We start from the raw sequence: 57,671 nt of genomic DNA, 5'->3' as shown, positions 1-57,671 counted from the left end.
TGTTACTATTAGTTGTTATGACAGATAGCGAGTAGAGAATTGCTCAAGAACTGTTTGATACGGCTTGATAAAATGCTCTTGTGCAAACTTGCCTTGCTCATTTGCTAACTTGCCGCGCTCTTCTCGGTCATACACAATTTGCGTTAGTGAGTGATCCAAGTTTTTTAAGTTTGGTTTATATGATTTACCCGCTGTTGCGTTGGCATTATAAATCTCTGGTCTGTAGATTTTTTGAAACGTTTCCATCGTACTAATAGTGCTTATAAGCTCAAGATTGCTGTAATCATTAAGTAAATCACCAAAGAAAAACAATGCTAAAGGCGCGGCACTATTTGGCGGCATAAAGTAACGTACCTGCAAGCCCATTTTTTTGAAGTATTGCTCAGTTAAAGACGATTCATTTGGCTCGTATTCAACGCCAAGTACCGGGTGTTGGTTTTCAGTGCGGTTGTAGGTTTTGTTATCTGACACACTTAGGCATATAACCGGTGGTTTTTTAAAGTTTTGTTTATATGTATCCGAATTTACGAATGACTGAAATAGCTTGCCATGTAATACCCCAAAGTCATCAGGAATACTAAATTGAGACTTACCTTTATTGTGCTCTTGTAGAAGTACGCTAAAGTCGTAGTCGCGCACATACGATGAAAAGTTGTTTCCTACAATGCCTTCAATACGCTTATTTGTTTTATGATCAACAATATTTGTTTTTAATATTTCGATAGAGGGGAAGCTTTCGCCGCCATCTTCAATACCTATTTCAACAGAGATAATTTCAAGCTCAACAGCATAACGCTCACCTTTGGTGTTATCCCAGTGGGCTAGGGCGTTAAAACGGTTGTTAATCATGTTTAAGGCGTTACGCAAGTTTGCTTTGCGGTATTCACCTCTGGCTAAATTAGCAAAGTTGGTTGTGATACGTGTATTGGTTGATGGATGATAATTTTCGTCGAGTGAAACGCTCTTAATATTAAATGTAAAATCTTTTTTCATCGTGTTTATATCCAATTTTATAATTTAAACCTGATTTATGCTTTGCGCTTTATTAACCTTGCAACTTACTTAGCTGGCTTAGCTGGTTTAGGTATTCAGCTGCTTTAAGTTGTTAGTAGTGTTTAGCGCTAAGGGATGAGTAATTTATACGTTGATTGGTATATGAAGAAAAACGGTTTAATTTCACATAAAACATGAGTCATATTCATTAATCATTATTGTTAGATTCGATTACGTAGCAGTTGACGAAAAAAAGGCACAAATCAGTAAAAATAACGGATGGATGTTTAGCCGTTTAGACTTCTTTGGTGGTGGTGTGCACTTTATTCATGTTGAACATGAGGAATATTCAAAGGGGTTTTTTATAGCTATAACAGTACATTTGCCAAATTTTTAGTATGTTAAGTCATTGTTTTTACTAAGAGTCATCACTGGATAAGTTTTAATTAGCTATAAAAGCAGATACTTCAGCTCATCTAACCTAAATGATAAACCGACCTTTTTGAGTACGTATATAAATGCTTGTAAATTAATAAAAGCGCTATAAATCATATTAATAGCAATGGCAGTACGTTAACTAAGTTATACTCGTTTTTCATCACCTCACCTATTGAGTATTCGTGGATATCAAAGGCACTTGTATTGCATCAACTATTGATGAGCATGGCCCTGTTTATGTATATCAAACAAAAAAGAATCTAATTCTCAGCTTTGACGGAAAAATTTATCAAAGCTGTATTAAATTAAATAATATTAACGGGTTAAGTTTAGCTTATACGCAAGCGATGATGGCTGCGCTTTTTTTTATACCCAATTTAAAAACCGCGATGATAATGGGGCTTGGGGCGGGCTCTATAGCAAAAAGTCTTTATCATGCGTTTCCTGCACTGACTATACATACCGTTGAATACCGTAAAGCCGTTGCTGATATGGCTATAAAATATTTTGAAGTTCCTGTGTCAGAACGTTTGTTTATTCACATTGATGATGCGGCAAACTACATGGAAAAAACGCAGATAAAAACGGATGTTATTTTTTCTGATTTATATAGCTCAGAAGGGATGGAATCAGATCAGGTGCAATCATCCTACTTACGCGATTGTAAAAATGCGCTCACTTTTGATGGTGTTTTAGTACTTAATATTTGCCATACCAAAGTTGGGCAAAGAGAAGCGTTCGATCAACTTCTTGAGAAAGAATTTGCAGGACAGATTTTTAGTTTTATTATTGAAGGCGGCAATAAAATTGTTTTTGCTTTTAACAATAAAATGCCTGTACTTAGTGAGGATGAATTACTTGCTAAGGCTCACGCGTTACAAAAATTAATAAACGTACCAATGACGCGCTATGCCGAGCTTTTATTTAATTAAAATGGTTAGTTTTATTTACTGGTAAATGACGCGTTTGAATCCATTCATCTATCTGTTGTTCATTTAAACTTGGTTAAACTAATCATACTCTGAATAAAAATAATAAAGTACGTACCCGTACGGAAACACTCATACATGGATTACTGTAAAAATATAATCGCTAAGTTTATAAGCTCGATGCAAAAGCGGCCTGGATTATTGGCTGTGCTGGCGTTTTTGTCGGGCGTTGCTAGCTTTGCACTTGTAGATAGAAAAGAGTCTTTTTCGCAATTTATTGCGTTATTTTTACTTATTAGTTGGTTGTGGCTAATTATTGATAATTGGCTTCGTGATAAAGTAGAAGAAAAGTTTGGTGTGGCAGTATCTCCTAATGTAATGCGTTTTGCGCTACAAATGGTGCAACAAGAAAGCCTATTTTTTGCGTTGCCATTTTTTTTAGCGGTTACGCAGTGGGATCATACTCAAGCAATTTTTACTTCCCTTATTGCTTTGTGTGCAGTTATATCGGTTATCGATCCCTTTTATTATAAAAAACTTGCTAGAAACCGCACGCTATTTAGCGTGTTTCATAACTTTGCTTTATTTGTTGTTTTGCTTGTTACGTTACCTATTTTGTTAAACCTTACAACGAGCCAAAGTTTAGCTGCCGCACTTGTAACTGCTGTCGTGGTTACTCTTCCGAGTTTAAACAATTTAATGCCTAATGCTCGCTGGTGGCGTTTTCCTATTCTTGTATTGATTTTATGTGCTTTAAGCACAGCAGTGTGGCAATTAAGAAGCTATGTGCCTCCTGCAGCACTGCGATTAACCGATATTACGTTAGCTCATGAAGTTGATTTACAACATAAAAAGCCAGTAGGGAGTATTAAACAGTTAGATTCTTATACGCTGCACCATCAAGGTTTATATAGTTGGACTGCTGTTAAAGCACCAAGAGGCTTAAACGAAAAAATATTTCATGTGTGGCTTCATAATAAAAAAGAAGTTGATCGGATCACGTTAAATATAAACGGTGGGAGAGAACTAGGTTATAGAGCGTGGACACACAAAGTAAACTTTCCTAAAGACTCTGTTGGTAAGTGGCAAGTAAAAGTAGTCACCGAATCAGGTCAGTTAATAGGTTTAACGAAATTTACTGTTACACCTTAATGATGGTAATAGGTTTGTAATCTAATAAATATTTGATAGGCTATTTTTACAGTGTTTATTGGATGAACGTTATGAGTTTTGCATTTGATCTGTTTATTTGGTTAATGGTAGAGACTATTTTAGGTTTTTTTATTTACTCAACAGGTTGTACAATTTTAAAAATAGTTACCTTTGGTAAGTTTAAATGTGATATTACCGATTACGTATCGTTTAAGGCGAATAAAGCTAAAAATGTTTATTTAATTTGTGTGCTCGGGTTTAGCTTTTACGTGCTATTAATTGGCTTTGTTGCCTACATGAGTCATTAAATTATAATTACATGAATAACAATACGTTATTTACAGCAGGCATTTTAAGCTTTATAGCATCACTTTTACATGTAGCCTGTGTTTTTGGAGGGCCTGACTGGTATCGCCTTTTGGGTGCTGGTGAGCAAATGGCTCAAATGGCAGAGCAGGGCAGTATGTATCCTACTTATGTAACTTTAGCTATTTCAGTTATTATTGCTATTTGGGGCTTTTATGCGCTCTCTGGTGCGGGCGTCATTTTAAAACTGCCACTTTTAAAAACTGCGCTCGTATTAATAACCGCAATGTATTTAATACGAGGTATTGCGGGTTTAATCATTCCTTTTTTAACTTCAAGCCAAATCGTTCATCAGAATTCTATTCAATTTTGGATTATAAGCTCGATAATCTGCTGCATTTATGGGTCATTTTACTTATTTGGTACCCTTAAGTTGTGGCGAATAAAAAATGTATGAATGCTAGATTTCCTGATCTTTTAAATTCAAATTATTAAATACTGATAGCTTATTTTTATATTGCGAAATACTATGTGCGACTATTTTTTACGCGCATATATTTTGGCTTTAGGTATCTATAAATGAATAAAACGTTATTGAGTACTTTGCTTGCAGCTCTTATTTGTACATCTCTTTTAGCTAAAGTGCAGGCCCAAGACGTTCATGCACTTGAGCCTGAATTAGGTGTTGGCGGAAATATTAAGCTAGATGAGGCAAGTATAGCTTATGTTGATGACGGTTTTGATTTTCATGTGCATCCACTTTGGGAAAGCCGATATGTAAGTGAGGGTCGTGACAATTTAGCGGGTAAAGGTATTGCCTCAATCGCAACTGAATTCAATTATAATGAATTAGCTATTATTCCGTGGGTTGCAACGGGTGTTGATAACGATTATACCGAGTTTAACTTAAATGCTATTTATGCAACTCAGTTATTTAATACCGTTGATATGTTTATTGGTTACAACCATTTAAGATCGCGTGAAAATACCTCTAATGCTCTCGACAATGAGGTTAGCTTAGATTTATCGTATTTTTACGATGATAAATTTCAGCTCACTAGCAGCGCATATTATTCGTTTGATTCTCAAGGCATATTTATAGAGCTTGCGATAAATAAAGGCTACGAGATAAATGAAGCTGTTAATATCGATTTTCAAACGGGGCTAGGGTTTAATGCAGGTTATGTAAGTGAGGGCCATAATGGTATTAACAACCTTAAGCTTACAGCTAACGTGTCGTATCAAGTTATTAAGCAGCTTGAAGTATACGCATATACTAGCTACACCATGGCAATTAATAAAAACGCTGAGCGTTTTGTGGGTGATCAAACCTTAAAAAACGTGTTATGGAGTGGTATTGGTCTGAGCTATCTATATCGTTAAAAGTTAGCAGCACAATAAAATGGTTGTGCTGCTTATTAAGAGTTTATCAATAAAAATTAGCCCTAAATTTACATAGCTTTATTAACGTTAATTTTTAAATCACTCTTTTCTTTTTCGTGAGTGTGGCTTTTTATAGGGGCGGAAATTTCATTATCAATTTTTTGAATCGGTTGGCTTCGTACACACATTAAATCATCAGCCATATACTGGCAGCTGCCAATATATAAATCGTTATGGCCGCCTTCGTATTTACATGATTGAGATTTTACTTTATCTGCGCAGGCTTTAACTGCAACATCATTTAACGGCCCTGAATGAGCATTTAAAAATGTGGGTGCTGCAAGTAAAGCCATACCAAACAAGCTTAAACAACTACTTTTTATAAACATAACAACTCCTTTTTAATGCTTTTCAGGATCATGGCCTGGCGGTGGACCATTGTGATCACCCGGTGGTCCACCTGCAGGCCTAACTGATTCTCCATGTAGGCACCCTATAAACATATTTTCGCTAGGACTGGCTGCGTGGTAGTGATAACCCCTTACTTTATCTGTATTACCTCGGCATTCATCAAGTGACTCTTCTTTACCGCTTGTATCACGCATTGCATAAATACCATAACCGTCTATTGCATAACCTATAAGAGGTGCATGTCCATCTTCTGTAGCAGCTGAGTCAGTACAACCAGTGGTAGAGTGATAGTGATAACCTTGGTGTAAATTTATATGGCCACCACAATCATCAAATGCCGCAATGGTATAGCTCTCTAAAATTGCATTAATTGGAGCAGGCCCTGATAGCTCAGTACCGTCTAGTGCTATACCTACTGTTCTTAAGCGGCCAGTATCAGATGCTGGAATAGGTGTAACAGGAATTAAATACGTTAATGAAAAATTATCTTCTAAATACGAAAGTTCACACTCAATACAATTTTGTTTATATTGCTCTTCAACATCAGGGCGAGCTGCACCAGCGCAAGACTCTTTTGTAGCTGTATATCTAATTTTACTTGTTTTAGTGTCGTAAAGTACCCACTTTTCATCGCCGTAGTATTCATCAAGCTTTAGGACAAATTCGCCTGTCAAATCAACTAAATCACCAGTACCTTCTTTACTAAACCAACTGCCAGTTACATCAGCGCCATCGGTCGATGTGCGCGGGCAAAATGGACCCGGCTCTCTACCTGCAGGTGCGCCTGATGTAATTAACTCATAACACTTAGTTTTAGTTCCTTGCGCCGTTTCGCAATCAACAATGTTAGGCTCAGATAAAAAGGCCCCTTTTTTAAACATAGATAAATTTATTGTTTGATTCGTTTTTTGTACTTCACTAAGGGAGCTACTGACTTGCTTAGTATTTTTATTCGTTGGTGAGTCGTCGCAGCCACTTAGAGTTAAAACTGTTGCGGTAATAATGATTGCAAACGCGCTGTAATTATTTGAGCCCATTACTTGTATCCTTTTCAGTATAGGTTTTGGTGTACTTATACTGTGGCATATTACTGGCTAAATGTGCAAAAAGTATGGAGAACGACAAAATAAGCACATGATAAAAAACCTTTAACAGTGTGTGGTTGCTAAAGCGCAGTTTTAAATTTAATTATTAGTGTTCAAAATTAATAAAAACGGATATGTGTAATACACATTAGCTAAAAGTGTTAGTGTTTAGATGTTATTCAAATACATATGAGGATTACATATGAAGTTTTTAGTGTTTTTAGGGACAGTGCGTAACAGCACGCCACCAAAACCTGCTCGCTTAGGTGAGAGAGTGTCTAAAGCCTGCATGGAGTGCTTAAACGAGCAATTCTCCGAACATGAGTTTGAGCTTATAGATGCACTTGATTACCCAAGTGAGCAAGTTTTTAAACCACATTTTGCCTATGCTCAAGGTAAGGCGCCTTCAATGCTAAATACTTTAGCTGATAAAATTAAAGCGGCTGATGGATATGTAATGGTTAGCCCTGAATATAATCACAGTATGAGCCCAGCTCTCGCTGACTTACTTAATCACTTTGGTAGCTCACTATTTTCATATAAGCCCAGTGCTATTGTTACTTACTCTGCTGGGCAGTGGGGTGGACTCAGAGCGGCAATTAGTATGCGCTCGTTTTTATCAGAGCTTGGCTGTTTGCCTGTATCTGCAATGATCCATGTTCCAAAAGCGCAAGAAGTATTTAACGATAATGGCTCTGTGCAAGCTGGTGAAGAGCAGTCATCGTGGTTTAATTATTTTCACCGTACTTTTGGGCAGTTGGTTTGGTGGGCAAAAGCTGCAAAAGAGCATAGTGAAAATGTAGATCCTCATCAAATGATAAAAAGCTTTAAAACAGATCCTTCTCAGCGAAATGCCCCTTAACGAATACTTTTAAAATATAACAAATTTAGCCCTTAACTGGGCTAAATTTGTTTCTTTTATAGAAACTTAAAATATATAAATGTTACTATTAACATCTACTTATAAAAAAGGATGTTATATCTTGAAATACCTTACTCTTTTAAGTGTATTAACACTTAGTGCTTGCAGCTCTGTACAACACTTACCGGCGCTTGGCGAAGGCACTACTGCTAATATGAATTTAATAGCTCTTTCGGAGCAGAGCGCGCCACAAGGTGTTAGCGGTACATTTAAGTTTTATATTAAAACTGCAGGCTCTCAGTACGGTGACGTATTTTTAAATACCGAAGCTGACTATCGTGATCGACGTGCTATTACAATTTCAATTGATTCAAACGTAGCTGCTAAACTCACAGATAAATACGGACAATCAGCCAACACATTTTTTATTGGTAAAACAATTGAAGTAACAGGTGAAGCGAAGCGGGTAACTATCGATTTTTTAAGTAAAGGCAGAAAAACCAATAAATATTACTATCAAACACATGTTGCTGTTAACTCAATAAATCAACTTCGCATTGTTGAGTAACATCAGTCAGCTTGTTGAGGCATCGGATTAATTACTAAGATACTTATTGGCTAAGGGTATGTTTTACAGTGGCACTGTTTTTATATACAGTACCACTGTAAATCTCAATGAATACTAAAATAACAAGCTTAATGTTAGTCGCGCTGTTCTTGGCTCTATTGGATGAAAGTGGTTATCTTCAACGCCTTGTGCTGATTCGCCAGGTAAACGCGATGCATAATAGTAATCTATATCGTGGTCGGTGCTATTAAATAAGTTAAGTAATTCAAAGTTTACTTTCCAGTGAGTCTGCTCATAGCTAATTGCGCTATTTACTACTGTTAAAGGCTCCGAACGCTCGTCACCATCGCTAGTTAATGTACGTTTGCCAATATGGCGAACTCTAACTGATGACTGCCATTGCTCACTTAAGTGCCAATTTAAACCTGTACTTGCAACAACCGGAACAGCACCTTCTATATAATCATTATTGTCATTAATATCTAAACGTGAATGCGTGAACGAGGTTTCTGCGTCGATACTAAAGCTGTCGTTAATCCAATAATAAGCGCTTATTTCTAATCCGTAACGCTTAGATGCATCACTTGGTTCTGTGTTACCCGCATCGCCAACAAATAAAAGCTCTGAGTCGAGTGTTAGCCACCAAAGTGCAGCTGATAGATTAAACTTTTGCTCATCAGCAAATCGGACGCCTATTTCAGCGCCTTCACTTTTAACTAATAAGTCAACTTGCTCTGCTTGCTCACCGGTAACAGGGTCAATATTAATAGTAGATCCGCGCGCATCATTTGAATGAAAAGATTGTCCCCAATTAGCATATGCAGCTACTAAATTTGTAAAACGGTAATTTAAACTCCCTTTAAAACTTACTAAATCATCCTTTGCTTTTCCTGAATTTACGGCGGTAATACTAGTCACGTTTGTATCAAAATAGTCGTACCTAACGCCAACGGTTGCTTCAAGTTTTGGAGTAAGTAAAAGTTTAGACTCCCAAAAGCTTGAGTAGCTCGTTTGCTTTAGTTCATCTTGCCTAACCGTACTAAGTCGCTCTCTTGCTTGTGTGTTATAAAGCCCTACGTTATCTATGTCGTCGTGGCGAAGCTCAATACCTACGGTATGTTGTATGTTTATATCTGATGTTTTGGTTTCAAACTGGTAGCTTATATCTGTTCCATAAATATTTCGGCTATCTTGCTGATTAAACTGATCGCCATTAATTGGATCATTTAAAAAATAACTAAAATTAGAATACAGGTTTAAATCGTAATTAATTACATAAGCGCTGGCTTTTATATGCTCGCCCTGCCAGTTACTCGATAAGCTATAACGGCTAGAGCTGCCACCAAGAGTGGTGTCAAGAGAGCCTAATTGAGTAATTAAATTTTGTGATATAGCGCGCTGTGGAATTTGATCTGCTGAATTCCATGTATTGTCGTATGCCATGGCACTTATTGATAAGTCACCATCAAAAACTTTACCAACATAGCGCAGTAGGGCATTCTTTTTATTTACATCTTCGTTTATATCATCCCATGGGCCGTCATAGCCTTGCCATTCTGCCGCTGCAATGAGCTTACCTGTTGCAATGTTAGTAGATCCCAGTACAACAGCGCGTCTATAATTATCTTCTCCTATGCTGAGTTCTACTTGGTGATGTTTTAGGTTATCAGCAAGTTGAAATTGAGCACTACCAGCGGTTGAAAAGTCACCTTGGCTTGCGCTATATGAGCCTTTTTGATAGTTAATAGTTGAAATAGACTCAGGGATTATAAAGTTTAGGTCGGTGTAACCTTGTCCGTGGCCATGGCTGCGCATATTAATTGGCATGCCATCTATGCTGGTGGCAAAGTCGGTGCCGTGATCTAAATTAAACCCCCTAATAAAGTACTGATTAGCTTTACCAGAGCCGCTATGTTGAGTGACCGCCATACCTGGGATTAACTCTAACATTTCGGCGCTTCTTAACATTGGGCGCTGCTGAATTTCACCTTGACCAATAATACCGCTAGATGCGCTGATTGACTCACCAATTAACCCATCTCTGTGACCATAAACGGTTAATTTTTCTATGTTTGCATAGCTATAACCACTATACAAAGCGCCTAGCGCTAAAATTGCTAATGTTCTCATGACTAAAATCCCTATCTAATGTATTTGTTATTAATGCAGCTATGTTAAATACGGCTTAGATAATTTATTGGATGCAACATTTGTTGGTTATTTGTAATTATTTAGAGGTGAGTAAATATGGGTAACTGAAAAACTACGCCGCACGCTATTGTAATCTTATTACATAAAACTAATAATCGAGTGCTTTAAATAACTGTATAACACTAACAAGACAGAGAGCCCGTATTGAAAGCCAAAGAAATCCGCAATTTTTACATTAACGAAGAGCAATCTGTTTATTTGCTTTCGCACCGCGATGCTAAAAAGCACCGTCAGTGGCTTAACATTTGTATTAAGCAGTTAACAGTGTTGGGCTATAAAAACGTTGAAATGATTGGCTCGGGTGCTTTTGGTTTTGTGTTTGCAGGAGATGACGATAACGGCTTACCTTGGGTATTTAAGTTTTCGCGTATTACTCTTGCCCAAAGTGTGCGTGACCGCTTAGAAGATGAAGCGTATATGCTTTCGCAAATTGATAATCCGTTAGTGCCTACCTTTTATGCGTTTGAACGTATTAAAAAACAAGGGATTTTAATGATGGCACGCGCCATTGGTGAAGACCTTGAAAAAGTATCGCTTAAAACAGGGCGCTTTAGTGCCGCGCAAATAATGGCGCTCGCGGTTAGGCTTCGTAATGTACTGGTTGATTTACGCAGTCATAAAAATGGCATTAGCCCACAACCTATAGTGCATGGCGATATAAAGCCTTCAAACCTTGTATGGGATGCAAGCACTGATGCGCTGTCGTTAGTGGATTGGGGTAGCTCTGTGTATGCACAGTTAGATAGTGATGGTAATCCTGTTGCGAGTAACTTTATGGATTTAATGTCGGGCGATTTAAGCACAACGAATGCGCGTATGGGCGATGTGTACTTTATTGGTGAAGCGCAAATGTCGGGGGAGCAATCATCCCCACGATTTGACGAACAAGGTGTAGCCGCTACGTTATATGCGCTAGCGTCGGCGCAGTCGTGTCGCTTTGGTGCACAAGCTATACCTGCAAGCAGCTTAGGGCTTCCAAAAGAGCTGGCTAAAGTAATTGACGGTATGCTTTCTAAAAGTAAGGCACAACGTGATGGTGCTGGTGATTACTTTATGCGTAACATTACAACTATGGCGAAAGCGTATTTACCTGAATTTGCTAAAAAACAAAAAAAAGCAGATATCCCTTTTTGGTATGGTAGCGATGAGCAGCCAGATACGGTTGTGTATAGCTCACGAAAACAATTTTTACGCCAGGCTGATCATAATCAACAATTACTAGATATAAACGACGCGCAACTTGACCGTTATTACAAAGAGTTTTTGTTTGATACAGGCGATACCGAAAAAGCATTTTTAGCATCTATAAGCCGATTAGCAAAGTATCCTGTAGTAGGCGGGCTTAGTTTTCATTGGAGAGATGAGTCGTTATTTGTTGAATCGTCTTTAATTATGCATGACGAATCATTGGGTGATGCGTTTAGTGATGCGATTAATAACACGGTGATGCTTGCGCAAGCGATTAATCAAAAAGGGCTATTTAAGTGCTGTTTGTTTGATGCCCGTAAAACTATTCAACTAGAGCGAGATGGCACGGGGGCATTTAAGTTTGATAGCCTACCAGAGCTTGAATACGAAGTAGTAAGTATGAAAGCAAATGACATAACCCGCCCGCATTCATACTTTGAAGACGGTAAAGACCCTGACGAGCAACTACAGCTACCTAAAAAAGTTATTAAGTGCGTATTTGAGCTTAACCAAATTCATCATACGGGCTGTATTATTTTTGAAGCACTGCCGGACAGAATGAAAATTCACCATTACTACCGATTACTCGATTCGACCAAAGAAGTTGAGTTTAAACGCCTTCTTAATAAACTCATGCAATACGCGGTAAATATTACAGACGTTGGTGTTGCGGGCTTTATGAAACTCCCATATAAAAATACCCGTGAGTTTAGTTTATGTGAGCAGCAAGAAGAGTATTACTTTCCTAAAAATCCCAAGCTTGTACCTTTGTAGAAATAGCCCTTAAATAAAGAGAGCTGCATAAAAAGACAAAGATAAAAAAAGAGCACAAGTTTGTTCAACTTGTACTCTTTGCTACTTAATTATTTGGTAAGTACTACTAATTATTAAAACACCTTACTAAAGGGCGACGTTGGTGATAGCTCAAATTGGTGAGTAAGTTTTTGCGTTTTATTAGTCGCTGTTATTTGATAATGCTGCTTGTGCTCATTGTTACTGAATAGCTTAACGTTAAAGTTAACTTTGGTTAATTTACTGGGCATAGAGTAGCGCCCAGTAATGGTTACTTGGTCTATATTGTCGCTTTTATGTGTATGCGACGCTTCTGGGTTTAGCAAAAGTCCGTCAATAGTAAATTTATACTGATGATCCGCTAAATAAACGTTCTTTGTAACTCGTTTACTTATTTGTTTTTTATGAGCATTAAACTCAACTATTGATATTTTGCCATCTTTATTTTCATCAACCCCTTTAAAAGCCGACATAGGGATTGAAAGTACAATAAACACGTTATTATCAACAAAGTTTAGCGTGCCGTGATCTGCAACCATTAAATGCGCGTTTGCTAAATTTGGCATAATCAACAAACCCAAGGTAGTCATGCTTAGCAGATGTGATTTTATATAAGGCATAGCTTACTCCTAACTAAACTTCGCCTTTAACGCAGCGTTGAAAAAACGGGTAAGTGTCTGTTGCGTAATAGTGGTATATCCCATCGGGAAACTCAGGTGTTACGCCAACGCGGCCATTACATTCATCTAAATCACCAGAGCCTGCTACGTATTCCCAATCTTGTCCAAATGTACCTAAGGGATATATATCGGTAGAAGGGCGATTTGCGCTTACGGTTGTTACGTGTTGGTAGCTACCGGTCATTGCGGTTAGGGCTGAAGTTGCATCACTTGAGTCCGAATAGCCGTAACGTGCATAAATAGGAAAGCCGTCTGCTGCCCAGCCTATTAAAGTCATAGTGGTGCTATTGCCACCTCGCAGTGCTACAAAGCCTTCAGGCATACCGTGATAGTGGTATGTACCATCGGGTTGCACGTGTGCGTTGTTGTCGTCTGTTCCAAAACTAAACGTGTCTTGGCTTAGGGCTTCAATGTTCCAGTTTCCGCTGTTGTCGCCCAAATCGCAATCGGTGCCCGAATCATCGCAACTCCCGCCTGTGCCTGCGTCTATTTTAATGCCGTTAAGTACAACGCCTATCATTCCACGAGGACCACCAAGCATGGTTGCTTGTGTTGTTTCTATAGGCTCAAGTGTGTAGCTTTCATTTAAAGATTGCTCAGAAATAGTATTTGGGTTGTCGGCATTAGGAAAAGTGCCTACTTCGTGATCGGGTATGCCATTAGCTACTAAGTCGCGTGTAGTTCCTGTGCATGACCAATCTGCTGCGCTGGTGGCTTGTACTGATTCTGACTCGTTATATTCACTGTAGCTATATTCACAAAGTACACCCTGGGTTGAGCTACTCGTACCTGTGCCATTATCTGTGGTGGTTTGGGATGAATCTGTAGTTGTTGAGCTATCAATAGCTATGCCTTCTCCACCTCCGCATGCAATTAATGATGAAACAATTAAAGACAGAGAAGTGAGCTTTAAAGCATTTACCCTATTTCTATTTCTATTTTTATTATTAAGTGCGTATTGTTTCATTGCTGCCTACCTGATCAATTAAGTTAATCAAACAATAATCAGCAATTGTGCAAATAGTGTGTAAACAATGATGACAAATTAGCAATTATGTAAATAGGCAGATTATTAACGCTAAGTTGAAATTTAACTTTATTGGATTGTGTTTTATTTTAAAATTTCAAAAAGTTAAACTAACAATAGTTAAGTAATATAAAAGGCTAACTTAATGGCTAAAATAAAACCTGTTGTTACGCTACAAAGCCACGGCATTTACTCCACGTGGGATAGCGAAAGTAAGGCGTTGCCACAAATAGAGCAATTTACAACAAATGTAATAGCTGAGGTAGATATTGAGTTTGGTTTAATCGTAAATATTAAAAAAGGTAAAGGCGAAAAGCTTCATTATTGTATTTACCATCCAGATATTCCAGATAGTAACGGCGATGTAATGGACCCATTTGAAGGCGATGTATACGTTAAAAATAGCGATTGGAACTTTTACTTAGGCGATACGCTTTGGCTGCCAATAGAAAATAAATTGGGTGATTGGCGTATGACGGTTGAGCTTAATGGCAAAGTTATTGCGGATAAGACATTTAACGTGGCATTAGAGGCAGAGCGCACTGAAACAGACTTTTGGAAAAACCGGGGATATTGATTGTTATTTATTGTATGTAGCGCGGATATAATTGAAGTTAATGAGAAGATAGTCGAAGAGCTACTTATAAATAGATCTTCGACCTTAAATTAGTAAGTTTTTAGTTACCCCAAGGGTTACTCGAGTTTGAACGCTGTTTGCGATCGCGAGCACGTTGCTTTGATTCTTTCTTTTCTATAATACGTTTAGCGTCAACAAAGCTAAGTTCACATGGCTCACCAGGTTTATGATCAGCTGGGATCACACGATCTCGTGGCGGCAATTCGTATTGAACATCATCAGGCTTAGGTAAGTTTTTAAGACGATAAAGGTAAAAGTTATCTACTTTTTCTTGTGCCCATTGTGTTTTACGTAAAAATTTAACTGCGGATTTTATATCAGGATTGTTTTTAAAGCAGTTAAGTTGTAAATAAGCGTGTAGGAGTTCCCACCCATATTGTTCAACCAGCTCTTCAACCACTTGTTCTAATTTTACGCCTTGCAGTGGGTTATTACTGAAAAGTTCTTGGTTGCTCATAAGTGTTGCCTCGTTATTAAAATACAAATTGCATTATAAATTTAATAACGAGGCTTTAACAGAGTAAATATCTTAACTTTGGCAATTAACTACAACACGACCACGAATTTTACCTTCCATAAGTTGCTCTGCGTTATCAATTACATGTTCGAGAGATATTTCTGTCGAGATTTTATCTAAATAACCAGCGCTTACTAATTTAGCTAAACGATCCCATGCTTCGATTCTGTCGGCTTTAGGGCGCATTACGCTATCAATCCCCATTAACGATATGCCACGTAATATGAATGGCGCAACTGACCCTGATAAATCCATACCTTGTGCAAGTCCGCAGGCGGTTACTACGCCACCATATTTTAGTGATGCACAAATATTGGCAAGTGTATGGCTCCCTACAGAGTCTATTGCTGCAGCAAAGCGCTCTTTTTGAAGGGGCTTACCTGGGTTTGAAAGCTCATTTCTGTCAATTACGTGTTTAGCGCCTAACTCTTTTAAATACTCACTTTGATCTAATCGGCCCGTTGCTGCTGTTACGTTAAACCCAAGTTGATTTAATAAATAAATAGCAAAGCTGCCTACGCCACCATTAGCACCCGTTACCAGTATTTCGCCAGACTCAGGCGTAATACCCTGTTTTTCAAGCGCTATAACACTTAGCATGGCGGTATAACCGGCTGTACCAATTTGCATGGCTTGTTTTGGTGAAATACCAGCAGGCAAGGGGATTAACCAGTCGCTATTAAGTGCCGCTTTTTGAGCAAGCCCACCCCAATGTTTTTCGCCTACACCAAAGCCATTTAATATTACGTTATCACCGCTTTTAAATTCATCGCTGGTGGAACTTGTAACCGTACCCACTAAATCAATACCTGGCACCATAGGAAAACTACGTACAACGGGGCCTTTGCCAGTAATTGCTAAGCCATCTTTATAGTTAAGTGTGCTGTATAGCACGTCGATAGATACGTTTTCGTTTGGTAAATCACTATGTTCGATAGTAGATAATGAAGCGCTATAGTTATTATCTTCTTTATTAATAACAATGGCTTTAATTGGGTTACTCATGGGATATCCTTTTAGACCGATCGTCTTTTAATTGGTAAGTAAAAACGCATTAGGTTAATAATGCGCGTAAAAACATTTCTGTATACAAAGTAAGTGGGGTATTTGATTTAGTGAGCTTGGCGCGCATAACAGCACCTTCCCAACCAATCCAAAAGTACTCACTCATTAATTTTGTGTTTACATGGCTTGCAATAGTGCCTTGCTGCTTAGCTTGGTTTAAGCAAACTTCTACATGGTTTTGCCAAGCGGTGTAGCTTTGCATTAATCTGGTTTTAAACTCTTCACTTAAATGATTAAGCTCTTGGTTTAAGTTACCGACTAAGCAGCCACGTTTGTAATCGTATTTTTTCATCCCCTTAATTGCGCTTTGGGTAAAATTAACGATTCGCTCCAGTGGGGGAACATCTTCTTGCTGTAAGTAATAGGTAAGCTTGGCAATAAAATAATTGTCGTATGCATCAACTAACGCAATACCGTAGGCTTCTTTACTTTTAAAGTAATGATAAAAAGAGCCTTTAGGTACAGCGGCTTTTTTTAAAATAGTATCGAGGCCTGTGGCGCTAAAACCAAATTCGGTTAGTGTTTCTAGGCCCGTGCGAATAAGTAACGCTTTTGTATCGGCGTTCTCTCTGGCTATTTTAGGTGGGCGACCACGGCGTATTGGTGTTGATGTATTTTTGTTCATAGGTATATATTAGACCGATCGACTTTAAATAATCAAGTGTAAATTTAAATTGTTTAAAAATAGTTTAAATTAGGCGAGTAATAATAACTGAAATAAAAGTGTCACGATTACATTTTTGCTTGGAACTTAGTTAAATTACTCAGGTCGTAATTTATGTACTTAAGTACATTTTAGCGATTATTGAGTCGCATTTTATTTAGCATAAAACCGGTCAAATTAAATGTTGTATGACCACTTACTTTTTTAAATGTTAATTCATTTTTGCATCAGCAGCTTAGTTAAAGTCAAACAATTTAATTGCTTTTACGATTTGAATTTTACATTTTTATTAACTATTCATTAAATGTAGATTTCACTAATGCTACACAATATATAAATAAAAAGGTGAGGATATTACCGATGAAGAGACAGAAAAGAGATCGTTTAGAAAGAGCTCATTCTCAAGGTTTTAAAGCAGGTTTAGCAGGCCGCTCAAAAGAGCTATGCCCTTATCAACAAGTAGATCCAAAATCAGAGTGGTTAGGGGGTTGGCGTGAAGCGATTGAAAACCGCAACATGTACAAAACCTAAAATCAATAATCGAATTTAAGCAAAAAGGCCTCCACATTGGAGGCCTTTTTGTTTGTGCGTTTAAAAATTAAAATGCGCTAGTGTCTTGGAACAAGCCCACTTTTAAATCTTTTGCTTCGTAGATTACTCGGCCATCTACTTCTACAGTGCCGTCAGCAACGCCCATAAACAATTTACGTTTAATTACGCGTTTCATTACAAGGCGGTAAGTTACTTTTTTATTAGTTGGTAAAATTTGGCCAGTAAATTTAACTTCACCCACACCTAGCGCGCGGCCAAGACCAGGGCCACCAGACCAACCTAAGTAAAAACCAACTAGTTGCCACATAGCATCTAAGCCTAAACAACCTGGCATTACTGGGTCGCCTTTAAAATGGCAATCGAAAAACCAAAGGCTAGGGTCAATATCAAGCTCAGCAACAATCTCGCCTTTACCATGAATTCCGCCATCAGCGGTAATAGAGGTAATGCGGTCCATCATTAACATGTTGTCACTTGGTAAACGGCAGTTGCCTTCACCAAACATTTCACCTTGACCGCAAAGGATCAAATCTTCTTTTGTATAGCTATTTTTAGGTTCCATAACACTTATCTTCGCTTAGAAATTGCCAAGTACTTTAGCGTACACTTGTACGCTAAACAACTCGGAGCAGTTAAAAAATCAAAATATTGCATATTAAATCACCAATCAATCAGCGCGATTGGTTTTTGCACTATAAAACCGCGCAATTACAATCAGAAATCATTATAATTGGCACTGTCTTATAACCAGTCTAAAGGAAGTTTATGATCCTTTTTGTTAACTCACTAACTGTGATTGATTTTTCTTACTTATGTAACAAACGCGGCGCCGTTGGCGAGAGCTGGATTGTTGATTTAACTTTGCACGGTAAACTTAACGAAGAGTCTATGGTTTTAGACTTTGGTTTAGTTAAAAAGCAAATTAAAGGCATTATAGATGAGTGTATTGATCACCGATTAGCAATTCCTACGGGCCTTAATGGCACTGTATCTGAATTTGACGAGCATAAAACACTCGACTGTACATTTGGTGAAAACAACCACTTGGCTATGAGTGCTCCTCATCAAGCTTATTGCATGATTAACGCAAACGAAGTCACTGTTGAATCGGTAACTGAATTTTTAATTGCGACTATTTTACCAAAGCTACCAGATAACATAGAAAAAATTGAGTTGTCTCTTAAGCCTGAGCACAGCCAGAGCTTTTACTATCATTACAGCCATGGCCTTAAAAAGCATGACGGTAATTGCCAACGTATTATTCATGGGCATCGTTCTCAAATTGGTATTAGCCTAGACGGCATCTCTATGCCGCGCTTGCAAAAAGAATGGTCTCAAAAGTGGGAAGATATTTACTTAGCCACTAGTGAAGATCAAATTAACGCACCTGATTTAAAACACCTAACAGCCAAAGCGGATGATGTATGTTTTGCTTACACATCGGCACAAGGCTATTTTGAAATGGCTATAAGCGAGTCTCGTTGTGACATTTTACCAGTAGACACCACTGTAGAATGTATTGCTGAACATGTAGCTGGCCAAATTAAAGCCCAATACCCAGAAAAAGCAGTAAAAGTTACCGCTTATGAAGGGGTTGGAAAAGGATCGATTAGTTATGTTTAAAACACTTATAGCAACAGCGCTTGTCGCTTCTGCTAGCTTTAGTGCTATGGCGCTTGAGTTAAAAGGGCATTTAACACAAGGCGGTTTAGTTACAGGTAAGCTAGAAAACGCTAAATCAGTAAGTTTAGATGGCAAAAGCTTAAAGCTTTCGCCAAATGGTGATTTTGTATTTGGTTTTGGTCGTGACGCTGATACTACTCATACTTTAAAATGGGTAGATAACAATGGTAAATCGCATTCACAATCGATAGCTATTACTAAGCGCGAGTACAAAATTGATAAAATTACTGGTGTAGCTAAAAAGTATGTATCTCCGCCAAAAGAAGTCAGTGCACGTATAAGCCGCGAAGCTGTTGCTGTTCGTAAAGCGAGAGAAGTTGACTCTGATTTACTGTACTTTTTAGACCCTGTGTTAAAGCCTGCAGAAGGACGTATATCGGGTGTTTATGGCAGCCAACGTTATTTTAATGGCGAGCCTCGTCGCCCACACTTTGGCTTAGACATAGCTAATAAAACAGGCTCTCCTGTTTATGCTCCAATTAGTGGCACAGTGGTATATGCCGAACCTGATTTATATTACTCAGGCGGTACATTAATTATTGATCATGGTCATGGTATTACCTCAACTTACATTCATTTAAGTAAGCTTAATGTAAAAGTGGGTGACACAATAACGCAAGGCAACAAAGTGGCTGAAATTGGTGCAACAGGGCGTGTAACGGGTCCTCACCTAGATTGGCGTTTTAACTGGAAAGGCGAACGCCTTGATCCTGCATTATTAATGCAAGATACATTAGCAAACAAAAAGTAGAGATTATGACTGACGTAAATCGCGATGCAATAATTGCTCAGCGTATTGAAGACTCAACCACATCGGTAACTAAAACAGTGTTTCCAGGGCGCACCAATCATCACAATACATTATTTGGTGGTGATGCACTGGCGTGGATGGATGAAGTTGCATTTATAGCGGCGACTCGTTTTTGTCGTAAGCCTTTGGTTACTATATCCTCTGATAGAGTTGATTTTAAAGAAGCGATACCAGCAGGTACGTTTGCAGAGTTAATAGCTAAAGTAGTGCATGTAGGTAACACAAGCTTAAAAGTTGATGTAGATATACTCTTAGAAACTATGCACAGAGACGATAAGCACTCAGCCATTAGTGGTAGCTTTACGTTTGTTGCAGTTGATGATAACCACAGACCAACACCGGTAGTATGCGATAAAATGATTTATGGTTTTGACTAATTTAAAGCTTTAAATACAAGATAGAGTAAAGTTATATGAGCACCTTAGTTGGTGCTTATATAAAAACCCACAAAGAACACATCATACTTAATGATTATTAAATATAACCTCAACAACAGAGTTAATATTAACTAAAAAAAGTAATCAAACTGGTGGGATTGATAGGGGGGAGAGTTGTTGGATTTGGATACTAAAAAGGTATGCTTTTAACATACCTTTTTGGTTATCTTCAGCTTTTAATTAAATGTTTTAATACTTACATGAATACTACTTATACCAATCTGCTTATATATGGGGTCTATTTAACGTTAAGAAAATTACGCTAGGCAAAAGTTTTTATATCTAGTTGTTCTCGGCAATTGCTCTACCTCCTGCATCCATGCAGTCGTAAATAAAAAACTTTTAACGACGTTATAGTGCAATTTAATTCGTTAAATTGATCAAAGATTTATGCAGGTTGGTATTAAAGCACCATTGCTGCAATCCAGCCAAATATCAGCAGCGGAATGTTAAAGTGAATAAACGTTGGAATAACAGAGTCTCTAATATGGTCGTGCTGACCATCGGCATTTAAACCTGAGGTTGGGCCAAGCGTTGAGTCTGAAGCAGGAGATCCGGCATCACCTAAAGCGCCCGCAGTACCAACAAGTGCAGCGGTAGCCATAACAGAAAAGCCAAGGTCTAAACATAGAGGTACAAACAACGTTGCAATAATAGGCACTGTTGAAAACGAACTACCAATTCCCATTGTAATTAATAAACCAACTAACAAAATAACACCTGCAGCAAGGGGTTTATTACCATCAAAAAGGGCGGCTCCACTGTGTACTAAGCTCGCTACATCGCCAGTAGCTTGCATAACCGATGCAAAGCCTTGTGCCGATATCATAATAAAACCAATCATCGCCATCATCGCAACGCCTTTACTAAATACGTCGCCGTTTTCTTCCCACTTAACTACACCAAATACACTAAATATCATTACACCTACTAGACCACCTAAAATCATTGAGCCACTTAGGTTTTGTGCAACAAGTGAGGCTAACACAGCGCAAAGTCCTACAATCATCACTTTTTTAGGCTTTTCGACATCAGCAGATTTACTCACAGTTGTTAATGGGAGCTCTGTGTATTCACGACGTTTTTTGTAGGTAATAAATACCGCAATAAGTAATCCAATAAACATACCCAATGCAGGAATAATCATCGCCATAGGGACTTGTGTATTTACAATGTCTAAGCCGTTATCGACCAGGTTTTTATGCAAAATAGAATATAAGTAAATACCCCCAAAGCCATAAGGCAGAACCATATAAGAGGTTGCTAATCCAAATGTTAAAATACATGCTATAGCACGCCTGTCTAACCTTAGCTGATTAAAAACAACGAGTAACGGTGGAATTAAAATAGGAATAAACGCTATGTGTACAGGTACTAAGTTTTGCGAAGAAATCGCACAACCTAAAATAATTAATAAAATGAAGTAACTTAAAAATGTTTCATTCCCGCTGCCTTTAGCATTTACTTTAGCAAGTAACTTATCAGCGAGAATGCGTGTTAAACCCGACTTAGAAATAGCAACGGCAAACGCACCAAGCATGGCATAACTTAGTGCAATTTCAGCTCCGGCAGAAAGGCCAGAATTAAATGCATCAACACTTTCTTTTATACCCAAGCCTGCGGTTAAACCAGCAACTAAAGCACTTATGATCATGGCAACAATGACGTTAACGCGAGCCAGAGATAGCCCGAGCATTAAAATAACGCCTATAACAACAGCATTCATAGTATTCTCTATTTGGAAATTTTAATTAATTTTATCAGATCTTTAGCCTGAGTTTTACGCTCTTTCGTAAAAGGTTTTTTACCATAGCGTACTTGGTTAAATAACTGGCTAAATGTGTTTATAGATTGTGCAGAATGAGGAAGTTGCTCAGCAAAAAAATGTAACTGCTGACTAGGTGTTAAATTATCGGGTGTATTTATTTTTTGTTTTTTCGCCCATGCTTTTATTTCATAGAACTCTTTAACCATAGGCGCTAATTTAGCCGGACGTTTTGGTAAGTTTAAATAAACAAAATAACCGACAAAACAAAAACCAGCTGTTAATAAAACTATTAACGGTACAAGCCAAATGTTTTTACTACCAAAAATTGATTTTAAAAAATCATTTTGTTTTTCTTCATCAAAACCAAGTACCCAGCTAGACCATTGATAATCGAGATTTTCAAGTTCCAACCTTAACCAATTAATAGCAGGGAAATTACTTAAACTCACTAAACCAAAATCAAGATTACTTTTAAATTCGTTATTCAGCTCTTGGTTTTGAGAAAGTGAGCCATTTAAACGCTCTGGTGCTACAACAGCGGTTGCATCAAAAATAACCCAACCCTCGTTTTGTAAATATACTTCTACCCATGCGTGTGCGTCGTACTGGCGAACAGTGAGCGTATTATTATCTTGATTTAATTCACCACCTAAATAACCACTTACTAATCGAGCGGGTATACCTGCGGTTCTAAAAATGTACGCAGCAGCGCTTGCATAATGACCACAAAAACCTCGTTTATTATCAAATAAAAATTGGTCAATTGTATTATCGCCGCTCATAGGTGTAGGAGTTAGCGTGTAAGTAAATCCCGTACCTGCAAAGTATTGTAATAAGCTATTGTAAAAATCGCGGTCAGAGTGTGTTTTTTGCTTTAAGTTTTTAGCAAGTGATGATGTTTTTATATTCTTTTTATGGGTTAGGTATTTGTAGCGTTTTTCTTCAAATTCGCCAAGCGGTAAAGTTACAAAGTTAAAGCTATTTACATCGTATTGTAAGCTTTTAGCTTGTCGGTTTTTTTTTCGCAATAAACCTAGCGAATTACCTTCAACATTTTGTGAGTTACTACTGGAATACGCTAAACCATAAAGCCACTTTTGTGTAGCAGGCTCTGTAATAACTGAGTAGCTTGCAATAAGTTGCTCATCATTTTTGCTCTGCGTATTTGCTTTTAAGTTATTATATTTTAAAAAGTCAGACGTAAGCCACGCATTGCCATTAAATTCATCATGGACGATTGCTCGCCAATAATAAGGCGCTACAGGTTTTTCTTCGTTAAATTCAGCTCTAAAGACAAGTTCATCTGAGTTTGAAAGCTTTGCGATATCGAATGGATCGACTTGTTCAGAAAGCCCTGTTTTTGCAAGCTTAGGTCCAGGAAGTTGCCAAAAGGCGGGCATTTTGGGTAAAAAAAGCAGTAAAAATATAGCTAAAGGAAGCGCTAAAAGTAGCAATTTACCACTTTGCTTAGAGGCTATTTTTAAATTATGTTTGGACTCGAGTAAGCCAAGTACTGCAAAGTTTAATATGTATAAACCACTTACAGTTAAAGTCGTTAAAATGCTTTGGTTGAATAAATACACAGATGAGAGTGAAAAAAATGTAAGCGTTGTAATTACATGATAGTGTTTTTTGGTTTTAGCCTGCAGCAGCTTAAATAAACTAGCAAGTAGCAGCATGGCCACAAATAAAATAACCGTATCCGACATGCCTATGGTGTAGAGCATTAAAACTAGTGACACACCTGCGAGTATGTTTGCCAGCCAAGCATTTGGCTTTGGTTTATTACTCAGCGTTATGTAAAAGTTCCATGCACAAATAAGTGCAAGTACACCAACAAAAACAAGGGGTAAATGCGCTATAAAAAATACAATCAAACAGGCATATATAAAAGACAGTGAAAAATTTATTACTTTTTCGTTTTTAATTATGCTCATTAAACACCACCATTATATGAACATAATAACGCTAAACATTGCTGCTTATGCTGCTGTCCGGTATTTGTGTTTATCGTTTTACTCGGTAGCTTTAACATAAAAGGGGTGTTTTTCTCGGTTGCTTCACACACTAAAAAGCATAACTGACTTAAGCGCTGCTCTGTATCTCCATTCATTAACGTAAAATCGAAGAGCGCATTCGCTATTTTAAAGTCTACAAACTCTTTAACTAACAATTGCTGTGTTTTTGCGTAATGCTTCCACGACACTCTTTGCAAGCCCATTTCCGGCAAGTGTGGGATGAGTGCCTCAAACTCTTCGCTACCCGATTGTGTAGAAATACCTTTATCGGCTTGCTCATCTAGCATAGAAACATGCGCATCACTGTGTACTTGTTCAAGCGACGGGTATACAAATACATCTGTCTGTAATTGAATGTAGCTCCAAACAGTTATTAAACCAAATGGATAGTTACTCGCTATTTTAATACGTTGCACTGTGTATTTACCGCGTGAGCTGTAGGGTAAGCAAAGAGTGAGTATCTGAGGTTTATTATCAACTTCGTCGGTATATTTGTGAGTTTGCTCACTACCTTGATATGTTAAATTAATAGATTGGGTAACTGTAGGACTTTGTAATTCAAATACAATACTCGGTTTCTGAGGAGCGTAGCTGTTAAATGCATCTTTAAATTTAACTGTTAAGCCTTTAGCGTTACTGTAGCCCATTAATACAGCAATAATCATAACCACAAACATAAGATAAGACATTATTAAAATTAAATTATTTTGATAATTAATGCCCATTACAAAGTTTAAAATAGCCACAATTACAAAGTACCAACCAAGGGATGATGGCAATACATAAATTGTTCTGTGTTCAAGTGTAATTGAGTTTTTTAAATGCTTATTTTTTAATAACTTATTAAATAAACTTTGCTTAAATGACTTAAATAAAGAAGGGCGCTTAGCTGTTTTTTTTGGCATAAAAGCTTATACCGGAACTAAAACGTTTTTTAAAATATCGTTTACTTGCGCCTCACCTGACTCATTATGTAAACCTAATCGATGCTGACACACACTTGAAAATACGGCTTGAACATCTTCTGGCATTACAAAGTCACGGCCATCAATAAAGGCCCACGACCTAGCCGCTTTAGCGAGAGCCATACTGGCACGAGGTGATAACGATGCAGCAAACGCATTGCTTGTGCGTGTGTAATTAACGAGTTCAATAACGTAGTCAACTACTGGACTACTTAAAGTAATTTGGCTTATCTGGGTTTGAATTGCCGCTAACTCTTGTTGGTTAATACGCTGTGGTAATTGGCTATAATCTCGTTTTTGCATATTCAAAATTAAGCGTTTTTCGGCATCTTTAGGAGGAAACCCCAAGCTTATGCGCATTAAAAAACGGTCTAATTGTGACTCGGGTAACGGATAAGTACCCGATTGATACAGCGGGTTTTGTGTTGCGATAACAAAAAATGGATTTGGCAGCGTATATTTTTTTCCATCTACTGTTACTTGTTGCTCTTCCATTGCTTCAAGCAACGCACTTTGTGTTTTGGGGCCTGCGCGGTTTATTTCATCTGCTAAAACTACTTGGCTAAAAATAGGGCCTTTATGAAACGTAAAGCTATGCTCGGTAGAGTTAAATACATTAGTCCCAAGAATATCAGCAGGAAGAAGATCACTAGTAAATTGTATACGTTGATATGATAAACCTAATACAGCTGACAATGCATGAGAGAGAGTGGTTTTTCCCATACCAGGCAAATCTTCAATGAGTAAATGCCCTTCGCTAAATAAGCATGTAAGTGCCAGTTTTATTTGCTGTTGTTTACCAAATATAACAGTCGAAAGATCTTCTATAATCGCAGTAACAGTACTATGCATGCTAACCTTATTATTATTCTATTATTTCAAGACGCTTCATTACAGTGTCGACTTTTTTTGTGTTAAAGGGTTTTGCAATAAAGCCTTTAGCACCCATTTCCCACGTGTTTTGTACGTTTTCGAGACTATTGTGGCCCGAACACATAACAACATGAGTGTGTGGGTAAGCACTATTAATGTATTCCAATATATCTTCACCGTTAGAGTCAGGTAAATCGACATCTACAAATATTACGCCTGGCGGTTTATTGTCCATAATAGATTTAGCAGAGCTAAAATCAGCGCTTTCTAATATATCTTCAAACCCTAAGTCAGTTAAAATTTGGTTTAGATAATCACGAATTTCCTTAACGTCATCAATAATGAGGATGGGCTCTAGCGGGCGAACAAATTCCATATGTAGGTTACTTCTATTTTGAATACATCTAAGTGCTTTAATACTAAGCTAACCCCATCATAAGCTCAAGAACGTTACTTAAAAAACACTAATAAATAAACTGTTTATAGGTTTGCCCAACAGCCTATTTTTAAAGGATTACCTGCTTTTATATCTTCTACTAACTTATATATACATTAATTGTATTGAACAATAATGACGCATCTACAATAAATTCGTTAACCCAACACCTTATTTCCTCAAAGTTTGATGTAACAAATTTGCTACTTAACTTATTGATTCAAAGATATTTACATATAAATTCGTTTTTTTGTAAACGTTTTGTAATAAAAAATCGTTGACCTTCCAAATTCATTCTGTGATTATGCTCACTAGATGGGCTTATGCTCACAAGTGCAACTTCATTAATTGTTTAATGTTTTGCTCAAATAGCCTCATCTATACACACTGAATTAATACCAATTTCATTAAATGCATATGTAATTTAATAAAGTTGGCATCACACACCACACTAAATAAAGAGCTTATTATGTTGAATAATAAAAAGACTAAATTTGCAATTTCTCTCATAGCGGCAGCTATGGCTACATCAGCACCAGCACAGGCTGATATTTCTGAATATTTAGATCGCGTTGACGTAGACTTTTTACTAATGCAAAACTTTCAGTCAATTCAAGCTAAAGACGGCGCATTTCGTCCAGAAGATGAAGAACAAGAATCAGGTTTTGGCCGTATTAGAGCTAATCTAATGCTTAAATTTCATATTAACGAGTTCATCACTGCCGATATAGATATTGCAGAAGAGCCTAATGACTTTGGTGGCGAAGATCGTGACTTTTCATTTCACAACGATTTCGCAGGTGTTGAGTTTGATTTACTAGGTCTTTATGGCACACCAAAAGAAAGCGCTAATTTAACACTGCGTTTAGGTAACATTGGTGGCTCACCTTTTCAATTTAAAGGTTTTCAAGACGGCGCAGATAACCAAAGTAATGCACTTATTGGTAATGGTATTACCGATTACGCAACCGCAGAAAACGGCGCACAGCTAAGCTATAGCGAAACATTCGATAGTGGTGTCGTACGTGCTTATAATGTTACAGGTCACATTACGACTTCTAGTTTCGGTGAAGCGTTTCAAGAAGACAGAGGTTACAATTACCGACTTCAAGGTACTCTAGAATTTGAAGGTGGTTTTAAAGCAGGCTTAAATTTATTAAAAGCGAATCAAGGCGACCAGTTACGTTTTGAAAATGGTGTAGCCAGCCTTGATGGTGTAACCACAACAAACTATCGCTTCGGCGATGGTGAAAACTACAATTTCTCAGCGTCACCTTCAAACGAGCGTGACACACATGTTGGCGCCATGCCTGGCCTTGAGCAATCAATTATCCAGTTAAATTTAGCTTATCAACCATCTGACGAAACTAGCTTAATTTTTATGATTGGTAAATCATCTGATGATTATACTTTCGCAGATGCAGCTGGTAATGCAGTTGCCGGTATTACCTACTTTGGTACTAATGGCATAGCTGATGAAAACGGCACTACTTTTGATTCAAACAGTGTAATAGAAGGTGACTCATCGGTTGAGTACTTCGTGTTTGAAGCACAACAATATTTAATCCCTAAAAAACTATATGTAGCGGCTCGTTATGCAGAAGCCGAAAACACTTCCGACTTAATTGAACAAACAGACAACACAGTAGAGCGTATTCAAGTAGCTGCAGGTTACTGGTTTAACGATAAAACGCTTTTAAAAGTTGAGTATGTTAACCAAGAAGAAGGTGTTAATTCGGGCGGCCAAATCGGTAAAGGATTTGACGGCTTCACTTCTGAGATCTCTGTTAAATTTTAAGTCGTTAACCGACTAGTCTAACTATTTGTACAAAGAACCTAAAAAGGCACTTTGCGGGCAGTTTTATGTTTTAAAACTGCCATAAATAGAATTGGCAATAGATTAAAATTTAATAGCACTTGTTAAAACATAACGTGTATGGGGAATACCCGATGAAAAATAAATTAATTATGCTCGCGTGTGGCTTCATAAGCATGGGCGCTGCGGCAAAAGAAACAATTACAATAGCGACTGTTAACAACGGTGACATGATCACCATGAAAGAATTAAGCAGTGACTTTACCAGCCAAAACCCTGATATAGATCTAAAATGGGTCACCCTAGAAGAAAACATTCTTCGCCAACGTGTCACAACCGATGTAGCAACAAAAGGCGGCCAATACGATGTTATGACCATAGGTACTTATGAAGTACCAATTTGGGGCAAACAAAATTGGTTAAAAGAGCTGGACAATTTAGGTGAAAACTACGATTTAGACGATTTAATCCCAGCAATCCGAAGCGGTTTGACGATTAACGACAAACTTTATGCTGCCCCATTTTATGGCGAAAGCTCAATGGTTATGTACCGCACCGATTTAATGGATAAAGCGGGGCTGACAATGCCTAAAGCCCCAACATGGGACTTTATACGCAAAGCTGCTAAAGCGATGACAGATAAAAAAGAAGGTGTTTACGGCCTTTGTTTACGTGGTAAAGCAGGTTGGGGCGAAAACGTTGCGCTTATTACATCAATGGCTAATTCGTTTGGTGCTCGTTGGTTTGATGAGAATTGGAAGCCACAGTTTAATACCCCAGAGTGGGAAAATACCCTTCAGTATTATGTCGATGTAATGAAAGAGTCGGGACCTGCTGGTTCATCTGCAAACGGGTTTAACGAAAATCTTGCACTATTCCAAACCGGAAAATGTGGTATTTGGATTGATGCAACCGTTGCAGGCGCATTTGTTACTAATAAAAAAGACTCAGAAGTTGCCGATAAAGTAGGGTTTGCACTTGCGCCAGATAATGGTCTAGGTAAACGCGGTAACTGGTTATGGTCTTGGACTTTAGCCGTACCGGCAAGCAGCAAAAAACCAGATGCCGCAATGAAATTTATTAGCTGGGCGACATCAAAAGAATACACTCAACTTGTAGCTGACAAAAAAGGTTGGGCAAAAGTACCGCCAGGTACACGTAAATCACTTTACAGTAATCAAAAGTACATGGACGCAGCACCGTTTGCGCAAATTACCTTAGATTCTATCCAATCTGCAGATCCTAAAAATCCAACCGTTAAACCGGTGCCTTATGTAGGTATTCAGTTTGTTGCTATTCCTGAGTTTCAAGGAATTGGTACAGCTGTTGGGCAACAATTTTCAGCAGCATTAACTGGCCAAATGACCGTTAAGCAAGCGCTTAGTACGTCTCAGCACCTTGTTGAGCGAACAATGCGTAAAGCTCGCTATCCTAAATAGCATGTAATGGGCGGGTAAGTACTCAAACTTACCCAATATTTTATGTCAATTCTATTTACTTGTTAGTTATAAACGCTATCAAGGGTTTCTGATTTTCACTTGATAGTTAACAAGTAAATAGAATTGGCTTTTTTAAGGTCACCTTTATGGCAACAACTAACTCGCGCACGCTTGCTCGGTTTATGCTTCTTCCAAGTGTAATTTTATTACTTGCTTGGATGATAGTTCCGCTGTGTATGACACTGTATTTTTCTTTTATTGATTACAACTTACTCGTTCCAGGGGATAAAGAGTTTGTAGGCTTTTTAAACTATGAATTTTTCCTAACTGATCCGGCTTTTTTTGAATCATTTTTTAACACGCTCTACCTAGTAACTGGGGTTTTACTTATCACTATTTGTGGTGGTATTGGCTTAGCTATTTTACTAGACCAAGCAATATGGGGGCGAAACTACGTTCGCATTATGGTACTAGCCCCATTTTTTGTAATGCCAACTGTGTCGGCATTGGTATGGAAAAACATGCTAATGAACCCAGTTAATGGCTTATTTGCACACTTTGCTATTTGGCTTGGCTTTGAACCTATCGACTTTTTTGCTCAAATGCCGTTATTTTCAATCATCATAATTGTGTCTTGGCAGTGGTTACCATTTGCAGCTTTAATACTGCTAACAGCAATACAATCACTCGACCGTGAACAATTAGAAGCGGCTGATTTAGACGGAGCTGGCCCATTTAGTAAGTTCTTCTACATCGTTTTACCGCATTTATCACGTGCGGTAACCGCTGTAATTTTAATCGAAACTATATTTTTACTGTCAATTTTTGCTGAAATATTAGTTACAACCAGTGGCGGTCCTGGTTATTCGTCAACCAATATAACGTACTTAATTTATACGCAATCGCTACTTCAGTTTGATGTAGGCGGCGGTTCGGCAGGGGGCATAGTTGCAGTTATTATTGCAAATATAGTCGCTATATTTTTAATGCGCTTAATTGGCAAAAACTTGGAGGGTTAATTATGACTATAAAAGATAGCCGTCGTTCCAAACTAATTTATACCATTGCTGCATGGACAATAAGCGGCATGATTTTCTTTCCAATTTTATGGACGTTAATCACCAGTTTTAAAACGGAAGCCGAAGCAATTTCAGCAAGCCCAAGCTTATATGCGTTTGATTGGACGCTCGAAAATTACCGCGATGTACTGTCGCGCTCGCCATACTTTAACCATTTTTGGAACTCTGTAGTTATATCACTAGGTTCAAGTTTACTGGGGTTATTAATTGCGGTACCTGCTGCGTGGTCTATGGCGTTTGTGCAAACTAAAAAAACAAAGCACTTATTAATGTGGATGCTTTCAACCAAAATGTTACCACCAGTAGGCGTACTTATTCCTATCTATTTATTGTTTCGCGACTTTGCATTACTCGATACAAAATTAGGTTTGGTTATTGTAATGACACTCATTAACTTACCAATAATGGTATGGATGCTTTACACCTACTTTAGAGAAATACCAAACGAAATACTTGAAGCTTCTCGTATGGATGGCGCAACAATTGGTGAAGAAATATTCCATGTTTTATTGCCAATAGCCTTACCAGGTATAGCCTCAACGCTATTACTCAATGTTATTTTGTCGTGGAACGAAGCGTTTTGGACACTTATTTTAACCGCTGCAAATGCTGCACCTTTAACGGCATTTATTGCCAGTTACTCAAGCCCTGAGGGGTTATTTTACGCTAAGTTATCGGCAGCATCTGCCATGGCCATTGTGCCAATTTTAATACTTGGTTGGTTTAGTCAAAAACAATTAGTGCGTGGATTAAGTTTCGGCGCAGTAAAATAGGAGAATACACATGGGCAGCATCACACTAAAACAAGTCACTAAAAACTTTGATGAAGTAAACGTAATTAAACCGCTCGACTTAGAAATTAAAGACGGTGAATTCATCGTTTTTGTTGGGCCATCGGGCTGTGGTAAATCTACATTACTTCGTATGATCGCAGGTCTTGAAGATACCACCAGTGGTAATATAGAAATCGATGGTATAGATGCCACAAAAACACCGCCGGCAAAAAGAGGCTTGGCAATGGTGTTTCAATCATATGCGTTATACCCGCATATGACCGTGCGTAACAATATTGCTTTTCCTTTAAAAAGAGCCAAGGTAAGCCCTGCAGAAATTGAGAGTAAAATTGCTAACGCTGCTAAAATTCTTAATTTGACCGATTATTTAGATCGAAAGCCTGGGCAATTATCGGGCGGTCAACGTCAGCGCGTAGCAATAGGGCGCGCAATTGTACGTCAGCCTTCAGCCTTTTTGTTTGATGAACCGCTTTCGAATCTTGATGCGTCATTACGTGTAAATATGCGTTTAGAAATATCTGAATTACATAAAAGTTTAGTCACAACAATGATTTATGTTACGCACGATCAGGTTGAAGCCATGACAATGGCAGATAGAATCGCGGTATTTAATGCCGGTATTATTGAACAAGTAGGCACACCTTTAGAGCTTTATAAAAACCCTGTAAACAAATTTGTAGCTGGTTTTATAGGTTCGCCAAAAATGAATTTTATAGATGCTCCACAAAATGAAGATGCGAATGTTAGCTGTATTGGTATTCGACCAGAGCATATAACACTCTCTACTGAGCAAGGTACTTGGGCTGGAACTGTAGGTGTAATTGAGCATTTAGGTTCGGAGAGCTTTTTACATATAAATATTGAAGGCAAAGGGACCGTAACAGTAAAAGCAGATGGTGATTGCCCATTAAAATATGGCGACAGTATTTACCTAAGCGCACCGGCTGATAAAGTATTAAAGTTTGATAATAACGGTTTAACAATTCGCTAAAGCCTATTTTTAATTACCTTAAATAGCACCTTTATAAGGGTGCTATTAACTAAATTCTAATTACATAATCCTATGAAACCTAGGTATTTTTTATTAAGGGATGGTATATTTACAATTATAAATAACAAAAACGTTATTGATAAATAGATGCTCCAAAATTAATAAAATAATTTATATAGCAGCACATATAATTAAAATTATGTAATGAAAATAAGGACTTGGTTTTCCTTCTATTTTAAGAGGTTTACGTGGTAAAGCTATCAAATACAGAAATTAGAAAGCTAGATGATGCAGCAAGAGCAGGGTGGTTATATTATGTTGGCGGTAACACACAAGATGAAATTGCTAAAAAGCTAAATATATCGCGTCAATCTGCACAAAGAATGGTCGCACTATCTGTTAGCCAAGGATTAATTAAAGTTAGACTTGACCACCCGATTGCTAAATGTATGGATTTGGCCGAAAAATTAAAAAGCCGTTTTGGGTTAGATTCGTGTGAAGTTGTACCGAGTGATCCGTCTGAACCATCATCTACATTAGGATTGGCTCAAGCTGGCGCGGCAGAAATAGAACGCCATTTAAAATCAGAACAACCCAAAGTACTTGCTATGGGAACCGGTCGAGTTTTACGTGCATGTGTCGATGAGCTTAGAACCGTTGATTGTCCGCAACATAAAATTGTAGCAATGCTAGGTAATATGGCTTTAGATGGATCGGCTTCACCTTATGATGTTGTAGTAAGAATGGCCGAACACACCAATGCAAAACATTACCCAATGCCATTACCAGTTTTACCAAGAAGTATTGAAGAAAAAGAACAGTTACATGCACAACAAAATATTACCGGTAATTTAAAACTCGCTAAAGATGCCGATGTAACATTTGTGGGTATTGGTAGCTTAGGTGAAAAGTCGCCATTACATATAGATGGTTTTATTGATGCGCAAGAACTTAAAGAGTTGCAAGATCTTGGTGCCGTTGGTGAAATGATTAGTTGGGTGTTTGATAAAAACGGTAAGCTTTTAGATTGCACAGTTAATCAGCGCGTAGCAAGTACGCCATTAAAAACAAATGCTAACAAACAGATTTATGCGATAGCTGCTGGTGAAGAAAAAGTGTTTGCCATTTTGGGCGCAGTAAGGTCAAACATGATCAGTGGATTAATTACTAACGAATATACAGCTGAGCGTTTACTAAGTGTTGATTAAACAATTTGGTAAATAAAGTATCCGTATTAGTAATACCAGTTATTGTAATAAAAGCACTTAATGTCCGATACCGCCTAGTATTGGACATAGCAAGGGCGCATTTAAGCGCCCTTATAATATATGCATTAACTACCTATAATTTATATTATGTTAAATAGCATAAATAAATACATAACCAAGTTACTCACCTTCATTAATTAACGTATAAACGCGATATTTTGACTATTTAATAAGCATTAACCTACTTATCTTAATAGTTAATGTTTTTCCCATTTACGCTATTAGCTTCTTGAACATATAAAAATACCGCTTGATTATTAATATATCCAAGCGGTATTAACAATAACTTCCTAGTAGATATTTCATCCAGTAAAATTCAAGATGTTGAATTTAATGGCTTTTTAACTATCCTAGTGATGTACTTGCTGAGACTTTAGAATTTTTTATCATTCATAAATTCACTAATAAGCTCAGATACTTTATCTGGATACTCATCAACAACCCAATGTGCGGCTTTATCTATCCAAACCAATGATGAATTTGGAATTGCTTCTTCTAACATTGGCGCATATTTTGGCTTTTGAAATTTGTCTTCTTCACCCCATAATATGAGTGCTTCATGAGGTAAGCTTTTAAGATCGCCTGCAATAGCTTGTGTATATTCTTTATTGAGTCTGCGCATGTTACTAAATAAAGCGGCTTTTCCTTGCTCGTTGCTCCATGGTTTTAAGTATATTTCCATTAACTCTTCAGTCATTACGCTAGAATCGTATACACCTTTAGGGATGAAATCTCTTAATGTATCAACAAATTCAGCTACACTTGTCTTTTCTTCTACTCCAGGTTCTAGCAAAGGTTCAAATTCTGGTATTGGCCAAGAATCAAAACATACACTATCTATTAAAACTAATCCGTTTACTTTATCAGGATGATTTACCGCCATTAATTGAGCAACACCACCACCAATATCATGTGCAGCAATATTAACTTTAGAAATACCGAGTTCTTCCATAAACTTACACATTATTCTACATTGCGCATTTATAGATACATCGGTGTTAATTGGCATATCTGATTCACCAAAGTTTAGTAAATCAGGCGCTATTACTCGATGTTCTGATGCGAGTTTGGGTATCACATTCCGCCATAAAAATTTGTTAGTTGGTATGCCATGTATTAATAATAAAGGTGTGCCTTGTCCCATTTCTTGATAAGCAATTTGATGACCTTCTACTGTAACGTACTGTGTTTTGCTCATAATTTTGCCTCGTTAACTTTAAAAATTATAATGTTTAATAAACTATAAAATTAGAATATAACCTTATAAAGCAAATTCCATCCCAAGATGTGCATTTATTAATTATTAAAAAATATTAATGTTTTAAAAGTTAAACCCTTGTGGTACGTGGGCTCTAGGCTAAATAAATTTACTAACTTTATAATATTACAGCGTTTAATAATTGAGATTATTAACCGCTTTAAAAAGTGTGAAACGATGACTCGTATACATGCAACAATTACAAAAGCGTAGTTTGTAATAATTTAAAGTAATTATTCTTATTAAAGGATTTTTACAAATTTAAATATATTAAAGGTTCATATACACAAAAGCGCTAAATAAATATTAGTCTTTAAAAAATTATAATTTAATTTTTTAATAAGCTATAAATAAAAATAGTTAACCGCCCTACTGTTTCTATTTATCATTCCAAGAAAGTTCTAATATTTTCAATTAATACGCTTTGCTTAACTGGCTTTAACAAAAGACCGTTAAACCCAAGCTTCACGTACTTATTATCACTATTTTCGTTTTCACTAAATGTATGAGCTATAATTTTTGTTGCTGATGCGTCAGCATGCTTCCTGATTTTTAGCATTGCATCAGTGCCTGTAAATTGCGGCATTACTATATCCATTAAAATAATATCGTAAATATTTTGAGAAACCATCAATAGCGCCTCTATAGCACTTGATGCGAAATCTATTAAAATATTTTCTTCATTAAGCATTTTTCTTATTACTATTTCTATTAGTAAGTCATCATCTACTAAAAGTAGTCGTTTAGTTTTATTTATTGGCGTTACTTTAAACTCGATAACTTCTGCCATATTTTCATTAATGTTTTTCATTTATTACCCCAGCGGCTTATCTTTTTAAAATACGTGTTATTTGGTTTATTAAAACACCTTGTTTCACTGGCTTTAATAACATGTCATCAAAGCCCTGATTTACATATTTAGATTCTGTATCGGGTGTCGATGTATGCGCAATTATTTTAGTTTTAGAATTATCACTGTGTTTTTTAATTTTTAACATAGCGTCAGTTCCCGACAATTCTGGCATTACTATATCCATTAGAATAATGTCGTAACTATTTTGCGGAACCATCAACATAGCCTCTATCGCACTGCATGCGTAATCTATTATGATATTCTGATCTTTTAGCATTGCCCTAATCACAATTTCTACAAGTGGATCGTCATCAACAAGTAGTAGCGTGTTTTGGTGATTTTTAGTCACTAAACTCGCTTTTACTAAATCAGTATTTAATGAGCTACTTGGTACTTTTTGCACATTGTCTTTATCTTGCTTAGTTGCTTTGTTTACCAGCATAGAAAGCGTTATCGTTGATTTATTCGCGTTACTACTTACAGTTATCGCTTTACCACCTAACATTTTAAATATTGAGATAAAAAACTTTAACTCTAATGAAACGTCTTTATCATCTATAAAGCGCATTATGTCATCACCCGATATACTTTTAAGCTCAGTTATAAAGTAACTACTGTCGATTAAATTGCTTAATGAAAAGTCTAGGTGTAAGTAATTACGGTTACTTTCATTTTTAATCTGAGCGTTAATAGATAGCGTTGTATTATTTGACGAATCCAAAACCTCTGTCACTAACTGAATAACCAATTGAGAAATTAACTTTTCATCGCTTACCACGGTTAACCCAGGCGTAATATTATTTTTAAGAACTATTTTTTTGTTTTCAGCTTCTTTAGTTAAAATCGAAATATTATTATTGATCATATGATTCAGGTTAACGTTTTTGGCCTGCAGTTTTAACTTACCTATTTCCGATTTATTTATATTTACGGGTTGTTGAATTACACTTTCGAGCTGGTCGCATGCATCAGAAATATTCCCCACATTGTTTTTAAATTCGTTAAAGCTTATTGGATCTTTAGATATTTGAACTAATGACTTTAAAGATGATAAAGGCGTTTTTAATTGACGGCTAAGCCTTGTAACAAATTTTTCTTTTAATTGATTTGTCTGTTTTGATTTTTCAAGAACATCAGCGAGTAAACATTCTTTTTGATGTGCCTCTGTATCATCTCTAAAGTAGCAAACGAAACCATTAAAATCTGTATGTCTTTGTAATACAGTTATCCACTTCCCGTCTGTAAAACCTATATCTATTAATTGGTTACGATCATCATCAAGCTTATGATGTTCATGGTAGTGATTTATAATATTATTCTGCTGCGCAATACTTACCAGCTGGCTATACGATAGCTGACTATTTTGTTTATTCACTTGTGCAAATAAAAGGTTAAATGCATTGTTGGTGATCACAGGAAATTCGTGGCTATTAAAAATAGCAAACCCATGCGGCAGTGCATCAAGAGAACTTGAAAAAAGCTCTTCTCTATTGAGTATTAACTGATTTTTTTGTTTTATTTCGTTGTGTAAACGTCTTGGCAAACGTAAAAAATAATACACAAAGGCAAATACACAAAAAGAGATTAACCCTAATCTAATTAAACTATATTTAGTTATTTGTGGGCGTACTATTTTATTCATAGGTTGCACATGTAAGCGCCATGTAGGTGGAAAACGACTACTTAAAGCGCTAATACTATTTTTAATTATACTCGGGCTAACTTTTTGGCTTTTTGCTCTGATAAAATCGGTGTCAAACAAGGGTTGTTCAACCATTTTATTAGTAGCTAATTTTTGACCGATTAATGCACGTGGGTTTTGAATGCTCAGTGCAATATTTGAATAGTTACTTGGATCTATACTCTTTTGCTCTACATCGTGAACAGTTACTGTTTGGCCGGCAGACATATTTTTGTTTACTACCCAGGCTGTTACGTTATTTTCATCGTTTACCTGTCTAATTCCCAAAGCTGAAGCTAACATGCCAGAGGTGATGAGTAATGTGAGAGCCGCAGTGGTTGCGCCTTTGTTACTTTTCATAATATTCCTCCGGAGTAACTTTCACTGCCACACTTTTATGGCAGTGAGCCTTAAGCTTGGTATTCAAACCTGGTTACCTTGTGTTAGTTACCTTGTGAACCGCCTGCTGCTGTACGTGTTGCAGCATCGCCGCTTGGTGTTGCATTAACAAGTGCGGCACTTTCACTAAAGTCTGATGCAACAAAAGTGAATGAACTACCATCGCCTGCGTACACGTCAACTGAATCTACAAACCCAGAGCCAGACACTTCAGCTGTGCCTTCGGCGTTAATCATGCCGTCAAATACATAGCTTTGGTCAAGTGAGCCAATTGCTTCAGCTACATCTTCAAGCTCGCTGGTTACAGAGTCACGTAATGTAGATAAACCAATTACAAGTGCTGCTACCATTGATGTAGAAAGAATGATTAGCTCTGACGTTAGTACAAAACCTTTTTGCTTTTTGCCATTTAAGTTATGTTTAATAGTTTTCATAATCGTAGCCTTTAAATTAAAAGAGCTTATGCTCACTTTATATATAGCGAGGACCGTGCCAATTGAAAATGGCTATTAAATACAGGTGGTTATAGTTTTTATGTGTGTTTTTTTAGCTTTTTTTATTTTTGATTTGCAAAATGCAAATCAATATTAAAATGAGACTTGTGAGATTACGTATAAAAGGTAGGATGCGCGAAAGCTTTACTCCTATTTTTAATAAATAATAAAGTGGTTTTGGCTCCTTAATAATGCCAAATTGTAGGCATAAAAAAAGGCCCTGAGGCCTTAAGAGTAGCAACTACCTAAAACGGAGAGTTTTCCGCGCCTAGCAAGTGCTTTTTGATGCGTGGGTTCTGCACGTAAAACTTGCTCATAGTAGCCACAGGCCAATAAATTATTAGCATTCGCTTCTTCAATTAACCCTTTATGGTAAAAATAGGCGGTGCTATTTAAACCAAACTTAACCGAAAGCTCTAAGTAATTTGAAGCTATAACGTAACTGCCCTGCGCATAATGTAAAGAAGCCATTTGTAGGTATGGTGAAGCATGTGTACCAAAAACATCAACGCCGTATTGAGCAATGCTTTTTGCTTTAGCTAAATTACCTTGCTCTATTGCTAACGTAACCCCTAAAGTTATTGCGTTTAACGGCGGGTTAGCTTTATTAAGCAGAGTATTTGTAACTTGTTGAGACTGATTAGCACGGCCACTTTTATAAAGTACATAGGCCGATATCGACAGTATTGCTGTGTTATCAGGGTGTTCAAGCATGAGCTGATTCACCTCATGGACTAAGTTCAAACAGTTACTTGCATTAATACCTTCGCACTTTAATGGTTGGGCATTTAATTGGTATTTTTTTACTATGTCACCCAACGCACTGTAAGGATTTACTGTTGGCTTGTAATCAATATGAGCGCAACCCGATAAAGTAAGCAGTAAAATAATATAAAATATTTTCATAGCCCTTGCTCCTGTATATAGCTAAGTACCTGGGTGTCTATATTTGCCTGTTCCCACGAACGTAATGTGTTAATTGGTTCACGCACCAGGTTTGGAGTTACAACAATTATCAGCTCGCGGTTGTTTTCACTTTTACTGGTTGTTTCGCTTAACTTGCCTAGCATGCTATTGCCGTTGCCATCAGGTACAAAGTCGTGGCTTGCATTGTTATCTGTGCTAATTAAGCCACCAATAATAAGAGGCTGCCCATCTTTTAAACGCGTTGATGTTTGCATGCTGCGTGTATTAAATGCACTACTGTTTAAACTGCTGCCTGTGCTTTGTGCAATTTCGGCGGTTAACGTGGTATCGGGTAGTGAAATTACTGGGTTTAGATCAAGTGTTATTCTGTCTTTGTCGTCAACCATCGCGCGTACATTTAATTCAACTCCGAATGATTTAAATTCCGTACCGCTAAACACCGACCCACTACTATCTTGCTGACCGCTTGTAATGCCAGATGGGCTATAACTTGTAGGTACAGGTACTTCACCACCGACTTTAAACACGGCACTTTCACCGGCTAAAACCGTAATTGTAGGGCGAGAAAGCGTTCGCGATATACCTTCTTGTTCAAGTAATGAAAACAACATATCAATGGCAAACTGTGAGGTAGAAAGCTGTAAGTTATTAGTTAATTGACCACCAATTAATTGCAGCGCATTTTCTATTGTTGCAGAGCCAGATTCGCGATTAGTCATACCGTCACGGCCAAACAAGCCTGCTTCTTTTTCGTATCCATTTGAGAGCACTCTAATATCTGGGCGCCATTGCTTTAACCTACGTTGATTTACTTCGTATAATTGCACCGACACACGAACTTGCGGTAAATCTTCAACTTCAATGCTCGACAAAACTTTACCGCCAGCCACTGAAAGAAGCGTTGCTCTTGCAATATTAGAACTCACATTACTTAAGTTTAATCCTGATGTAGCATCGTTTATTAACCCGCCCGACTCGTTGGCAAGTACTTCAATACCAGAGCTTTTATCCTGCGTTGCGCCGCCCATTAAGTTATTAGGATCAAGAGGAGAACCCTGAGTTTGTAATGTCTGCTCTGGTTCGAATAATTTATTAATTGTATTTAATAAGCGCACTAGCTCAATCTGGTTTCTTACAGAGCACGAGAGTAAAAATACATCGTTGTCGTCATTTGACAATTCATCAACCGAGATGCGCTTAATAGTTACTTTATCTGCACCCATTGATTTAATTACTTCGTTAATACGCTCTTCTTTTGGCTTGGGCGCTTGAGTTACTTTTATTAAATTAATAATAGCGACTTTACTCGAGTTTTGAGAGCTGCCGCCGTTTGCGTTACCTAAGCTTTGCAAGCGTTGAGCAAGTGAATTAAACACACCTTGGTTAGGATTTGAGGTAATAACGGGTTGTGATGCTTGTGAGCTACTGGCATAAAGGTCGTTTTTGCAGCTTCATAAGCAGCATGACGATAATTTATAGTCGGTACTTCACCACGTAATACAACAGCATGGCGATCAGGCGCTATGGTTAGCTGCACGTCAGGATGAATATCGTTGAGGGCATTTTCAAGCACGCTGTAATCTTCGGTTACGCCAAGTAAAAATGTTTCAGAGCTTTTATCGTCGTACCACACCATCATAGATGTACGGCCCAACTTTTTAGCTAAAATTAGTAGCTCACGGCCATTAACCACGTTCACATCAAGCGTTGTTTCATGGCCAAGTGCAATGCGAGAAATATCACGGGTAAACACAAAGCGAGTATGCGTCCATTTAACCAAGTGCGATACTTTTTGTACCCGCTCACCATTTGCATTTTCTATATAATCTAAATGACTTTCACTGCCCATGGCGGTAAAAGATATTAGTAATAGTATAAAAATAAACTTTAACATAAGCCTTTCCCTCAATTTGCTTATTGAATAGGTAGCAAGTATGAGACCAAGGGTTTTTATTTTTATTATCAGTAGATTGAAGTTTATAAATGTGGTTTTTATTATTTTGATTCGCAAATTGCAAATCAACAAGTCATGAAGAGATTATCATAGGAATAAGAGCTGAGAGGTATGGCGCAAAGCGAGTAAAATAAGCTCTGCGCTAGTTTTAATTAATGCAAAGCGGCTGTAAACGGGATGCTTTCACAAATTTTTGCTTCAGCTATAAGTAGCTCTTCTAGGCGAACATCAACCTCTTCTTTTTCAAAGTATTCGTAAGCAAGCTCTACAAATAGGTTTTTATGTTTTTCTTCTGATTTGGCAATAGCAACATAAAAGTCTTTTTCTTTACCCTCAGGAAGTGCTTGTGCTACTAAAGAAAAACGCTCGTGGCCACGTGCTTCAATTACACCGCCAACCAGTAATCGGTCCATTAAAAAACCATCACGACCGTGTCTAAATAGTGCACGTATTTGTTTTATGTACGGATCTTTTTTGTCGTCACCTAGGTTTACATCGCGCTCTAAAAGTAACTTAAGCACTTGTTTAAAGTGTATTAATTCTTCTAGTGCTAAATCGGTCATGGCTTTTACTAATTTACGTTTGTCTGGGTAATGCGAAAGCATAGACATAGCCATACCCGATGCTTTTTTTTCAGCAGCGGCATGATCTTGTAAAAAAGTATTAAAGTCAGCAAGGACAACTTCGGTCCATTCAAATGGGGTGTGGTATTTTAATTCAAACATGTTCTGTACAACTTAAATAATAATGCGGGGATTTTAACGTATTTGATTTAAAAAATCTTGTAAGGCAGTAATTTATCTATGCGCCCTTTAGCCGTAGACTCAACTTTTAACGGGTGTTTAATATCGTTCCATGCGGTGACTTTTCCGCCCATATTCATTTTTTCAAAATCAGTTTTATCACTTTCTAACCCTAAAAAATTACACAACTTTTTGTAACTATTAGGCTTTGCTATATCAATGGATAAAAAATCGTCGTCACGGTTATTAAAGTACGTTTGAGCATCATTAAAATGTGTATCATAACAGTCTACTAAGTAACTATCGTCGCTAATATTATCAAGCGAAAGCTCATTAAACGTATTTAAATAACAGCGTTTTATATGAATATTAAAGCCCCCGTCTGCACGGGTTAAATTAGTGTGCATACGCGTTAAAAGCTGCTTTATTGAAGGTAGCCATGCACTCAATTCGCGCTCTAAATAAATAAACTTAGAGTCTGGGTAATGAATATCAAGTGCTTTAAAGTCGTTAAATATGGGAGTGTCGGCAATCGCGTTAGCATTTTCAAAACAAGCATTAGTATACGCGGTATGCGCCGTTGTAATGCCGAGCTCTAAAAATGCGTGGCACACACTCGTTGTGCCGGTACGCGGTAAACCTATTATAAATATTTTGCTCATTAGCTTTTCTTTAATTAGCCACGTGTTACTAGCAATAAAAAGGCGCTAACAATAATCACCAAAAATGTAGCAATAGTACCAATTTGGCGATATTTCAGACTTTTTTCTACTATGCCTAAATTTTGAAATACACGCCCTATTAATAACGCACCACCTAATATATGGCAGTAATGGCTAGCAAGTCCTTGGTACTCTGCCAAAAAGAGTAAAATTAAAGCAATTGGCACGTATTCCATAAAGTTAGCGTGGGCACGTACAGCACGTTGCAGCGTTGCGTTACCGTTATCACCAAGTGATATCTGCTCAGCGCGGCGCACTTTTATTACGTTAAAGCTCAAATAAATGTAAAAGAAGGCAAGTAATGCAGCATAAGTTGAAATGATCACGGCGTTTTCCTGTTATTTTTATCGCATAAGCATGCGCTTTATTATTGTGGGCGTGATAATAACATATAAATTTGAGCAGCATTATCAGAAGTTTAATAAATGCCTATGCTAAGCTAGGGTATTAAGTAAGTAGAAATTACATAAGGATTTTATGTTTGTACCTCGCAAAGTAGCCGACAGTTACCGTGAAATGATTAACAGTATTGGCTTTTACCCTTCGATGCTTTCAGTGGGCTTTTTAGCATTTGCCATTATTACTATGTCGGTTGAATATTTAGCGCCTATTGAGCAGCTAAAATCGTTTATATCGGTTGTACTTGTTGATAGCGCTGAAAACGCACGTACTATTTTAAGCACCTTAGCGGGGAGTATTATTTCGCTTACCGTGTTTAGTTTTTCAATGGTAATGGTCGTTTTAAATTCGGCCAGTGCGAGTTTATCGCCCCGCGTAGTACCTGGGCTTATTACGCGTAAATCACATCAAATGGTTTTGGGCTTTTATTTAGGCAGCATAATTTACTCAATTATTATGCTTATAAATATTAATAAACTTGAAGGTGGCAGTACGGCTATTCCTTCAATTGGTGTGTTATTCGCACTTGTTTTTGGATTGATTTCATTAGGTTTATTTGTATTTTTTATACATTCAATCTCTCGTGCTATTCAGGTTGATAACGTATTAAATGGCTTGTTTAGCCAAACTAAAAACGAAATTAAAACAATAATACAAAGACAACAAGAAAACCCAGTTGAGGACTTTCCAGACTTTAGTAAGTGGCATTCGGTTAGCAGTAAAACAGAGGGCTATTACAAAGGCGTGCAAACCGATAAGCTCTGTGCCATTTTGGCAGAGCAAGATATAAAGGTGTATATCTCTGTTAACCAAGGCTATTTTACAGTTAAAGGCTATCCTTTTTTAAAGTGTAATAAAGACATATCAAACGATGAAGAGCTGATAAATAAAATTCTCGACTGCTTTATTTTTTATATAGAAGAGTACATTAGCGATCATTACCGTTATGGGTTAACGCAAATATCAGAAATTGCAGTTAAGGCAATGAGCCCGGGCATAAACGATCCAGGTACTGCGGTTAAATCAATTGATATGCTGAGTATTTTACTTATTCAACGGCTGTCAATTAACGATATTAACTACTCGTTTGAGCACAGTGATAATGGACCATTACTATACCTTCATGAAACAAGCTTTGATGAGTTATTACATGACAACTTTACACCGCTGCGTAATTACGCCAAAGGCGATGCATACGTAATGACAAATGTGCTTGAGGCATTTAAAAACATTTTGTTTATTGCCCATAAAGATACCGATGCACGAAACAGTTTATTTAATTACTTAAATGCGATTGTTGATGACATAAATGAACATGTAACTAATGAATACGACAGACGCGAAGTGACTAATATGCTCAACTCAATAGCGCGCATTAGCCAAGAGCAAGGTGAGAAGTTGGTGGCACGTTTTGAGCACCACCAAAAATAAATTTAATCTATGTAGTACACGGCATAGCTTGAAGCCGTTACTTTAATCTCTCCAGCATGGTAGGCATCAGGTACATAGTTACTTGGTGCGCTATCAGCCATCATTACTTTTTCTGCGCGCATATAAGGCTGCGACTGAACATTGAGTGGACTCAGTGATGCGCTGTACACTCCTTTTAAATCAACGCCATAATCTTCACTAAACTCTTTTGCTGCATCCCGTGCGTCTTTAATTGCTAACTTTTGCGCTTTTTTGTGCAGCTCGTTGTAGTTACTTGCTAAAAATTGCGTTTGATTAATTTCGTTAATACCGTTGTTAACTAAGCTTTGTAGTAATTCAGGGTATTTATTTATATCGCTAAGTTTTACAGTTAATGTACGAGAAACCTTAAAGCCTTTAAATTCTTGATTACCGGTAGTGCGGTTATATTGGCTATCACGGTTTATTGAAATTTGTCCGGCGTTTATATCTCCCTCTTTAACACCAATTTCTTTTACGAGCTTAATTGCTTTAGCGATGGTTAGGTCGGTTTTATTTTTAGCAGCAATTAAGTCTTTATCAACTTCGGTAATACCTACACTAAGCTGTACGTAATCTGGCATTGTGGTAAGAGTTGCTTCGCCTTTAACATAAATATGAGGAGCATCGGGGGTCGCTGCCGCAAGTGCATCAAAACTAAGTACGTTAAAAGCCAGTGCACTACCTAAAACAAGAGTCAGTGTTTTCATTGAGTCGATCCTTTAATTTTGTAAATGCTATTAAAGACCTTACGTGGTTAATTAAATATGAACAAGCACAAAAAAACAGGCAATTGCCTGTTTTTTGTTAATGGCTGTAACTTAACGTACAGCCTCATTTACTTTAAATTACGGGTACCGTTATTAAACACTACAACGTTTATAGTTACGGTATTTTGGTAACCAGTAATTTTTGTCGATTGCTGCCCATAACGCATCATCAGTAATCTCAAGAGCAACGCCCTCTTCGATTGCTTTTTTAGCAATGGCAAATGCAATACGCTTACTTAGCGTTTCAATTTCCGTAAGGGCTGGTAATAAACTACCTTTACCTGTGTTTGCACGTGGCGACGACTCTGCAAGCATTTCGCTAGACACACTTAACATTGCATCTGTAATGCGTGTCGCTTTAGCGGCAATAACACCTAAACCAATACCCGGGAAAATATAGCTATTGTTACATTGTGGGATTGGAAAAATTTCACCGTTGTGTTCTACCGGATCAAATGGGCTACCTGTTGCAACAAGTGCTTTACCGTCAGTCCACTTAATTACATCAGCAGGATGCGCTTCTACCTGCTTAGATGGATTACTTAATGGGAAAATAATTGGCTGTTCACAACCGGCGTGCATTGCTCGAATAGCTTGCTCAGTAAACAAACCAGGTTGACCTGAAACACCAATTAAAATGTCTGGTTGTGCACAGTGCATAACATCAAGAAGTGATGCGTATTCACCGCTGTAAGTCCAATCACTTACCGAGCTTTGCGGTTGTGCAAGTGCTTGTTGGAAATCGCGTAAGCCTTCCATACCCTCTGTAAGTAGGCCAAAACGGTCAACCATAAATACTTGGCTACGCGCTTGAGCTTCACTAATACCTTCAAAAACCATTTGGCTAATAATTTGCTCAGCAATACCACAACCAGCAGAGCCTGCACCCACAAAAACTACTTTTTGTTGGCTAAGGGTTGAATTTTTAACGCGACACGCTGCAAGTAAAGAACCTACCGTTACAGCCGCAGTACCTTGAATGTCATCGTTAAAGCTACAAATTTCATTGCGGTAGCGCTTAAGTAACGGCATTGCATTTGGTTGTGCAAAATCTTCAAACTGAAGTAACACATTTGGCCAGCGACGTTTAACCGCTTTAATGAATAAATCTAAAAACTCATCGTATTCGTCTTGGGCAATACGCTTATGGCGTGCACCCATGTACATAGGATCGTTTAAAAGCTTTTCGTTATTAGTACCCACATCAAGCATTACAGGTAATGTGTATGCTGGGCTTATACCACCACACGCAGTGTAAAGTGACAATTTACCAATTGGGATACCCATGCCGCCAATACCTTGATCGCCAAGGCCTAAAATACGCTCGCCATCGGTTACAACAATAACTTTTACTTTACCTTTAGTAGCGTTGCGTAAAATGTCGTCAATTTGGTAACGATCTTCATACGAAATAAATAAGCCACGCGCGCTGCGGTAAATGTCTGAGAATTTTTCACAAGCATCCCCAACTGTAGGCGTGTAAATGATTGGCATCATTTCTTCAAGATGATCCCGCACTAAACGGTAGTAAAGTGTTTCGTTGTTATCTTGAATCGCACGTAAGTAAATATGCTTATTAAGGTTGTCGGTAAAGCTAGAATATTGCTGATAACAACGCTCGACTTGCTCTTCAATTGTTTCAAAGCGAGGAGGAAGTAAACCAGCAAGATTGAAATTTTCGCGTTCTTTTTTACTAAAGGCGCTGCCTTTATTTAATAGCGGTGTTTCAATTAGGCCAGGGCCAGAATGATGAATATATAAGTAGTTAGGATCAGTATTAGTTGTCATATTTCCAGGCTTTAACGGAGTCTTAAGTTATGATCTGTCATTATCAGTGTTAAAGGTTTAATTGCAACGACAATTAAGCTAGTCAGACCATTGAGAGAAAATACATGCAGGCTTCACTGCCCGCATGTATATTATACATAATTTAAAATTGTATAGTGGCGTTATTATCAGTTAAATCAGATAACGCAACACCTTCACGGCGTGGATCAGCTCCGCCGTAAAGTTTGTCATTTTTAACTTCAACTGCGTGTAAGCCCGAGTTTAAGTCAATAATACGTACATTGTGGCCGCGTTTAGTAAGTGCAGGTGCAATGGCTTCAATGGCTGTGCCTTTTTCAAGGCTGGTGTAATCGTTACGATTTGTTGTACGCGGTAAGTTAATAGCGTCTTGCGCTGATAAATTCCAGTCAATAACACCCACAACAACTTGTGCAACGTAATCTATGATACGACTACCGCCAGGTGAGCCTACAATTAAACGTAAGCTGCCATCTTTATTAAATACCATTACCGGTGACATAGAGCTACGCGGGCGTTTACCAGCCTCTACACGGTTTGCTACAAGCTTGCCGTTTTTACGTGGCGATAACGAAAAGTCAGTTAGTTGGTTATTTAAAATAAAGCCATTAACCATAACCGTGGAGCCAAACGCCATTTCAATTGAACTAGTCATCGAAACGGCATTACCTTTACTATCTACAATAGAGACATGAGAAGTAGAAGGTAACTCGTATGAATCATCCATTGCATAACTTAGGTACCCTACTGGATTACCGGCTACGGCTTTTTGGTCTGTTTCGGTAATTAATTTAGCGCGTGAGGCAATGTAATCTTTGTTTAATAGCTCTTTTGTAGGTACTTGCGTGAAATCGGGATCGCCCATGTACATATCGCGATCGGCAAATGCAATACGCGAAGCTTGGCTAAAGTAATGAATCGCCTTTTCGCCATTTGGTTTAAGTGCGCTCATATCTTTATGCTCAAGTAGGCCAAGCATTTGTAGCACAGCTACACCGCCACTACTTGGTGGCGCCATAGAACACACGTTATAAGCACGGTATTGTATACATACCGCATCGCGTTCTTTACTTTTGTAATCTGCTAAATCTTGCACACTTAATTTACCAGGGGCTATTTTAGAGTGCTGTACAGCATTAACCATTTGTTTAGCGTTTTCGCCTTTGTAAAATGCATCAATGCCCTGCTTTGCAATGTCTTTGTATAAATCAGCAAGCGGTTGATTCTTTTTAACACTACCTACTTCAATTAACTTACCATTTGGGTAAAAGTATTCGTTAATAATCGGCATACTCAATACACCAGGGTTTAATTGGCGTGCTAATAAGCCATGTAAACGCGGCGAAATTACAAAGCCTTGCTCTGCAAGTTCAATAGCCGGTTTAAAAAGCGCTTCCCACGGCAATGTACCGTATTGTTTATGCGCGCTTGCAAAGGCATGTAAAATACCAGGCACACCAACAGAGCGTCCGCCTACTACGGCTTCAATCCATTTAACGGCTTTGCCGTGCTTATCTAAAAACAGCGTTTCGTCTGCATTTGCAGGTGCTGTTTCGCGGCCATCAAAACTAGTCAATTTATTGTTAGCTTTGTTGTAATACATCATAAATGTACCACCGCCAATACCTGACGATTGCGGTTCAACTAAAGTAAGCACTAGTTGAGTAGCAATCGCAGCATCTACGGCACTGCCACCTTGGGCTAAAATTCGTTGACCGGCTCTTGAGGCATATGGATTTGCCGCAGCAACCATGTATTTATTACCCTGCACTACTTCTTTATGGATTAATCCGGTAGCGGCTTCAGGTTCGCGAGTTTCAATTTGAGTTGCTTGCTGTGCAAATGAAGGCAGCGATACTGCGCACAGTCCAATGGCAAATAATGAGTTAAGTTTAAAATGCATAAAAATACTAAAAACACTTAATTACGTAGTTGTATTTGGCATCTTAAAGTTAAACGGGCACAATATGCAAAAATTTTGACTAAAAAAATATAATAAAATGCTTAATTTACCTATTCAACCTCGTTATATATTACCGCCTATTATTCTGCTGCTTTTTAGTACCATTTTTGCTGCATTTGATTTAAATAATTTACTTGAATTTAACCGAAGTCTAATTGATGAAGGTGAACTATGGCGAATCTTTTCAAGCCAATTTGTTCATGCTAATTGGGCTCATTTGGGATTAAATGCCAGTGGTGTTTTATTAATATGGCTTTTACATGGCGAATACACATCACCTACTCGCTACGCTTTTAATACAACTGCGCTAGCACTGTGGTGCGGACTCGGCGTGTATTGGTTTTGCCCAAGCATTCATATTTATACCGGATTAAGTGCTCTACTACATGGTGTAATTATTTGGGGTGCAGTTAAAGATATAACTGTAGGGCTTAAGTCAGGTTATTTATTATTTATAGGCGTATGGATTAAAATAGGGTTTGAACAATTTAGCGGCCCTAATGCTGATATAGGAAAGCTTATTAACTCCACTGTAGCTATTGATGCACATTTAATTGGTGTTATTGGCGGGACTCTGCTTGCCATACCATTGGCTATAGAGCTCTTTAAAAAGAACTTTAAAAAGCAAAAATAAAGTTAGATTGTGTTCAATCCAATAAAAACGCCGCATTAGTTAACTAAACTAATGCGGCGTTTTTGTTTTTATACTTTAAGAGTTAAAGATTAAAGTGTTTCTTTAAATAACTTATGAATACGGCGGTATTCGTCTAACCAGCTTGAAGGCTGTACAAAACCATGTGGTTCAACAGGAAATATAGCTGTTTCAAAGTTTTGTTTTTGAAGCTCTATTAAGCGCTGCACTAAACGTACTGAATCTTGAAAAAACACGTTATCGTCAACCATTGGTGAGTTAATTAATAAACGCTTGTTTAAACCCTCAGCATAATAAATTGGCGAGCTGCGCTCATACGCAATCGGGTCAACATCAGGGTGGTTTAATATATTAGCCGTATAACCTGTGTTGTAATGCGCCCAATCGGTAACAGGTCTAAGTGCCGCACCCGATTGAAATAACTCAGGCGCGGTAAACAATGCCATAAAGGTCATAAAACCGCCGTAAGAGCCACCATAAGTGCCTACGGCTTTGGTATCAACGTTGGCATTTTGCGCCATCCATTTAACGCCATCGGCTAAATCTTGTGTTTCAGGCGTGCCCATTTGACGATAAATCGCAGTACGCCAATCACGCCCGTAACCTTTAGATGCGCGGTAATCCATATCCATTACTATGTAACCTTCATCAGCGAGTAATGAATGAAACATAAATTCACGAAAATAAACCGAAAACCCCATGTGTGAATTTTGTAAGTAACCTGCGCCGTGGTTAAAAATAACCGCTTTACGGTTTTTGCCTACTTCACCCTCAACGTAATCTGCTGGATAATATACTTTTGCATATATTGGTTGATCAGTATGGCTCGATGGTACGGCAACAATTTTAGGGGCTGTTAGCTTTTTAGCTAAAAACTCATCCGACACAGTATGCGTTAAGCGCGTTGCTTTTGTATTTGCTTTGGCATCTGCTACGTAAAGCTCATTAGGCATAGTAATTGTAGAGTGCTTAAGGAGTAACTTATTTTCATCTGGGCTTAACGTGTAGTCAGTCATGCCATTTAAGTCAGTAATTTGCTCGCTATTAGCTGTTTGCGGGTTAACACGGTAAATTTCGTAAAGCCCTGGATGCTCAACATTCGCTTTGTAATAAATTGCGCTGTCGTCGCTGGTAAGCGTTAAGTTAGAAACCTCAAATTGGCCTTGTGTTAGCGCGGTTGCACTACCATTTACAGGCTTTTTATAAAGCTGGCTGTAACCTGACTCTTCCGATAGGTAATAAAGCGTGTTTGAGTTATGTAACCACCCAAAGTCGTTAAATGCGTAAGCAATCCATGCATCGTCATGCAGGCGATGTTGCGACACAAGTTTGTTGTTTTTAAAATCTACCGTTGCAAGCCAGCGGTCTTTGTTGTCCCACGCTTCTAGCATGACAGCTACTTGTGAGCCATCGTCGTTCCATACTATTGGGCTTTGCTCAAAACCCCAGTCCATAATAAGGTTGATACCACGAGGTGCCTTTTTAGACTTATATGTTTTACCATCACGTGCATAATTTTCTTTTTTAACTGCGGCTAAAACATCTTCGTCAAAGCCCGGTAAGGTATTAAAGCTAAGTGATGTTTGCTCTTTGTTAGTTAAATTGATGTAGACAAGCTTTGAGGTTTCTTCTTTAGCGTCGGCTACACGGCGGCGTGCTTTTTTAGGTTCTATAGTGGCGTCATTTGTAATGTAGTTAGGCATAATATCGCCATCACCACGCCAGTCTGTTTGCTTTTGTACAACGACTAACAGCGCATCACCATTTGGCGAAAGCTGCGCTTCTGCAACGGTATTTCCTTCGCCTAAGTAATAAGCTGTGTTAGCAATTGAATCGTTTTGTTCATTAATTTGCTCACTGCGTGCTTGCTTATCTTTTTTATTTTTTTGTTGAAGCGCCACAAATTTAATCAATTTATGCTGCTCTTTAGCAATATACGTGCTTGGCTCTTCAATACCTTTTGGCTCATCAGCAAGTTTTAAGTTAGCAAGCTCGCTCGTTAAGCCTGTTTTTAAATCAACTTTAAAAAATACATTGCCTTGACGGTAAACTAAATCGCCATTATTTAAAAATTGTGGCTTTGACTCGCCCGCTGATGTAGCTGTAATTTGTTTAAGTTCGCCGGTTTTTAGGTTTTTAACAAATACATTGCCTTTAAATGTGTAGGCCGCAATTGTTTTATTTTTAGAATAAACGGCTTTATTTGAACCCACAGTATGAAGTTTATTAAGAGCTACTTGCTCTGCTGTTTGGCTAGTAACCGATTGGCTAAATAAATCGCGTAGTGTATTACCCTGCTCTTTTTGAGCATAAATAATAGTAGACGAATCGCTCGCCCAGTAAGCCCCCTCTGGCTGATTACCCATCCAATCCGGATCGGCCATTGCTTGTTCTAGCGTTATTTTTTGTGAGCCGATATCTGCTGGCGTGTTTACAACCGCAGCAATTTTAGTTGCTGGTAATGTACTTTGCTGTGTTGAAGAGGTGTTAGCGGTAGCGCTACAACCTGCAAGCATAACACTTGAGGCAACAGCTAAGGCCACTAACGTTTTAGATGAAGAAAGATTAAAAATCATAGTGCTTCTATACGGTTATTATAATTAAGCCGTATTTAAGCAGAAGCACTCAAGTTATTGCAATTTTTTAAGATAAATAGCCATTAAACAGGGTAAAGCTCAGTTTACTAACGCCCCCTTTATTAGTGGACGTTATTCAACGATTAAATCAAGCCACACCATGCGGTGATCGCTCGATGCGTTTCTATCTTTAATTAAACGATATTCACTACTAGTTTTAGTAGGCCAAAATACACCACCGTCCTTAATTTTTAAGCCATAGTTTGAGGGTAGTACGTAATCAACACGCGCTTGCCAATTTGCACTGTAATTTTGTGCATAAGGCACGTCATACTGCTCTTTAGCGCCTTCACTTTTTGGAAAAAATTGAGCGTTAATAAGTGGATTTTTAAGTAGTTGATCTGTGGTGTTTGTACGGGCTTTATCACCCTCAGGGGCGGCATTTAAATCACCTAAAATAACAAAGCGAGAGTAAGTTTTTAAACCGCCTTTTTCGCCTTTATCATCGTAAATATACTTAGCGTTTGAAACGTAATCGGCAATTAGCCTTACTTCATCGTGGTTACGCTTGCCGTTTCTATCCTCTTTACCGTCAAATACAGGCGGTGTTGGGTGAGATGCAATAACATGAATGGTTTTATCGTTTACGTTAATAGGTAAATCCCAAAACGATTTAGAGCTGAGTCTAAGCGCTTGCCATTCTTGTGCGTTATACCAGTTTTCACCTGTTTTAGGCATCATTGGCATTAGTGCATTTGGCATGTCTTTATATTTAAAGGTTTGAAGGGTTCTAACTTTATCAAAATCGATTGGGTATTTTGACAAAATAGCCATACCGTAATGCCCTTCAAAAAAGCCAAAGCCTTGTGCATCGCCCATAACACCATTTTTTTTGCCATCGTTATCTAAATCAAACTCGGTGGCAAGCCCAGTATTTACCGGGGCAATGTAAGAGTAAGGGTAGTTAATAGCATCTTGTTTTTGCTGACCTATATTTAAAAAGTGCTCATTAAAGTATTCAATGCCCTGCTCTTTTGGGATGTAATCAAATTCGTTAAGTAAAATAATATCAGGGCGAACTCGTTGAATAATTTCCGCTATGTTCTTAATTTGCTGGTGGTTTGCTTTAAGTGCATTAGCTAAAGCATCACTTTTAACTTGCTCGCCTTTAGGCGTGTGATTTGTCGCATCCATACTTACATTAAAAGTAGCAACACGAAGAGAGTCTGATGCAAATGCATTTAAGCTGAATAATGTAGCAATGGCTAGCGCGCCATATATTGTTTTTAGTTTCATTGTTTTACTTCACAAATTTAAAATTAGACTTTAACAGTATTACATATTCAAAAGCTTTTTTTATGACAAAAAAATACCGGCTCAAGCCGGTATTAACAAATTAATTCTATAATTAGAAATTATTGGCTTAGTATTAAATTTGCTGCCGCTTTTAAAATACCTGGGTAGTCTTGCTCAGGTAAATATTCAGTAAGCTCACCTAATTTATCTGCTAGGTCATTTATGCTGCTGGCCGATACGTTTATATGGCCCATTTTACGACCTGGTTTTGCAGTTTTACCGTACCAGTGGCTAGTTACATCTGCGTATTTTAGTACGTCAGCTGGAATACTAGGTTGCCCTAGTACGTTTATCATCGCGGTAATGTGTTTAAGTTCTGTATTACCAAGCGGTAAACCTGCAACAGCACGCATGTGGTTTTCAAACTGTGAGCTATGGCAGCCTTGTTGCGTCCAGTGGCCTGAGTTGTGTACACGCGGGGCAATTTCGTTAACGAGTAACGTACCTTGTACATCAAAAAACTCAATTGCTAATACGCCAACATAGTTAAGCTCGTTTGCTATTTTTGTAAAGGCATCGTTTGCTTGAGCTTCAACACTTTGATTATTTTTACCGGCAATAGAAAGCGTTAATACACCATTAGTGTGCTCGTTTTCTGTTAGCGGATAAATAGCAACATTACCGTGTTTATCGCGCGCACCAATAATAGATACTTCACGATCAAACGGGATCATTTTTTCAGCAATAATTGTATGTGGCGAAAGCTTCTTACCTGATGCAATAAAATCAGCCATTTGTGACCAAATTTCGTCTATTTGATTATCCGATTTTAAACGCCATTGGCCTTTCCCGTCATAACCCGCTTGGCATGTTTTAATAACAAGTGGCTTACCTAGGGTTTTAACAGCGTGTTCAAGGTGCGCTTTTTCAGTAATTAATTGATATGGCGCACAGGTTACGTTTGTTTTATCAAGCAATGCTTTTTCAAGCGAGCGATCGCCACCGGTTTTAATAGCGGCCTTACCTGGGTAAAATTTATTGCTGTTACAGCAAAGTGTTAGTACATCATCAGGAATGTGCTCAAACTCTGCAGTAATGGCATCAGCGTTCGATATTGCTTGCTCAAGTGACGTGCTATAAACCTCACCAGTTAGCGGGTGCATAATTTGCTTGCTGCCTACATCATACGCCACTACGTTTAAATTAAGCGGCGCGCCTGCAAGGCTCATCATACGTGCAAGTTGCCCTGCACCTAATATTAAAATATTCATTATTACTCTGCAGGGTTTGGATTAGCTAATATAGTGTCGGTTTGAGCTTTACGAAACGCTTCAATTTTTGCAAAAATTTCTGGATTTTGACACCCTAAAATTTGCGCGGCTAGTAAACCTGCGTTTGCTGCGCCCGGCTCACCAATTGCAAGTGTGCCCACTGCAACGCCTTTAGGCATTTGGCAAATAGATAAAAGTGAATCAACACCATTTAATGCTTTTGATTTTACAGGCACGCCCAGTACAGGAAGCGACGTAAAAGCAGCAGCCATACCCGGTAAATGCGCAGCGCCGCCAGCGCCTGCAATAATAACTTTAATCCCGCGTTCTGCGGCTGAACTTGCATAATCAGCAAGTAATTGAGGAGTGCGGTGTGCAGACACGACTTTAGTTTCGTACTTAATGCCAAAATGCTCTAGCATAAGTGCTGCATGTTCCATGGTTGGCCAATCTGATTTAGAACCCATAATAATGCCAACAGTCATAAATACTCCTCAGTAATGTATTTTCAAAATAGCGGACTTATGTCCTGTTTAAGCCGGGTATTATACCCAAAGCCATATTAATTGCGACTAATACAAAGCCACAAAAACAAAAAAAGCCATGTTTTAACATGGCTTTTTAGGGTTAACGGGTAAATAGCTAATTAAGCTTCTTTACTCGCTAGGTATTCTGCGTAGTTGCCTCTAAAGTCAATAATTTTACCATCTTTAACTTCCCAAATACGGGTAGCTACCGATGATACAAATTGACGATCGTGCGATACAAACATTAATGTACCTTCGTAGGCTTCAAGTGCTAAGTTAAGCGCTTCAATAGATTCCATATCCATGTGGTTAGTTGGCTCATCCATTAACAATATGTTTGGTTTATGCATCATAATTTTACCAAACAGCATGCGACCTTGCTCACCACCTGAAATTACTTTAACTGACTTTTTAATATCGTTTTGAGAGAACAACATACGACCTAAAAAACTGCGAACCACTTGTTCGTCGTCGCCTTCTTGTTGCCACTGTTCCATCCACTGAAACAAGTTCATGTCGGTTGCAAACTCATCTGCGTGATCTTGCGCGTAGTAACCAATGTTCGCGTTTTCAGAAAACTTAAACTCACCGGCTTTAGGAGCTAAGCGCCCTGCTAATGTATTAAGTAATGTTGTTTTACCAACACCATTTTCACCAATAATAGCAATACGCTCGCCAACTTCTACTAAACCTTCAAGTCCAGAAAACAACGTGTTGTCGTCAAAACCTTGCGTTAGGTTATTCATTTCAAGCGCGTTTCTGAATAACTGCTTTTCTTGGTCGAAACGAATAAACGGCGTTTGACGTGAAGAGGCTTTAACTTCGTCTAACTGAATTTTGTCGATACGTTTAGCGCGCGATGTTGCTTGCTTAGCTTTAGATGCGTTAGCAGAGAAACGTGATACAAACTGTTGAAGTTCAGCAATTTGGTTTTTCTTCTTCGCGTTTTCGCTAAGTAGCTGCTCACGTGCTTGCGTTGCTGCAAACATGTATTCGTCGTAGTTACCTGAGTAAATACGTAGCTCGCCGTAGTCAATATCGGCCATGTGAGTACACACAGAGTTTAAAAAGTGACGGTCATGCGAGATGATTATCATGGTACAGTCGCGTTGGTTTAACACGTCTTCTAACCACTTGATGGTGTAAATATCCAAGTTATTGGTAGGCTCATCCAGTAGCATAATGTCTGGGTCTGAGAACAATACTTGAGCAAGTAGCACACGCAGTTTAAAACCAGGTGCAATTTCTGACATTGGGCCAAAGTGTTGATCCGTACCAATACCTACGCCTAATAAAAGCTCGCCTGCTTTAGATTCAGCAGAGTAACCATCCATTTCGGCAAATTCAGTTTCAAGATCGGCTACTTTCATACCGTCGTCTTCACTCATTTCTGGTAAAGAGTAAATACGGTCGCGTTCTTGTTTAATTTTCCACAACTCTTTGTGACCCATGATCACAGTATCAATTACTGAGTATTCTTCGTAGGCAAACTGGTCTTGGTTTAGTTTAGCAACGCGTTCATTAGGATCAGTACTAACATTACCTGAAGACGCTTCAAGCTCACCACTTAAAATTTTCATAAATGTTGATTTACCACAACCATTTGCACCGATTAAACCGTAACGGTTTCCATCGCCAAATTTTGCTGAGATATTTTCAAATAATGGTTTAGCACCAAATTGCATGGTGACATTAGCTGTACTAATAATAGCGCTACCCTCCAAGGGAGTATGGATGTAATTAAATTGCGCGCAGTTTAAACCAAAATGGCCTGTTTTTCTATGAAAGTTTAAAAGCAAACTAACGTGTTTTAGCCATTTATTAGCACTGTATAGTGGGTAACTCAAATAACAGATTAAATTAAATGGTTTTGTAAATTTTTATTCAGCTTACACAAGTAAAAATTCATCAATATATTCACTTTAATACGTCCAGGGAGTTTAGAATTACGTATACTGAATTAGAGTAAAAACACTTTTAACGTGTTTGTGTGTTTACTTAACTCATTTTTGTACATGCAGTAACAATAAAAAGTTATATTTATGAAAATAAAGCACTTTTAGAGCTTTTGCACTAGTTGCTACTTTTTGAAC

General features: G+C 37.9%; 54 protein-coding genes. 21 read left to right on the top strand and 33 right to left on the bottom strand.

What is annotated here, in order from left to right:
- Positions 1-15: 15 nt before the first annotated feature.
- On the bottom strand, positions 16-993 hold the full coding sequence (locus BW142_RS19310) for a DUF1852 domain-containing protein (protein WP_007377131.1): 978 nt from the start codon (positions 991-993) through the stop codon (positions 16-18).
- Between the two features lie 620 nt (positions 994-1,613).
- On the opposite strand from BW142_RS19310, the gene BW142_RS19305 reads away from it, so the two are divergent.
- From BW142_RS19305 to BW142_RS19285, 5 genes are all read left to right on the top strand, one after another.
- Positions 1,614-2,363 carry an ATP-binding protein gene (locus BW142_RS19305; protein ID WP_076926016.1) on the top strand — a complete coding sequence of 250 codons (750 nt, stop codon included), beginning with the start codon at positions 1,614-1,616 and terminating at the stop codon, positions 2,361-2,363.
- Between the two features lie 135 nt (positions 2,364-2,498).
- The gene (locus BW142_RS19300) at positions 2,499-3,512 is read left to right on the top strand and encodes a DUF5924 family protein (RefSeq protein ID WP_076926015.1); all 1,014 of its coding nucleotides are present in this window, start codon (positions 2,499-2,501) and stop codon (positions 3,510-3,512) included.
- A 71-nt stretch (positions 3,513-3,583) separates the two neighbouring features.
- Positions 3,584-3,820 (top strand): hypothetical protein, encoded by a 237-nt coding sequence (locus BW142_RS19295; protein WP_076926026.1) that lies wholly within the window; start codon positions 3,584-3,586, stop codon positions 3,818-3,820.
- An 11-nt stretch (positions 3,821-3,831) separates the two neighbouring features.
- Positions 3,832-4,275: a hypothetical protein gene (locus tag BW142_RS19290; RefSeq protein ID WP_076926014.1), complete on the top strand. Its 444-nt coding sequence runs from the start codon at positions 3,832-3,834 to the stop codon at positions 4,273-4,275.
- 122 nt (positions 4,276-4,397) lie between these two features.
- Positions 4,398-5,201, top strand: coding sequence for a hypothetical protein (locus BW142_RS19285; protein ID WP_076926013.1), 804 nt, complete (start codon positions 4,398-4,400; stop codon positions 5,199-5,201).
- A gap of 68 nt (positions 5,202-5,269) precedes the next feature.
- On the opposite strand, the gene BW142_RS19280 is transcribed toward BW142_RS19285, so the two are convergent.
- Complete coding sequence (locus tag BW142_RS19280) at positions 5,270-5,590, bottom strand: hypothetical protein (RefSeq protein WP_076926012.1); 321 nt, start codon at positions 5,588-5,590, stop codon at positions 5,270-5,272.
- A 12-nt stretch (positions 5,591-5,602) separates the two neighbouring features.
- A complete protein-coding gene (locus BW142_RS19275) occupies positions 5,603-6,649 on the bottom strand; it encodes a YHYH protein (protein WP_076926011.1) in 1,047 nt (348 codons plus the stop codon).
- A gap of 250 nt (positions 6,650-6,899) precedes the next feature.
- On the opposite strand from BW142_RS19275, the gene BW142_RS19270 reads away from it, so the two are divergent.
- Both BW142_RS19270 and BW142_RS19265 read left to right on the top strand, forming a co-directional pair.
- Positions 6,900-7,559: an NAD(P)H-dependent oxidoreductase gene (locus BW142_RS19270; RefSeq protein WP_076926010.1), complete on the top strand. Its 660-nt coding sequence runs from the start codon at positions 6,900-6,902 to the stop codon at positions 7,557-7,559.
- A 121-nt stretch (positions 7,560-7,680) separates the two neighbouring features.
- Positions 7,681-8,127 carry a hypothetical protein gene (locus BW142_RS19265; RefSeq protein ID WP_076926008.1) on the top strand — a complete coding sequence of 149 codons (447 nt, stop codon included), beginning with the start codon at positions 7,681-7,683 and terminating at the stop codon, positions 8,125-8,127.
- Between the two features lie 114 nt (positions 8,128-8,241).
- On the opposite strand, the gene BW142_RS19260 is transcribed toward BW142_RS19265, so the two are convergent.
- The gene (locus tag BW142_RS19260; protein WP_076926007.1) at positions 8,242-10,257 is read right to left on the bottom strand and encodes a TonB-dependent receptor; all 2,016 of its coding nucleotides are present in this window, start codon (positions 10,255-10,257) and stop codon (positions 8,242-8,244) included.
- A gap of 225 nt (positions 10,258-10,482) precedes the next feature.
- Here BW142_RS19260 and BW142_RS19255 point away from each other — a divergent pair, with 225 nt between their 5' ends.
- Positions 10,483-12,300: a serine/threonine protein kinase gene (locus BW142_RS19255; protein WP_076926006.1), complete on the top strand. Its 1,818-nt coding sequence runs from the start codon at positions 10,483-10,485 to the stop codon at positions 12,298-12,300.
- Positions 12,301-12,413: 113 nt separating this feature from the next.
- On the opposite strand, the gene BW142_RS19250 is transcribed toward BW142_RS19255, so the two are convergent.
- Both BW142_RS19250 and BW142_RS19245 read right to left on the bottom strand, forming a co-directional pair.
- Positions 12,414-12,938: a hypothetical protein gene (locus tag BW142_RS19250; protein WP_076926004.1), complete on the bottom strand. Its 525-nt coding sequence runs from the start codon at positions 12,936-12,938 to the stop codon at positions 12,414-12,416.
- Positions 12,939-12,951: 13 nt separating this feature from the next.
- Entirely contained in the window at positions 12,952-13,965 is a 1,014-nt protein-coding gene (locus BW142_RS19245; RefSeq protein ID WP_076926003.1) for a YHYH protein, read from the bottom strand.
- A gap of 205 nt (positions 13,966-14,170) precedes the next feature.
- On the opposite strand from BW142_RS19245, the gene BW142_RS19240 reads away from it, so the two are divergent.
- Complete coding sequence (locus tag BW142_RS19240; protein ID WP_076926002.1) at positions 14,171-14,602, top strand: DUF3859 domain-containing protein; 432 nt, start codon at positions 14,171-14,173, stop codon at positions 14,600-14,602.
- Positions 14,603-14,702: 100 nt separating this feature from the next.
- Here the strand turns inward: BW142_RS19240 and BW142_RS19235 are convergent, their stop codons facing one another.
- The 3 genes from BW142_RS19235 to BW142_RS19225 form a co-directional block, all read right to left on the bottom strand.
- Positions 14,703-15,119, bottom strand: a complete 417-nt coding sequence (locus BW142_RS19235; RefSeq protein ID WP_024599091.1) for a VF530 family protein — start codon at positions 15,117-15,119, stop codon at positions 14,703-14,705.
- Positions 15,120-15,191: 72 nt separating this feature from the next.
- Positions 15,192-16,184 (bottom strand): MDR family oxidoreductase, encoded by a 993-nt coding sequence (locus BW142_RS19230; protein ID WP_076926000.1) that lies wholly within the window; start codon positions 16,182-16,184, stop codon positions 15,192-15,194.
- A gap of 49 nt (positions 16,185-16,233) precedes the next feature.
- Complete coding sequence (locus tag BW142_RS19225; protein WP_024597964.1) at positions 16,234-16,869, bottom strand: TetR/AcrR family transcriptional regulator; 636 nt, start codon at positions 16,867-16,869, stop codon at positions 16,234-16,236.
- 399 nt (positions 16,870-17,268) lie between these two features.
- Here BW142_RS19225 and rmf point away from each other — a divergent pair, with 399 nt between their 5' ends.
- Complete coding sequence (rmf, locus tag BW142_RS19220) at positions 17,269-17,439, top strand: ribosome modulation factor (protein ID WP_002960897.1); 171 nt, start codon at positions 17,269-17,271, stop codon at positions 17,437-17,439.
- 67 nt (positions 17,440-17,506) lie between these two features.
- Here rmf and fabA read toward each other — a convergent pair whose 3' ends face one another.
- Positions 17,507-18,022 (bottom strand): bifunctional 3-hydroxydecanoyl-ACP dehydratase/trans-2-decenoyl-ACP isomerase, encoded by a 516-nt coding sequence (fabA, locus tag BW142_RS19215; protein ID WP_007582756.1) that lies wholly within the window; start codon positions 18,020-18,022, stop codon positions 17,507-17,509.
- Between the two features lie 203 nt (positions 18,023-18,225).
- On the opposite strand from fabA, the gene BW142_RS19210 reads away from it, so the two are divergent.
- The 3 genes from BW142_RS19210 to BW142_RS19200 are packed head-to-tail and all read left to right on the top strand — an operon-like array spanning position 18,226 to position 20,331.
- Positions 18,226-19,083: a 6-carboxytetrahydropterin synthase gene (locus tag BW142_RS19210; RefSeq protein ID WP_024597965.1), complete on the top strand. Its 858-nt coding sequence runs from the start codon at positions 18,226-18,228 to the stop codon at positions 19,081-19,083.
- Complete coding sequence (locus tag BW142_RS19205) at positions 19,076-19,894, top strand: M23 family metallopeptidase (RefSeq protein ID WP_024597966.1); 819 nt, start codon at positions 19,076-19,078, stop codon at positions 19,892-19,894. The genes BW142_RS19210 and BW142_RS19205 overlap by 8 nt, the downstream gene beginning before the upstream one ends.
- 5 nt (positions 19,895-19,899) lie before the next feature.
- On the top strand, positions 19,900-20,331 hold the full coding sequence (locus tag BW142_RS19200) for an acyl-CoA thioesterase (protein WP_007582749.1): 432 nt from the start codon (positions 19,900-19,902) through the stop codon (positions 20,329-20,331).
- A gap of 463 nt (positions 20,332-20,794) precedes the next feature.
- On the opposite strand, the gene BW142_RS19195 is transcribed toward BW142_RS19200, so the two are convergent.
- The 5 genes from BW142_RS19195 to BW142_RS19175 are packed head-to-tail and all read right to left on the bottom strand — an operon-like array spanning position 20,795 to position 26,391.
- The gene (locus BW142_RS19195) at positions 20,795-22,117 is read right to left on the bottom strand and encodes a Na+/H+ antiporter family protein (protein ID WP_076925998.1); all 1,323 of its coding nucleotides are present in this window, start codon (positions 22,115-22,117) and stop codon (positions 20,795-20,797) included.
- A gap of 8 nt (positions 22,118-22,125) precedes the next feature.
- Positions 22,126-24,096 (bottom strand): DUF3488 and transglutaminase-like domain-containing protein, encoded by a 1,971-nt coding sequence (locus BW142_RS19190; protein ID WP_076925997.1) that lies wholly within the window; start codon positions 24,094-24,096, stop codon positions 22,126-22,128.
- Entirely contained in the window at positions 24,096-25,082 is a 987-nt protein-coding gene (locus BW142_RS19185; protein WP_076925996.1) for a DUF58 domain-containing protein, read from the bottom strand. The genes BW142_RS19190 and BW142_RS19185 overlap by 1 nt, the downstream gene beginning before the upstream one ends.
- 6 nt (positions 25,083-25,088) lie before the next feature.
- Complete coding sequence (locus BW142_RS19180; protein ID WP_076925994.1) at positions 25,089-25,994, bottom strand: MoxR family ATPase; 906 nt, start codon at positions 25,992-25,994, stop codon at positions 25,089-25,091.
- A 13-nt stretch (positions 25,995-26,007) separates the two neighbouring features.
- The gene (locus BW142_RS19175) at positions 26,008-26,391 is read right to left on the bottom strand and encodes a response regulator (protein WP_076925993.1); all 384 of its coding nucleotides are present in this window, start codon (positions 26,389-26,391) and stop codon (positions 26,008-26,010) included.
- Between the two features lie 529 nt (positions 26,392-26,920).
- Between BW142_RS19175 and BW142_RS19170 the strand changes: the two genes are divergently transcribed.
- The 6 genes from BW142_RS19170 to BW142_RS19145 all read left to right on the top strand — a co-directional run bounded on the left by BW142_RS19170 (position 26,921) and on the right by BW142_RS19145 (position 33,778).
- Positions 26,921-28,249 carry a hypothetical protein gene (locus BW142_RS19170; RefSeq protein WP_076925991.1) on the top strand — a complete coding sequence of 443 codons (1,329 nt, stop codon included), beginning with the start codon at positions 26,921-26,923 and terminating at the stop codon, positions 28,247-28,249.
- Between the two features lie 152 nt (positions 28,250-28,401).
- The gene (locus BW142_RS19165) at positions 28,402-29,706 is read left to right on the top strand and encodes a sugar ABC transporter substrate-binding protein (protein ID WP_076925990.1); all 1,305 of its coding nucleotides are present in this window, start codon (positions 28,402-28,404) and stop codon (positions 29,704-29,706) included.
- A gap of 146 nt (positions 29,707-29,852) precedes the next feature.
- Positions 29,853-30,725: a sugar ABC transporter permease gene (locus tag BW142_RS19160; RefSeq protein ID WP_002960879.1), complete on the top strand. Its 873-nt coding sequence runs from the start codon at positions 29,853-29,855 to the stop codon at positions 30,723-30,725.
- 2 nt (positions 30,726-30,727) lie between these two features.
- Complete coding sequence (locus BW142_RS19155) at positions 30,728-31,558, top strand: carbohydrate ABC transporter permease (protein WP_002960878.1); 831 nt, start codon at positions 30,728-30,730, stop codon at positions 31,556-31,558.
- Between the two features lie 10 nt (positions 31,559-31,568).
- Positions 31,569-32,570 carry an ABC transporter ATP-binding protein gene (locus BW142_RS19150; RefSeq protein WP_076925988.1) on the top strand — a complete coding sequence of 334 codons (1,002 nt, stop codon included), beginning with the start codon at positions 31,569-31,571 and terminating at the stop codon, positions 32,568-32,570.
- 248 nt (positions 32,571-32,818) lie between these two features.
- Complete coding sequence (locus BW142_RS19145) at positions 32,819-33,778, top strand: sugar-binding transcriptional regulator (protein ID WP_076925987.1); 960 nt, start codon at positions 32,819-32,821, stop codon at positions 33,776-33,778.
- 433 nt (positions 33,779-34,211) lie between these two features.
- Here BW142_RS19145 and BW142_RS19140 read toward each other — a convergent pair whose 3' ends face one another.
- From BW142_RS19140 to BW142_RS19095, 10 genes are all read right to left on the bottom strand, one after another.
- The gene (locus BW142_RS19140) at positions 34,212-35,036 is read right to left on the bottom strand and encodes an alpha/beta hydrolase (protein WP_076925986.1); all 825 of its coding nucleotides are present in this window, start codon (positions 35,034-35,036) and stop codon (positions 34,212-34,214) included.
- Between the two features lie 445 nt (positions 35,037-35,481).
- Positions 35,482-35,907 (bottom strand): response regulator, encoded by a 426-nt coding sequence (locus BW142_RS19135; RefSeq protein ID WP_076925984.1) that lies wholly within the window; start codon positions 35,905-35,907, stop codon positions 35,482-35,484.
- A 16-nt stretch (positions 35,908-35,923) separates the two neighbouring features.
- Complete coding sequence (locus tag BW142_RS20875; RefSeq protein ID WP_253188830.1) at positions 35,924-37,990, bottom strand: response regulator; 2,067 nt, start codon at positions 37,988-37,990, stop codon at positions 35,924-35,926.
- A gap of 83 nt (positions 37,991-38,073) precedes the next feature.
- Complete coding sequence (locus BW142_RS19120) at positions 38,074-38,463, bottom strand: hypothetical protein (RefSeq protein ID WP_076925982.1); 390 nt, start codon at positions 38,461-38,463, stop codon at positions 38,074-38,076.
- 288 nt (positions 38,464-38,751) lie between these two features.
- A complete protein-coding gene (locus tag BW142_RS19115; RefSeq protein WP_076925981.1) occupies positions 38,752-39,429 on the bottom strand; it encodes a hypothetical protein in 678 nt (225 codons plus the stop codon).
- The gene (locus BW142_RS19110; RefSeq protein WP_253188829.1) at positions 39,426-40,826 is read right to left on the bottom strand and encodes a type II and III secretion system protein; all 1,401 of its coding nucleotides are present in this window, start codon (positions 40,824-40,826) and stop codon (positions 39,426-39,428) included. Before BW142_RS19110 ends, BW142_RS19115 begins: the two co-directional genes overlap by 4 nt.
- Positions 40,790-41,344 carry a pilus assembly protein N-terminal domain-containing protein gene (locus tag BW142_RS20870; protein ID WP_253188828.1) on the bottom strand — a complete coding sequence of 185 codons (555 nt, stop codon included), beginning with the start codon at positions 41,342-41,344 and terminating at the stop codon, positions 40,790-40,792. The genes BW142_RS19110 and BW142_RS20870 overlap by 37 nt, the downstream gene beginning before the upstream one ends.
- 212 nt (positions 41,345-41,556) lie before the next feature.
- Positions 41,557-42,129 (bottom strand): tRNA-(ms[2]io[6]A)-hydroxylase, encoded by a 573-nt coding sequence (locus BW142_RS19105; RefSeq protein ID WP_007586685.1) that lies wholly within the window; start codon positions 42,127-42,129, stop codon positions 41,557-41,559.
- Between the two features lie 47 nt (positions 42,130-42,176).
- Positions 42,177-42,809 (bottom strand): sulfotransferase, encoded by a 633-nt coding sequence (locus BW142_RS19100; RefSeq protein ID WP_076925980.1) that lies wholly within the window; start codon positions 42,807-42,809, stop codon positions 42,177-42,179.
- A gap of 14 nt (positions 42,810-42,823) precedes the next feature.
- Positions 42,824-43,195 carry an MAPEG family protein gene (locus tag BW142_RS19095; protein ID WP_024604385.1) on the bottom strand — a complete coding sequence of 124 codons (372 nt, stop codon included), beginning with the start codon at positions 43,193-43,195 and terminating at the stop codon, positions 42,824-42,826.
- 151 nt (positions 43,196-43,346) lie between these two features.
- On the opposite strand from BW142_RS19095, the gene BW142_RS19090 reads away from it, so the two are divergent.
- Positions 43,347-44,699: a DUF2254 domain-containing protein gene (locus BW142_RS19090; RefSeq protein ID WP_076925979.1), complete on the top strand. Its 1,353-nt coding sequence runs from the start codon at positions 43,347-43,349 to the stop codon at positions 44,697-44,699.
- A 2-nt stretch (positions 44,700-44,701) separates the two neighbouring features.
- On the opposite strand, the gene BW142_RS19085 is transcribed toward BW142_RS19090, so the two are convergent.
- From BW142_RS19085 to ggt, 3 genes are all read right to left on the bottom strand, one after another.
- Complete coding sequence (locus BW142_RS19085) at positions 44,702-45,427, bottom strand: SIMPL domain-containing protein (RefSeq protein ID WP_076925978.1); 726 nt, start codon at positions 45,425-45,427, stop codon at positions 44,702-44,704.
- Between the two features lie 153 nt (positions 45,428-45,580).
- A complete protein-coding gene (locus BW142_RS19080) occupies positions 45,581-47,275 on the bottom strand; it encodes an NAD-dependent malic enzyme (protein ID WP_076925976.1) in 1,695 nt (564 codons plus the stop codon).
- Positions 47,276-47,417: 142 nt separating this feature from the next.
- Positions 47,418-49,196 carry a gamma-glutamyltransferase gene (gene ggt / locus BW142_RS19075; protein WP_076925975.1) on the bottom strand — a complete coding sequence of 593 codons (1,779 nt, stop codon included), beginning with the start codon at positions 49,194-49,196 and terminating at the stop codon, positions 47,418-47,420.
- A 97-nt stretch (positions 49,197-49,293) separates the two neighbouring features.
- Between ggt and rrtA the strand changes: the two genes are divergently transcribed.
- Positions 49,294-49,890 (top strand): rhombosortase, encoded by a 597-nt coding sequence (gene rrtA, locus BW142_RS19070; RefSeq protein WP_076925974.1) that lies wholly within the window; start codon positions 49,294-49,296, stop codon positions 49,888-49,890.
- Positions 49,891-49,979: 89 nt separating this feature from the next.
- Here the strand turns inward: rrtA and BW142_RS19065 are convergent, their stop codons facing one another.
- The 5 genes from BW142_RS19065 to BW142_RS19045 all read right to left on the bottom strand — a co-directional run bounded on the left by BW142_RS19065 (position 49,980) and on the right by BW142_RS19045 (position 57,287).
- Positions 49,980-52,484, bottom strand: a complete 2,505-nt coding sequence (locus BW142_RS19065; protein ID WP_076925972.1) for a prolyl oligopeptidase family serine peptidase — start codon at positions 52,482-52,484, stop codon at positions 49,980-49,982.
- 132 nt (positions 52,485-52,616) lie between these two features.
- The gene (locus tag BW142_RS19060) at positions 52,617-53,780 is read right to left on the bottom strand and encodes an endonuclease/exonuclease/phosphatase family protein (RefSeq protein WP_076925970.1); all 1,164 of its coding nucleotides are present in this window, start codon (positions 53,778-53,780) and stop codon (positions 52,617-52,619) included.
- A gap of 119 nt (positions 53,781-53,899) precedes the next feature.
- A complete protein-coding gene (locus tag BW142_RS19055) occupies positions 53,900-55,051 on the bottom strand; it encodes a 5-(carboxyamino)imidazole ribonucleotide synthase (RefSeq protein ID WP_076925969.1) in 1,152 nt (383 codons plus the stop codon).
- A gap of 2 nt (positions 55,052-55,053) precedes the next feature.
- Positions 55,054-55,536 (bottom strand): 5-(carboxyamino)imidazole ribonucleotide mutase, encoded by a 483-nt coding sequence (gene purE / locus BW142_RS19050; RefSeq protein WP_002962540.1) that lies wholly within the window; start codon positions 55,534-55,536, stop codon positions 55,054-55,056.
- A 161-nt stretch (positions 55,537-55,697) separates the two neighbouring features.
- Positions 55,698-57,287 (bottom strand): ABC-F family ATPase, encoded by a 1,590-nt coding sequence (locus BW142_RS19045; RefSeq protein ID WP_076915491.1) that lies wholly within the window; start codon positions 57,285-57,287, stop codon positions 55,698-55,700.
- Positions 57,288-57,671: the final 384 nt, after the last annotated feature.

Origin of the sequence: Pseudoalteromonas sp. EB27, from assembly GCF_001974875.1 — a bacterium.
In the GTDB taxonomy this organism is placed as follows: Bacteria; Pseudomonadota; Gammaproteobacteria; order Enterobacterales; family Alteromonadaceae; genus Pseudoalteromonas.
Note: the sequence above shows the minus strand (reverse complement) of the source record. Positions and strands in the feature narration are given on the sequence as shown.

Coding starts and splice junctions, on each gene's coding strand:
- BW142_RS19175 (WP_076925993.1), bottom strand. CDS start 26,391: ATGGAATTTGTTCGCCCGCTAGAGCCCATCCTCATTATTGATGACGTT.
- BW142_RS19115 (WP_076925981.1), bottom strand. CDS start 39,429: ATGAAAATATTTTATATTATTTTACTGCTTACTTTATCGGGTTGCGCT.
- rmf (WP_002960897.1), top strand. CDS start 17,269: ATGAAGAGACAGAAAAGAGATCGTTTAGAAAGAGCTCATTCTCAAGGT.
- ggt (WP_076925975.1), bottom strand. CDS start 49,196: ATGCATTTTAAACTTAACTCATTATTTGCCATTGGACTGTGCGCAGTA.
- BW142_RS19285 (WP_076926013.1), top strand. CDS start 4,398: ATGAATAAAACGTTATTGAGTACTTTGCTTGCAGCTCTTATTTGTACA.
- BW142_RS19235 (WP_024599091.1), bottom strand. CDS start 15,119: ATGAGCAACCAAGAACTTTTCAGTAATAACCCACTGCAAGGCGTAAAA.
- BW142_RS19250 (WP_076926004.1), bottom strand. CDS start 12,938: ATGCCTTATATAAAATCACATCTGCTAAGCATGACTACCTTGGGTTTG.
- BW142_RS19085 (WP_076925978.1), bottom strand. CDS start 45,427: ATGAAAACACTGACTCTTGTTTTAGGTAGTGCACTGGCTTTTAACGTA.
- BW142_RS19280 (WP_076926012.1), bottom strand. CDS start 5,590: ATGTTTATAAAAAGTAGTTGTTTAAGCTTGTTTGGTATGGCTTTACTT.
- BW142_RS19060 (WP_076925970.1), bottom strand. CDS start 53,780: ATGAAACTAAAAACAATATATGGCGCGCTAGCCATTGCTACATTATTC.
- BW142_RS19210 (WP_024597965.1), top strand. CDS start 18,226: ATGATCCTTTTTGTTAACTCACTAACTGTGATTGATTTTTCTTACTTA.
- BW142_RS19270 (WP_076926010.1), top strand. CDS start 6,900: ATGAAGTTTTTAGTGTTTTTAGGGACAGTGCGTAACAGCACGCCACCA.
- BW142_RS19200 (WP_007582749.1), top strand. CDS start 19,900: ATGACTGACGTAAATCGCGATGCAATAATTGCTCAGCGTATTGAAGAC.
- BW142_RS19165 (WP_076925990.1), top strand. CDS start 28,402: ATGAAAAATAAATTAATTATGCTCGCGTGTGGCTTCATAAGCATGGGC.
- BW142_RS19190 (WP_076925997.1), bottom strand. CDS start 24,096: ATGAGCATAATTAAAAACGAAAAAGTAATAAATTTTTCACTGTCTTTT.
- BW142_RS19225 (WP_024597964.1), bottom strand. CDS start 16,869: ATGAACAAAAATACATCAACACCAATACGCCGTGGTCGCCCACCTAAA.
- BW142_RS19055 (WP_076925969.1), bottom strand. CDS start 55,051: ATGAATATTTTAATATTAGGTGCAGGGCAACTTGCACGTATGATGAGC.
- BW142_RS19100 (WP_076925980.1), bottom strand. CDS start 42,809: ATGAGCAAAATATTTATAATAGGTTTACCGCGTACCGGCACAACGAGT.
- BW142_RS19185 (WP_076925996.1), bottom strand. CDS start 25,082: ATGCCAAAAAAAACAGCTAAGCGCCCTTCTTTATTTAAGTCATTTAAG.
- BW142_RS19155 (WP_002960878.1), top strand. CDS start 30,728: ATGACTATAAAAGATAGCCGTCGTTCCAAACTAATTTATACCATTGCT.
- BW142_RS19135 (WP_076925984.1), bottom strand. CDS start 35,907: ATGAAAAACATTAATGAAAATATGGCAGAAGTTATCGAGTTTAAAGTA.
- BW142_RS19160 (WP_002960879.1), top strand. CDS start 29,853: ATGGCAACAACTAACTCGCGCACGCTTGCTCGGTTTATGCTTCTTCCA.
- BW142_RS19120 (WP_076925982.1), bottom strand. CDS start 38,463: ATGAAAACTATTAAACATAACTTAAATGGCAAAAAGCAAAAAGGTTTT.
- BW142_RS19195 (WP_076925998.1), bottom strand. CDS start 22,117: ATGAATGCTGTTGTTATAGGCGTTATTTTAATGCTCGGGCTATCTCTG.
- fabA (WP_007582756.1), bottom strand. CDS start 18,022: ATGGAACCTAAAAATAGCTATACAAAAGAAGATTTGATCCTTTGCGGT.
- BW142_RS19290 (WP_076926014.1), top strand. CDS start 3,832: ATGAATAACAATACGTTATTTACAGCAGGCATTTTAAGCTTTATAGCA.
- BW142_RS19310 (WP_007377131.1), bottom strand. CDS start 993: ATGAAAAAAGATTTTACATTTAATATTAAGAGCGTTTCACTCGACGAA.
- BW142_RS19295 (WP_076926026.1), top strand. CDS start 3,584: ATGAGTTTTGCATTTGATCTGTTTATTTGGTTAATGGTAGAGACTATT.
- BW142_RS20875 (WP_253188830.1), bottom strand. CDS start 37,990: ATGAAAAGTAACAAAGGCGCAACCACTGCGGCTCTCACATTACTCATC.
- BW142_RS19140 (WP_076925986.1), bottom strand. CDS start 35,036: ATGAGCAAAACACAGTACGTTACAGTAGAAGGTCATCAAATTGCTTAT.
- BW142_RS20870 (WP_253188828.1), bottom strand. CDS start 41,344: ATGTTAAAGTTTATTTTTATACTATTACTAATATCTTTTACCGCCATG.
- BW142_RS19170 (WP_076925991.1), top strand. CDS start 26,921: ATGTTGAATAATAAAAAGACTAAATTTGCAATTTCTCTCATAGCGGCA.
- BW142_RS19205 (WP_024597966.1), top strand. CDS start 19,076: ATGTTTAAAACACTTATAGCAACAGCGCTTGTCGCTTCTGCTAGCTTT.
- BW142_RS19150 (WP_076925988.1), top strand. CDS start 31,569: ATGGGCAGCATCACACTAAAACAAGTCACTAAAAACTTTGATGAAGTA.
- BW142_RS19275 (WP_076926011.1), bottom strand. CDS start 6,649: ATGGGCTCAAATAATTACAGCGCGTTTGCAATCATTATTACCGCAACA.
- BW142_RS19180 (WP_076925994.1), bottom strand. CDS start 25,994: ATGCATAGTACTGTTACTGCGATTATAGAAGATCTTTCGACTGTTATA.
- BW142_RS19240 (WP_076926002.1), top strand. CDS start 14,171: ATGGCTAAAATAAAACCTGTTGTTACGCTACAAAGCCACGGCATTTAC.
- BW142_RS19245 (WP_076926003.1), bottom strand. CDS start 13,965: ATGAAACAATACGCACTTAATAATAAAAATAGAAATAGAAATAGGGTA.
- BW142_RS19065 (WP_076925972.1), bottom strand. CDS start 52,484: ATGATTTTTAATCTTTCTTCATCTAAAACGTTAGTGGCCTTAGCTGTT.
- BW142_RS19080 (WP_076925976.1), bottom strand. CDS start 47,275: ATGACAACTAATACTGATCCTAACTACTTATATATTCATCATTCTGGC.
- BW142_RS19105 (WP_007586685.1), bottom strand. CDS start 42,129: ATGTTTGAATTAAAATACCACACCCCATTTGAATGGACCGAAGTTGTC.
- BW142_RS19230 (WP_076926000.1), bottom strand. CDS start 16,184: ATGAGTAACCCAATTAAAGCCATTGTTATTAATAAAGAAGATAATAAC.
- BW142_RS19260 (WP_076926007.1), bottom strand. CDS start 10,257: ATGAGAACATTAGCAATTTTAGCGCTAGGCGCTTTGTATAGTGGTTAT.
- rrtA (WP_076925974.1), top strand. CDS start 49,294: ATGCTTAATTTACCTATTCAACCTCGTTATATATTACCGCCTATTATT.
- purE (WP_002962540.1), bottom strand. CDS start 55,536: ATGACTGTTGGCATTATTATGGGTTCTAAATCAGATTGGCCAACCATG.
- BW142_RS19300 (WP_076926015.1), top strand. CDS start 2,499: ATGGATTACTGTAAAAATATAATCGCTAAGTTTATAAGCTCGATGCAA.
- BW142_RS19090 (WP_076925979.1), top strand. CDS start 43,347: ATGTTTGTACCTCGCAAAGTAGCCGACAGTTACCGTGAAATGATTAAC.